Genomic DNA, 56733 nt, shown 5'->3' with positions numbered 1-56733 from the left:
ACCTGTTTCACGGCGCCATTGGCTAAGCGCCTGCATCTCGACCCAAGCCTGTTCCAACCCGTGTTCTTCGACGGCTGAAACCGTCATTGCCTTGGGAAAGCCCTCAGGGTCCTGCGGGCGCTTGCGCAACAGCCGCAATGCTCCCGCATAATCTGCGCAGGTACGGGTTGCAGTAGCCTTGAGGTCCCCATCCGCCTTGTTGACCAGAATCATATCCGCCATTTCCATGATGCCGCGCTTGACCCCCTGCAACTCGTCCCCGCCCGCCGGTGCGAGCAAGAGCAGGAACAAGTCCGACATCTCGGACACCACGGTTTCGGATTGCCCCACGCCAACGGTCTCAATCAGAACCACGTCGAACCCTGCGGCCTCGCACAGGGCGATGGCCTCGCGGGTGCGACGGGCCACACCACCCAGATGGCTTTGGCTTGGGGACGGGCGGATAAAGGCGGCGCGTTCGCGGCTCAGACGCTCCATCCGGGTCTTGTCGCCTAAAATTGACCCGCCGGACCGGGCCGAGCTGGGATCGACCGCAAGAACAGCAACGCGCAGCCCCTGCCCGATCAACATCATGCCGAAGCTTTCGATAAATGTGGATTTGCCAACGCCCGGCGTGCCCGACAGCCCGATGCGCAGCGCCTGCCGCCCGGAATTGGCCAGACGCGCCAATAGTTCACCCGCCTGCGCCCGGTGGTCAGCACGGCCGCTTTCGACCAAAGTGATCGCGCGGGCCAGCGCACGCCGGTCCCCGTCCAAAATCCTGTCACTCAGGTTGTCTATGTCCATTTTCGTCCCAACCTCCTGCGGCTCCACTAATTGCCGTCGCCACAGCCGATTTGTCCAGACCGGACTGTGCGTAGACCCCGCTGGATGCCAACAAGCTGCGCTGTTTTTGTGACCCTGGCGTCTAGTTTCTGTCCCCTTCACCGTCGCTGCTCAGGCCCAGCGTGCGGACCCGCTTTGGGTAAAGGCGTGCGAGATAGGCCTCTCCTCTGACGAAACCGGTGCAGAGGAACTAGACGCCGCCCGGCGCTTGGCGGATAAAGCCTGCATGACTCGACTGCCAATCGACGACGCCATTCCTGCACTGCTGGCTGCCCTAAAATCCGCAGGGCGGGCCGTACTGCAAGCGCCTCCGGGCGCGGGTAAGACGACACGGGTCCCTCTGGCGATGCTCGAGGCGGGGTTGTGTGGCGGCAAGATCGTGATGCTGGAACCGCGCCGTCTGGCCGCCCGTGCGGCAGCGGAACGCATGGCCGAAACGCTGGGCGAACGTGCGGGGCAGACGGTGGGCTACCGGGTACGGGGCGAAGCGAAGGTGTCGGCCAACACCCGGATCGAGGTCGTGACCGAAGGCATCCTGACCAGGATGCTACAATCCGAACCCGACCTGCCCGGCGTTGGCGCGGTGATCTTTGACGAATTCCACGAACGGTCCCTTAATGCCGATTTGGGACTGGCGCTGTGCCTTGAGGTGACAGGCGCGTTGCGCGACGATCTGATCCTTTTGGCCATGTCTGCCACGTTGGACGCCGAACCTGTCGGGCGGTTGATGAACGCGCCACTAGTAACCTCGTCCGGCCGCAGCTTTCCGGTTGAAACACGCTGGCTGGACCATCCTTTGGGCACGAAGGCGCGACGGCTGGATGCTCTGGTCGATCTGGTGGTGCAGGCCGAACGCGAAACAACCGGCGGGATGTTGGTTTTCCTGCCAGGCGAGGGCGAGATTCGCCGCGCCGAAAACGCCTTGGCCGGGCGCTTGCCCGATGTGTGTGTTGTGCGCCCCCTATTCGGCGCGATGCCCTTTGCCGCCCAGCGCAAGGCGATTGCTCCGGTCGAGACGGGGCGCAAGGTCGTTCTGGCCACGTCGATTGCCGAAACCTCTCTAACCATTCCCGACATCCGCGTTGTGGTCGATATGGGACAGGCACGGCGGGCGCGGTTTGATCCGGGATCAGGCATGTCGCGGCTGGTAACGGAACGGGTCACACGCGCCGAGGCAACCCAACGCACGGGCCGTGCCGGACGCGTGGCTGAAGGCGTTTGCTATCGCCTGTGGTCTAAGGGCGAAGACGGCGCGCTGGCCGCTTACCCTCCGGCCGAGATCGAGGCAGCCGACCTGACCGGTCTGGCGCTGGAACTGGCGCTTTGGGGGGCGGAACCGGGCGATCTGGCCTTTCTGACCCCTCCGCCCGAAGGCACGATGTCTGAGGCCCGCGCCTTGCTGACCATGCTGGGCGCACTGGACCGCAAGGGGCGGATCACCGATCACGGTCGCGCGCTGGCCGCTCTGCCCCTGCACCCAAGGCTGGGACATATGCTGGAACGTGCCGGGCCGGACGCCGCCGCTCTGGCCGCGTTGATGGCCGAGCGCGACCCGCTGCTTGGCGCGCCTGTTGATATGTTGTTGCGGCTTGAGGCCTTGCGCGACCCGCGCGCATTTCAACGCAACCGCGTCTGGCAAGTAAATACGGGTGCGCTTGATCGCATCAAGGCCGAGGCCAAGCGGCTGCGCAGCAAGGGCAGCCCATCCGACCTGAGCCCCGCCGCCATGGCCGCGCTGGCCTATCCCGACCGCATCGGCCAACGCCGCAAAGGCGATGAGCCGCGCTATGTCTTGTCGGGTGGCAAGGGAGTGGTGCTGGACAGCACGGACACCCTGGCCGCAGCCCCCTATCTGGTTGTCACCGACACCGACGGCAATCCGCGCGAGGCGCGCGTGCGCATGGCTGCGCAGATCTCGGAACGTGAAATCCGTGATCTCTTCGCGGATCAGATCGCCTGGGTCGAAAGTTGTGCGTGGTCCAAACGCGACCGCCGCGTCATCGCCCGCAGGCAGGAACGGCTGGGCGCGATTACCTTGGATGACCGTATCTGGAAGGACGTGCCCGACGAAACCTTGGCACTGGCGATGTTGGACGGTGTCCGCGACCTCGGACTGCGGCTCGAAGGGGCGTCCGCCCGGCTGGCGGCGCGGGTTGAACTTGTCCGCGCCCAAGGTGCCAACCTGCCCGATTTCTCAGCCGAGGGGCTGACGAACACTCTAGAGGACTGGCTGCTGCCCATGCTGTCAGGCGTGCGCTCGGCCGAGGACTTGAAGCGGTTTGATCTGCTGCCTGCCCTGCGTGCACGGCTAGACTGGACCCAGACGCAGGAACTGGACCGACGTGCGCCGGGCGCGTTTCAGACGCCGTTGGGCCGCAAGGTACCGATTGATTATGGCGGGGCGATCCCGGAAATCTCGGTCCGGTTGCAGGAACTGTTCGGTGTTACCCGCCATCCGGTTGTCGGAGGCGAACCGCTGAAGATCACCCTGCTGTCCCCGGCCCAACGCCCCATTCAGATCACACGCGACCTGCCGGGGTTCTGGGCGGGCTCCTACGCTGATGTCCGAAAGGACATGCGCGCGCAATACCCCAAACACCCCTGGCCCGAAGACCCCACACAGGCCGACCCAACCTTGCGTGCGAAACGACGCAATTAGGCCTGCCCCTCCGGTTTATTGAATATATCTTCTTTCGTTGTTATTTGACCGCTTGAGGAGGCGCTCGGGCAGGCCGGCGTAAAAAATACATGTCACATTGGTTGCGAAATACCTGGGAGGAGATCCTTCGCCCCCTGTTCCTGCGTCCCCGCAGGGTGCAGGTCGCAGCGTTGTGCACGCGCCAAACCGATAGCGGGATCGAGGTGCTACTGATCACCAGCCGCGACACCGGTCGCTGGATCATCCCAAAGGGCTGGCCCATGGATGGCAAAGACGGTGCGGAAACGGCTGCGCAAGAGGCATGGGAAGAGGCCGGCGTTCAGGCCGCACATATCCACCGGGACCCGGTGGGGCGCTATACATATGACAAAAAGCTAAACGACGGATCTTTGCTTCCGGTTCTGACCAGCGTGTACCGAATTGAGGTAGAGGAGTTGGCGGACGAGTTCCCGGAGCTCGGCCAGCGCGAGCGGCACTGGGTTCGCCCGTCCGAGGCGGCAGAGCGGGTGAACGAGCCCGAATTGCGTGCGCTTCTTCGTCGGTATTAACACATTCGCAAGCCCTGAAAGGGCAGAAGGTTGAATAGCAGGCCCGAACCTTGTATCGGCCTGCGCTAGCCCGCAACCACTTGCAAAACCCAATGACTGAAATCCACACCAACAGCCGATGGAAGGCGCTGGACAGCGACCTGCACCGCATTTCGCGTATTGAACACGCGAATGCGTTCGTTGCGCGCCCGCTGCTGGCCTCCGGCGTTGCGTTGGCCTTTGTGGTGTTGGCGGGATTGACTGCTGCAGTGTTGTTTGGGCAGGCCGACGGGCGTCTGGTTGTGGTCGCAGCCGCCGTATTCGGCGCCTATATGGCGATCAATGTGGGCGCCAACGATGTCGCCAACAACATGGGCCCCGCCGTGGGCGCCAACGCGTTGCCGATGGGTGTCGCCATCACAATCGCCGCCATCGCCGAAAGCGCAGGTGCGCTGCTGGCCGGGGGTGATGTCGTGACGACTATTTCGCGCGATATCGTACATCCGGCTTCGGTCACAACAGAAGCGCACTTTATCTGGGCCATGTTGGCGGCCCTGATGTCGGCGGCGTTGTGGGTCAATATCGCCACTTGGGTGAGGGCCCCGGTTTCGACCACGCATTCGGTCGTTGGGGGCGTGGTCGGCGCAGGCGTCGCAGCCGCAGGTCTGAGCGCCGTGAACTGGAGCACCGTCGGCACCATAGCACTCAGTTGGATGGTCTCGCCCGTGATTGGCGGCGCGGTCGCCGCCATGTTCCTGGCTTTTATCCGCGCGCGCATTCTGCGCCAGGACGACAAAATCACCGCCGCGCGCCGCTGGGTTCCTATTTTGGTGGGGCTGATGGCAGGTGCTTTTGCGACCTATATGGCGGTAAAAGGGTTAGAGCGGGTCGTCCAAGTTGATCCTGTCATCGCATTGAGCACCGGTGGAGGTTTGGGGCTTGTTTTCTGGCGACTTACGATCCCATGGGTGCACAGGCGGACCCGCAACATAGAGAACCGCCGCCGGGCGATGAAATCTCTGTTTGGCCTTCCTCTGATCATCGCTGCCATTTTCCTCAGCTTCGCGCATGGGGCAAATGACGTGGCGAACGCGATTGGCCCTTTGGCCGGGATCGTCCACGTGTCTGAATTCCACGACCTTGCCGCCACGGTAGCCGTGCCGCAATGGATCATGCTGATCGGCGCGTTTGGGATCTCTTTCGGTTTATTCCTGTTTGGTCCGCGCCTGATCCGCATGGTGGGTACCCAGATCACGAAACTGAACCCGATGCGTGCCTTTTGCATCGCCCTCGCCACAGCTCTGACCGTCATTCTGGCCAGTTGGCTGGGCTTACCCGTGAGCACCACCCATATCGCTATCGGCGCAGTATTCGGGGTGGGTTTCTTCCGCGAATGGGAGACAGATTGCCGCTGGAAAAAGTCCAACCAACAGCGCCCGCCTGAACAACGACGTGCCCGCGAGGAACGCCAACGCCGCAAGCTTGTCCGCCGGTCGCATTTCATGACGATCCTTGGGGCGTGGATGGTGACAGTACCCGCCTCGGCCGTCATGTCGGCGAAGATCTTCGGCCTTCTGACGGCCTTCCACTAATCCACAGCGCGCCTGACCTGATCAACGGATAAAGGCTGATCCTGCGCCTCTTCGATCAAAGCCTGCACACCCGCGCAATACGGCGTCGCCACGCCATGCTGCACTCCGAGGCGGATAATCTCGCCTTGCAGGCTGTCGATCTCGGTAACGCGCCCGGCCATCAGGTCATATGCCATAGAGGTGCGCGCATTAGGATCTATCGTCAGCATCCGCGCCGCAATTTTTGAAAACAACGGCGTCGGCAGGCGAAGAACATGCGGAATAGCCCAAGCAGGCAACGGTGTGGTCGATGCAACGGGATGATCCGCAGCCCTGAGAACAGCCAGAGCCTCGGCCATTTGGTCGGCCATAAGCTGACGCCAGTTCCGGTCCATCAACTGCTGTTTCAACGTCATCCCGGACAAGGCGTTCAGCGCATTGTTGAGGTTGATGACTAGCTTGCCCCACTGAACGGCCTCGATCCTGTCGCTTTCGACAACAGGCAATTCCGCAGATCCCAGCGCCTGCCCCAAACCTCCTGCGCCGGATTGGATGACAATCTCGCCCGAGGTGGCCCGGTGAAACCGCCCGCCCTCCATAGGAACAACGTTGAACGGCACCATTCCGGCGCGGACATCCTGAGCGGGCAAGGCAGCGCGCAGTACACGCGCATTCTCGATCCCGTTTTGCCAGGACAGCACTACCGACTGCTGCGCATATTGCCCAATCAGCGCAGCCATATCTGCCGTCGCTCCGGATTTGACGGTGACGATGACCACCTCGGCATCTGCCATGCACACCGGATCCTCGGCTAGGGTCAAAGTGTCAATGTGCCGGTTCTGCCCGGCAAAATCCGTCAGGGTCAGGCCATGTTGCCGGATCGGGTCCAAAACGCGGGCACGCCCCAACAGAGTGACCTCGTGACCGGCACTAGCAAACAACCCGCCGCAATAACACCCGATACTGCCTGCACCCGCTATGGCGATTTTCATGTCGCCCTCCCCTTCAGACAAGAATTGCCGGGATAGGCCACTGGGGCAAGGTCACGTGACGTTCCGTCACCGCGCCAATCTGGGCTTCGTGCGTGCAAGCTGTTCAGAAATCTCGATATATTCGGCGTCATCTCCGGGGGGCAGTTGAAAAGCACCCTTCGCCCAATCGGCGGCCTGCCATTCCCGCGTGGCGGTCTCGATCTTTTCCTTCGAGGATGAGACAAAATTCCACCAGATATACCGATCTTGCCCCAATGTTGCGCCCCCTAACAGCATCAGCCGCGCCCCTGCTGGTCCTGCCCTGACCGAAAGGCGATCGCCTGGCCGGAACACCATCATGCGGCCGGCTTCGAAAACGTCGCCTGCAACCTCGACCGAGCCCTGTGTCACGTAGACGCCCCTATCCTCTTGATCGTCGGGCAAGGGAATGGCCGCGCCGGGGTCAAGTTGAACATCCAGATAAAAGGTCTCGGACAGCATGTTTACGGGGCTGGACGCGCCATAGGCCGATCCAAGGATGAGCCTCGCACTGACCCCTGTGTCCTGAATATGCGGCAACGCACCTTGCTTGTGATGTTCGAAATCGGGGGCCATATCCTCGTGCTGGTCCGGCAGTGCGATCCAGGTCTGGATGCCGAACAGACTGTGCTTTTTGCCGCGTGTTTCGGCGCTTGTGCGTTCCGAATGGGTCACACCGCGCCCCGCTACCATCCAGTTCACCTCGCCTGGATAGATCATCTGATGGGTGCCCAGACTGTCGCGATGTTCGAATTCACCCTGATACAGGTAAGTTACGGTACCCAGCCCAATATGCGGGTGCGGGCGCACGTCAATGCCACCATCGGTGATAAATTCCGCCGGGCCCATCTGGTCGAAGAAAATAAATGGTCCGACAAGCTGACGTTTTACCGAAGGCAGCGCCCGTCGCACCTCAAACCCGCCGAGATCGCGAGCCCGAGGAATGATCAGTGTTTCAAGCGCGGCGCTCTCAGACTGGCATTCGGGGCTGTGGGTGGGGTTCCAACTCATTCCGGTGTCCTCAGTTGCAAACGTAGGTTCTGTTCGTGGATGCAACATATGCCCCAAAAAACATCATTAATACTGCAATTTTTGCACATAACTAGTGCGCATTGCGAGCTACATCATTTCATTGCAATTATGTTATCACATACCATTCGTTTAGTCGCTGCAAAGAAACCCTGCTCCGAACGCCCAGAAGTGGCCCCCGCATCCTCGAGCCACTTCACAATTCGCATATCCTCCTCGGAATAAGCTGAGATCGTGCTATTTTATATCTAGCGTCAAACCGCAGGAGGATTGCATGACCGGTTCGCCCCTCAATCGTCGTTCTCTGATCGCAGGAGGCGGGGCTGTGTTGGCCTCGGGCCTTTTGGTTCCTGCTCGCGCCAAAGGGTTGGCGCCGACGCCGTCGATGCGCGGAGGATCGAACAACTATCGCCCCGGCGCTCCTGTGGTCGAACGGATTGGTGGCGGCGGGTTCTGGATGAAGGGTACCGTGCGCCGCGCAGGTGACGGTGCCCCTCTGCCCGGTCAACGCATTCAAATCTGGGCGCACACAACCGAAGGTCATGAGCGCGACCCCCTAAGCCACGGCGCAACCTTAACCGACGCGGAAGGTGCGTTCCGGCTGGAGATGCCGCAGATCGTGCCTGCTTTTGGGCAACCGCATGGGCATCTGGCCTATGATAGCGGCGAATTCGAGACGGTTTTCCTACGCCCTGTGATGTCCAGTGCACGGGACAAAACCCTTGCGGCGCATTTCGTGTTGCAACCTATCTAAGTGGCTCGTCGCACCGCATTGGTCTGGGTGGCCTTGTTTGTTGCGCTTTTGGTGCCAGTCATTGCTGCTGGCTTCAGCCCCTATCTGGCCTGGCGAAGTCCTATCTACATCGTTGCAGGTTTCGCGGGGGTGCTGTCGCTGAGCTTATTGTTGTTGCAGCCGCTATTGGCCTCAAAAGCTCTACCGGGAGTAACGCCACTTCTCAGCCGCCGCCTGCACCGCTGGGTTGGCCTGATTTTGATCGGTGCCATCATCATCCACGTCGCCGGGTTGTGGATCACCAGCCCGCCGGATGTTGTAGATGCTTTGACCTTCACATCGCCCACTCCATTCTCAGTGTGGGGCGTCATCGCCATGTGGACTGCATTCGTGGCTTGTGGGTTGGGCGTTTTGAGGCAGCGGCTGGCCCTGCGGTTTCGCATCTGGCGGCTTTTGCACACCGTTTTAGCCTCTGTGACAATTGCCGGGACCGTCGCTCATGCGCTCCTGATTGAAGGCACGATGGAGGTTGTGACCAAAGCCGCCCTATGTGGTTTGGTTCTGGTGACGAGCGTTTGGACGCTCGCCAGATTGCGTGTATGGGACCTGCGCAGGCGTTAGACGCCCAGACACCAGCGCATCACAGCCTTTTGCGCGTGCAGACGGTTTTCGGCCTCGTCAAAGATCACCGAGTTCGGGCCGTCCATGACCTCGGATGTCGCCTCTTCTTCGCGGTGGGCCGGCAGGCAATGCATGAACAGCGCGTCCGGCTTAGCATGTGACATCAGTTCGGCATTGACCTGATAGGGGCGCAGAAGGTTGTGGCGGCGTTCCTTGGCAGACTGGCTGTCATGCATCGAGACCCACGTGTCGGCTACCACCAGATCGGCGCCTTGGACGGCTTTGAACGGATCACGCTCGATCACGATCTGCGACCCTTTTTGGCGGGCGAATCCCATGAACTCTTCTTCGGGGTCAAGCTGTGGAGGGCCTGTGAATGTGAAGTCGAAGCCAAATTGACCGGCCGCATGAAGAAAGGATGCGCAGACATTGTTGCCGTCGCCGGTCCAGACCACCTTTTTGCCTGCGATCGGCCCGCGATGTTCTTCAAATGTCAGGACATCGGCCATGATCTGACAGGGATGGGTGCGGTCGGTCAGGCCGTTGATGACCGGCACGTCCGAGAATTCGGCCATTTCCGTAAGGATCGTCTCGTCAAAGGTGCGGATCATGATCATGTCGACATAGCGCGACAGCACGCGCGCGGTGTCGGCGATGGTTTCTCCGTGACCCAGTTGCATGTCTTTGCCGGACAGCACCATCGTTTGCCCGCCCATTTGGCGCACGCCGACATCGAAAGACACGCGCGTCCGGGTCGAGGGTTTTTCGAAGATCAGAGCAACCATCCGATCCTTGAGGGGTTGTTCATCATCAACGGCGGCTTTGGGGCGGCCAAGGCGCGCCTGTTTCATTGCGCCGGCTTGGTCGATCATAGCCCGCAGGTCGCTTGCTTCGGTTTTGTGAATGTCGAGAAAATGGTTCATTTCGTTTCGCTTTTGGCTTTTGGTTGCCGGGGGCACTGCCCGTCGTCATTGGATCTTGAACCAATGGCGCCCGAATGGCGGCCCCCGAGGTATTTTTGAACATAAGAAGGATCAGGCAGTGGTCAGATTGGCCTGGACCTGCTGCGCTGCTTTTTCCAGGCGGATCATGGCTTGCGCGATATCGTCCTCGGTCAGGGTCAGCGGTGGCAACAGGCGGATCACATTGTCGGCAGCAGGGACGGTGATGACCTCATTGTCATAGCCCGCATTCACCACGTCGATATTGGTGGGCTTACATTTCAGACCCAGCATCAGACCAGTGCCGCGCACCTCTTCGAAAACATCCGGGTGGTCGGCAATCAGCCCTTCGAGTTTCTGACGCAGAAGGCCCGCCTTGCGGTTCACACCTTCGAGGAAGGCAGGGGTTGCCACTTGGTCAATCACTGCGCAGCCCACGGCGCAGCCCAGCGGGTTGCCGCCATAGGTCGATCCATGGGTGCCTGCGGTCATGCCGTTGGCGGCGTCTTCGGTGGCCAGGACGGCGCCCAGGGGGAACCCTCCGCCTATGCCTTTGGCAACCATCATGATATCCGGCGTGATCCCAGCCCATTCGTGGGCGAAGAGCTTGCCGGTTCGGCCCACGCCGCATTGCACTTCGTCAAGGATCAACAGCAGGCTATTGTCGTCGCAGATCTGGCGCAGCGCTTTCATTTCCGCATCGGGGACAGGGCGGATACCGCCCTCGCCCTGCACCGGTTCGATCAGAATCGCGGCGGTTTTCTCGGTGACGGCGTTGGTCACACCGTCCAGATCGCCAAATGTCAGGTGCACGAAGCCAGGCAGCAGCGGGCCAAAGCCCTTGGTCATCTTCTCGGACCCTGCCGCTGCGATCCCAGCCGAAGACCGACCGTGGAACGAGCCGTCGAAGGTGATGATCTCGACCCGTTCTGGCTGACCTTTGTCATAGAAATGCTTGCGGGCCATTTTCACGGCCAGTTCACAGGATTCCGTTCCGGAATTGGTGAAAAACACCGTATCGGCAAAGGTATGTTCCACCAGCTTGTCGGCCAAGGCCTGCTGCTGGGGAATGTGATAGAGGTTCGACACGTGCCACAGCGCATGCGCCTGTTCGGACAACGCGTTCACCAGCGCCGGATGCGCATGGCCCAGCGCGTTCACGGCGATCCCGGCGCCGAGATCAAGGAAACGTCGGCCATCCGCCTCGGTCAGCCAGGCGCCCTCACCTTTCACAAAGGTCAAAGGCGCGCGATTATAGGTCGGCAGAACGGACGGGATCATGGGATCATCCTTTTTGGATCAATTGAGCCTCGTGAGTGAAACACGAAGGCCCTATTCGTCAACAGATTTGGTGGAGTTTGCGCAGAATTACAGTGCGCAATAGATCAAACAGGCCGGTTACGCAGTGATGCGTCGACGTCGGAGGCGCAGGATATGTGCAGTCTTGATCATGCAAGCGCGTATAGCGAGGTCTGCACCAACTGGGAACCCCGAAATGAACGCGTGGTCGAATTTCCGTCCAAAGGTGAACTTGACCCTTGCTATTTGAAGCTCCTTGGCGCACCGCTGGCCCATGACACCCGCCCGCCATAACCCGCCGCTCGCGGCCTTGCTGATCATTGCAGCCAGCGCGCTTCTTGCCGGGACAACCCTGCTGGCCAAGGCGTTGGGAACAGATGAGTTGGGCCCAGCCCTGCACCCGATGCAGATCAGCCACGGGCGGTTTATGTTCGCGTTTATGGTCATTGTCAGCGCAGTTGGCATTCTGCGCCCGCGCCTGAGCCGCCCGCATTGGGGGCTGCATATCGGGCGCACCAGTTTCGGATGGGTCGGGATCACGCTGATGTTCGCCTCGGTAGCGTTTATCCCGCTCGCCGATGCCACTGCGATATCCTTCCTGAACCCGGTTTTCGCCATGATTCTGGCCATTCCGTTACTGAGGGAGACCATCGGCCCTTGGCGCTGGCTTGCTGCAGCAGTCGCTTTGGCCGGAGCTTTGATCTTGCTGCGCCCAACCCCCGACAGTTTTCAACCCGCCGCGTTGCTGGCGCTGACGGCTGCCGTGGTGATCGGGATGGAGCTGATTTTCATCAAAAAGCTCTCGGGCCGAGAGATTCCCATCCAGATTCTGCTGATCAACAATGCAATGGGTCTGACCATCGCCTCGGTCGCGGTCAGCTTCGTGTTCCAGATGCCCACCTCGCAGCAATGGGCGGCGCTGGCCGGAATCGGAGTGCTGATGGCCTGTGCACAGGCGTGTTTCGTCAACGGAATGGCGCGGGCGGACGCATCATTTGTTGCACCGATCAGCTATGTCACGCTCATCTTTGCCGCGTTCTATGATTTCGCCATTTTCCGCGTTGTGCCTGATTGGATTAGCACGCTGGGCGCCACGATCATCCTGACCGGAGGTCTGATCCTCGTCTGGCGCGAAGGACGGCAGCGTCAGGCCTTGAGCCGATAACCTGTTCGCAACATCTGCCAGGTCGCCGCGCCTACCAAAAGGGTTGCGCCTGCGCAGATAACCATCCCCAGCCACGCAGAGCTATCGGACACCCCGATCATCCCATATCGCAGCCCGTCGATCAGATAGAAAACCGGGTTCACGTGGCTCAGGCGGTTCAATACGGGTGGTAGAGCCTCTACCGAGTAAAATGTGCCCGACAGGAACGCCAGTGGTGTGACGATAAAATTGGTAATCGCCGCCATCTGGTCAAATTTATTGGCGAAAATCCCGGCAAACAGGCCAAGTGCGCCCATGAAAGCCCCGCCCAGTACCACAAAAATCAACGCGACAAGCGGGTATTGCGGCACGATCCCCAACACCAGGGCCAAAGCCAAGGCGACCACCAGCGCGATCAGAACGCCCCGCGCAATCCCGCCTGCCAGATAACCCAACAGGATCTCCAGCGGCGACAAGGGCGGCATCAGCGTATCGACAATGTTGCCTTGCACCTTGGCGATCACCATCGACGAGGAGGTATTGGCAAAAGCGTTCTGGATCACGGTCATCATCATGATCCCGGGCGCCAGAAAGGTCAGGAAAGGCACACCCATAACGTCCGAACGGCTGGGGCCGATGGCGATGTTGAAGATCAGCAGAAACAGGCCCGCCGTTACCAAAGGGGCTAAAAGGGTCTGTGTCCACACCCCCATGAACCGAAGCGTTTCGCGTTGCGCCAGGGTGAAAAGGCCCATCCAATTCACCGCGCCAAAGCGGCGCGCGTCCTGTTCGATCAGATTCTGCATGACCCACCCCATAGCTGATTCGAGAACCGCTTGTAACTCGGGCGGCAGTGATTAGAATAGGGCGCTGAGATGATTTCCCAAGGCGGCCCGAATCCGGGGCCGCTTTCCGCTTTTGAAAGGCAAATGATGTCCTGGACTGACGAGCGTGTAGAGCTGCTGAAAAAGATGTGGGGCGAGGGCCAGTCGGCCAGCCAGATCGCCAAGGAACTGGGCGGCGTGACCCGCAATGCGGTGATCGGCAAGGTTCACCGTCTGGGCCTGTCGAACCGCGCAACCGGCGCGACCCCGGCCAAGGCCGAACCGAAGGAAAAACCGGCCCCCGCTGCGCCCAAGGCCGAGGCCAAACCGAAACCCGCGCCCAAGACCGAACCCGCGCGCCCCGCACCCGCTCAGACGGCCGAGGCGAAGCCCGCCGTGCCCGCCCGCCGCCAGATCATCCCGGCAGGTCAACCGCTGCCGCCGCAGCCCTCGGCCAACGAAATCAGCCCCGAGGCTCTGGCCAAGGTCAACGAGGTCGAGAAAAAGGCCAAGAAGCTGACGCTGATGGAACTGACTGAGAAAACCTGCAAATGGCCCGTCGGCGACCCCGCAACCGAGGATTTCTGGTTCTGCGGCCTGCCGGTTGAGGCCGGTAAGCCTTATTGCGAGGCGCATGTGGGCGTGGCCTTCCAACCCATGAGCTCGCGCCGCGATCGTAGGCGGTGATTGGGAACACCGGAACCTAAATAGACATTGTAGAGCTTGAAAAGAGTGGAGGCGTTTCGTGAAGCCTCCTACTGGAAGTGTTGTAAATTCAAGAACTACGCAAGGCGCAACGAGCCCTCACAAGGAAAACACCCTCGCTGAAAGCTGCGAGGGTGATTTGGGTCCGAGCGTCGGCTGGGCGGACAAAGCCGTCACTCAGTCGTTGGGTGGTTCATAGGGATCCGGCGTTCCCGGGGGGATCGGAGGAAACTTCTCGAATGTAGCGAGGTGCTCCTGTAACTGTGGCAGAGCCTTTTCAGCCGCCCATGTGTGCGGAAAGAGTACGCTTTCACGCTCGTGTGGGTCATTCAAAAGGTTATAGAGCCTTGGTGTGTCGAAAGACTCCGTTGCACCAAAAGCCGTCGTATTCTCTTTGAAAAGAACTTTCCAATCCTTCCATTTTACGCCGAATATCTGCTCACCCATGTAGACGATCACGCCTTCTTGGTTTGAGTTTGGTTGGTCACCAAGAAAGAACTTTGACTGGTCGACACCATCAAAGGCTCTGTCATCAGGTACCTTGCCCCCTGCGAAAGCCGCAAGTGTCGGATAGAGATCCATTGAGTGGACAACATCGTTGCTTTCAGAACCGGCAGGGATCTTTCCCGGCCACTTGATTGCAAAGGGTACACGCATACTTCCTTCGAGGCTGGTGAATAGAGTACCGCGCCAAGGTCCGGCCGTACCATGTACCGCAGGAACTGGCGAGACGTTGGCGTTCCCAACCGGAAGAGCTTCGGGGCCGTTGTCAGCAGTAAATATCACCACGGTGTCGTCGGAAACGCCTGCTGCCTCAATCGCATCAACAATGCGCCCGATATAGCTATCTGTTTGAAACAGAATGTCGGCCCAGACGCCGTTTCCAGTGGCGCCTTCGAACTCCTCGGACACGATGTTTGGATAGTGGGTCTGAGTATAAGCAAGATAGATGAAAAACGGCCCGTCTTCGGTACTCTTTGCTTCGACAAATTCGATGGCTTTTTTCGTCAGGTCGCCATCTATTTCGCCGCGATAGTCCAGATCGTAGTCTTGAGCGATGGTTGCTGGCTCGCCAGCAACACCTTGCATCACAACCGGCTCTTCCATGTTGGCATCGGCAAAACCCGGAAGCGTGCGCCAGACTGTAACGTCAGTGGTCTCAACGCCGTAAAACTCATCGAATCCTTGATTCGTTGGATAGCGTCCTTCGGTCCATCCAAGGTGCCATTTCCCGTACATGGCCGTGCTGTATCCTACATCCTTCAGCATCTCGGCCATCGTGATTTCCCATTGGGTCAGACCGTAAACGCCACCTCCCAGTGGGACCGTATGGTTGCCGCTCCGGATGCCGTACCGTCCAGTCATGGTCGCTGCGCGGGACGGCGTGCACTGGCTTTCCACGTTGAAGTTCGTGAGTCGTAGTCCTTCCGCAGCGAGGGCGTCCATCTCGGGAGTCGCAGTACCACTGATTATGCCACCTCCATTGAACCCGGGTTCGCCCCACCCAAAATTATCTAAAAATATGAATACGATGTTATGTTTTTCTTGAGCCGAAGCGGCCTCGGCAAATAGAAGAGATAAGGACAGTAGGAATGTGCGGGACAACCACTTCATAACAACATCTCCAAATTAGGCTCAGGGACTCAAGACTGTCGAACGAAGCTGCCAGTCGTCAAGAACGGCCACTCGTTGCGGTATTTTCTCACAGTGGTAGAGCGTCAGAATTGCGGGCGAAGCTGCGGTCCGGTTTTGGTCGAATCTCCCTCAGGCTCTCTTTTGCTCAACAAAGAAAAACCGTTGTTTTCCTTGACGAACAACCGACTCAGATGTTGCCATAAGCTGGCATTCAGCTCGGCTGGGAGGTTCATATGAAGTTTTTTCTAACGACATCGACAGCAATAGTTTCCGCAGCATTCATAACAAGCTCTTCACATGCTCAAGAGGCCGCACAAGGTGGGCTAGTCGGAGAGATGACCATATCGGTTGATGATATGCGTGAACCCGCACCCGCCGATTTCTCACCCTATGCAGGTCGAGACTTTCCTACACGCCCGCTGTGGGGTGACACTCACCTGCACACATCAAATTCACTCGATGCCCGCGGATTTGGCGTCATTCTGAGCCCCGACGATGCCTATAGGTTTGCACGTGGTGAGGAAGTCACCACATCACATGGCCTCCGTGTGAAGTTGTCGCGTCCGCTCGACTGGCTTGTTGTATCCGATCATTCTGACGCCATGGGTGCAATGAATGAAATCATCGCGGGAAACTCCACACTGATGCGCGATGCAACGCTCAGAGACTGGAGCGAACGGCTTAACGCGGGCGGAGACGTTGCACTTGGCGCCACTATGGAAGTTATTGAAACCTTTGCTGGCATCACGGGCGAGGCACTTCCCGAGGCTGTTGCAGATCGAAGGTTTGTGCAATCCGTATGGGACGAGTTCACGCAAACTGCGGATCATCACAATGACCCTGGCACATTCACTGCGTTCATCGGATACGAGTGGACATCTACCGAAGCTGGCAACAACCTCCACCGCAATGTGATCTACCGGGATGATGCCATTCGCGCTCGGCAAATGTTGCCCTTCACAACTGCGGAAACATTTAATCCGGAACGGCTTTGGGACTGGATGGAAACTTATGAACTAGAGACTGGTGGTCGTGTACTGGCCCTTGCCCACAACGGCAACGTCTCCAACGGTTTGATGTTTCCGGTCGAGACAAACCCTGAAACGGGTGAGCCTTTGACAGAAGACTACGCAGAGCGGCGTGCCAAGTGGGAGCCGATGTATGAGATTACCCAGATCAAAGGTGATGGAGAAACTCACCCGTTTCTCAGCCCGAACGATGAGTTCGCTGACTATGAAACCTGGGACAAATCCAATCTGGGTCCGACACTCAAAGAAGACTGGATGCTTCAGTACGAATACGCCCGCGAGGCCTTGAAGAACGGTCTCAAGCTAGAAGCTCAGCTCGGCACCAATCCATACAAGTTCGGAGTAGTGGGCTCGACCGACAGCCATACTGCTTTGGCAACGGCGGAAGAAGACAATTTCTTTGGCAAACACTCTGGCGTCGAGCCGGAACCTGGCCGTTGGCAGCATGTCGTTGGCGAGTTCGATGCCTTGAGGATTCTCGGGTGGGAAATGGCAGCCTCAGGCTATGCAGCGGTTTGGGCTCAGGACAACACACGCGAAGCCATCTTCGACGCGATGGAACGGAAGGAAGTTTACGGGACAACCGGTAGTCGCATCGCGGTTCGTTTCTTTGGTGGTTGGGATTTTACGGAAGCTGACGCAAGATCTAGATTGCCCGCAGAAATAGGATATGAAAAAGGCGTTCCGATGGGTGGGGACCTCGCGGACGCGACACAAGGCGCGGACGCCCCAACCTTCCTGGTTGCTGCGCTGAAAGATCCGTTCTCCGGCAATCTCGACCGTGTTCAGATTGTGAAAGGTTGGCTAAATTCCAGCGGCGAAACTGAAGAGCGGGTCTATGACGTGGCTTGGTCGGGAGACCGAGAACGCGATGCGGACGGCAACCTGCCAGCGGTGGGGAACACCGTGGATGTTGCAACGGGTACGTTTACGAATTCAATAGGTTCCCCGGAACTGATCACCGTTTGGAAAGACCCGGATTTCGATCCTTCTATGAGCGCTTTCTACTATGCCCGTGTCTTGGAAATTCCCACACCGAGATGGACAATTTACGATGCTGTTCGGTTCGGAGACGAACTGCCTGCCGAGGTGCCCACGTCAACTCAGGAACGTGCTTACACTTCGCCAATTTGGTATACTCCCGGGGGCTGAAATATACCTAAGCTGTCATCGTTACGGCAAAAGCCCGGCAGTTCCTGTCGCAGCAACACTAGGCTAGTGCGTTCATGCGAACGTCCGCTTAAGACGCGACACGGCCATTCGTTGCGTAGTACATCAGAAACTGCTTAGCGGACAAAGCGCCTGCTGTTTATGGAACGCGGTCGCTCTTGACTGTTCGCTTTGCAAAGTCATTCAATACTTATTGGCCAAATGCGTGAAACGGGATGTTATAGATGCCACGTGATACGAAATTAATCCTATGCCCGCTAAACCTTCGTCACGTCAGGTTGGACTACAGCGCCTACGAAGAAGCAATCGCAATGGCCAGGCGCAGAGAAGCGCGGCTTCTCGTGGTGACAGTTGCGCCAGAAATGGAGCGAAACTTGAATATTCGCGACTCTGTTGGCTATTGGAGCGAGCAATTGGAGAAGTTTGTGAAAGATCACCCGGCGGAAGGCGTCGAATTAGAAACTGTTGTTCGAACCGGTGCTGTGCATCGGCAAATCGTAAAGCTCGCCGATGAACGCAACGTGGATATGATCGTGATGGAGGCGGCCAACCCAAAGATTCAGGATTACCTCCTGGGAACGACCGCCAGCCACGTAGTGACACATGCCAGTTGCTCGGTTTTTGTTGTTCGGCACTAGTCGCCTCAAAAACCTCGGCAACCCGATGTGATGGCTCCCTTATTTTAGGAAGCCATCATTGATTTTGTCCGCTTGCTACAGCTTTTTGTACTCGGATCGCAGAGCCAGCCACAGACAGTAGCACATAATGAGGATCACCAGTGTAAATGGAATCCCCATTGACACGGCAGCACCTTGGAGGGCGTTCAATCCACCGCCTAGAAGAAGCGCAATTGCAACCAAACCTTCCAAAGTGCACCACCAAACACGCTGAACAACGGGCGCATCCAGTTTACCACCTGCGGTGATAGTATCGATAACCAACGACCCTGAATCAGATGACGTGACAAAGAAGATCACAATCAAAATCAGCGAGATCGGGGCGACGATATTGTACAGAGGCAACTCCTTGAGGAAGCCAAACAGGGCGCCCTCTGGCGCATAACTGTCGATGACGGTTGCTTTGACGCCTTCAGCGCTACCTGCGTTCAGCATGTCAATCGCGGCCCCTCCAAAAGTGGACATCCACAATGCGCAGACCGCCGTAGGAGCAATAAGGGCACAAAGAACAAACTCACGCACCGTACGACCCCGAGAGATCCGGGCAATGAACATTCCCACGAAAGGAGACCATGCAATCCACCATGCCCAGTAGAACGTAGTCCACCCATGGAAAAAGCTGGTATCCTCTCTGCCAAAGGGATTGGAGAGCGCAGGTAGCAGCGTGACATAGTCTACCATGACTGAAACGTAACGAGCAATTGCGGCCGCCACCCCGGTCATTGCGATCACAAAAATAAACAGCCCCACAGCCATGATCATGTTGATCTCAGATAGCCGTTTCACACCGGCATCCATTCCCAACAAAACAGAACCAAGCGCAATGAGCGTGATCGCGACAATGATGATGACGGTCAATGTGGGCGAAGGCGTGATGCCAAACACTTCATTCAAACCTGCGGCAACCTGTTGCGCACCGAGGCCCAACGAGGTGGTTAGTCCGAAGAGGGTCGCAAACACGGCCAGCGTGTCGATGACATGCCCCCAGAAGCCCCAGACACGTTCACCGAGTAGCGGAAAGAACGCCGACCTAAGCGTCAGCGGCAGGTTCAAGTTGTATGCAAAAATCGCCAGTGCCAGTCCCACTGCAGCGTACACAGCCCAACCTTCGAGACCCCAGTGATGGATCGTACCAACAACACCGATATACTCATTGCCGGGCTCGGTGATGTCGATGTTTAAGGGGCGCGCATTCCCATCTTCCGAGAAGTTGTAGTACACGGGCTCCAATACACCGAAGAACAGTAGACCGATCCCGATTCCTGCGGCAAACATCATTGCGATCCAACCCGCATACGAGTAGTCGGGTTTCGCATCTTTTCCGCCAATTCTGACCTTTCCGACCGGCAAGACAATGAGCGCCAGGCAGAACAAGGTGATCGCATTCACCGACAACACAAGAAACCAATCAAAGGTGCTGGTCAGCCACGGCCGAAGCCAGCCAAAAAATGCAGCGGCCGCTTCCTGATTGGCCAATGCCACGATCACGAAGCCTAGGATCAGCAAACCAGAAACGATGAAGACAGGATTATGGATGTCTAACCCGAGGGGTCTGATGTTGTCCTGTCCGAGTTCATAGTCAGTCTCGAAATCCCAGACGCGAGGGTCTGGGTCGAGCATCTTTTTTTGACTTGTATCTGACATTTTACCTCCCTAAGCGCATGTGTCATGCTCCTTAGCGTTGCACAACCTGCGGCAATCTGTCCAACATTCAGTCAGACGCAGCTGCCACGATTGACGGTGTTACAAGGGCCAACACAGCAGAGATTTCGAACGGGACCGGTCAAATCGGCTTACAAATGCGAAAAATTCAACAGGATCAACTTGCCGCGCACCGACCCAGACGTTCGCGCGAAAACGCCGAGACCTGCAAGACTTTATGACATTGTTTTCTGTGGCCCGTATAGCCAGATCAACTGCAACGCAGCCCCCCACTTAGGTTAAGTCCACTTCTGGCTGAAAGCCCCTGCATCTTCGCGGCTGGCTCGATTGCCTCGGGCAGCCCAACTGTCGGTTGGGCAGTTTTGGCGAATTAATGTAGCTTGCTTTTGGCGTTGCCACGAAAACTCCAATTCTGCTTCCCTAAGATGTCTATTTTGGGCTCGAACCGGACTTTGAAGTGTTGGTGATCATTGGAGCCGTTAGCAAATCGTCAGCCCTTCACTGCGCCGGATGTGATGGCAAATCCGGCATCGGTACCCAGCCCGGCAGATCATCCGGCGAGACCGAGACGTGCAGCCTCTCGGATCGGTCCTTGCCCACTTTCCGGTGCTTGCGCAGCAGGAAAATCTTACCCCAGCCGCGCCATGTGCCCACTGACCGCGCAGCGGTATCGGTAGGGAAGCGGTCGCGCCATCCGTCAGGCAGTGGCAGGCCGTGCATCTCGGCCTTGTCCAGCATCCAGATCAGAGAGATGTTGCTGAGTGGGCGCGCCTCTTCGAACCCGTTCAATTGACCGCCGACATCCCCATGCGTGCCCCGGAACCAGACTTGTTCCACATGGCCCTTGAAATCAGGGGTACATTTCCACAAGACCGGCTCGAACACTTCGCGGGTCTCGTCAAGCGCCATGGCGTGATAGCCGTGGCGGGTTGCCGGGCCAAGCTGGTGGTTGTGAAAGGCGTGACGTTCTTCGGCCCAGCGCCACAGTAGTGGAAGACGTAGGCCCAGCGCTTTTACTGTGTCCCAGACGCCGACCATCTCAATCGCCACATCCTCGTGGCAGAAGGCTCGCCGGAATTCAGCCGCCGCCTTGCCGTTAGCGTTGCACTCATAGTGACGATAGGCCTGTTTGATGTTCCGCTCGGTCGCGTGTTCGGCCTTGAGCAACCCAATCAAGTCGATCACCCCGGCAAGGCTGCGCACCCCGTAGGCTCCACGCGAATAGCCGATGAAGTAAATCCTGTCGCCGGGTTTGTAGCGCGACGCCAGATAGCCGTAAGCACGCCTGATCTGGCGGTTGATCCCCCGCCCCATCATCACGTCCAGCGAGGACTTCCAGTTGTCCCACTGTACCCCAGCTTCGTAAAATACCGAGACCTTGCTGCCCATCTCGCAACACAGACGCAGAGTTTGGCCTGCGTGGGTCTCTCGGCCCGGTTCCAGCGTCGACATGGTCCCGTCGAGGATAATCACATGGCTGATCGGTTCACGGTGGCGCGACTCGGCTGAGTGTTCGGACCGCAGAGGCCGTCCGAGCCATCCCAGTACCTTTCTACTCAGCCGCGACAGATCCATGCGTCAGCAACTCCCATACTCTTTGAGGTGTGAAAGGCATATCTGCCTGTCGCACCCCGTGATCCCAGAGCGCATCCTGAACCGCATTTGCCACTGCGGCCAGCGCGCCCACGGTGCCGGCCTCACCGCATCCCTTCATCCCCATCGGGTTTGAAGTTGACGGAACCGGCGCCGAGGTAAACTTAATCATGGGTATCTCGGCGGCGCGCGGCAAGGCATAGTCCATCAACGAAGCCGTGAGCAGTTGCCCCTGCGCATCATGCACAACACGCTCGGTCAGCGCCTGTCCGATCCCCTGGACCACACCGCCATGTACTTGCCCTTCGGCCAGCATCGGGTTGATAAGGTTACCAAAATCATCGACCACTGTATAGCGGTCGACCCAGGTTTCTCCGGTGTAAGAATCAATGACGATTTCGGCAACATGTGCGCCATTGGGATAGCTGCGCGCATCCAGGTTGGCGCGCGCGTGATGTTGCAGCAGATCAGTACGGCCATCGGCGCGGGCCATATCCGCGGCCTCGGTCAGGGTGGGCGTCAGGTTCGACCCCGGCGCGCGAAAGGTTTCGTGATCGAATGTCACATCGCTTTCCTCCACCCTCATCTTATCAGCCAGATAGGGCGTGAATGCGGCGATCATGACGTCGATTGTCGCCAGTGTGGCTGTGCTTTGCACCGTAACGGACCGAGACCCACCGGTACCGCCACCATGAGGAAGTTGATCGCTGTCGCCCTGCACCACATTGATCAGGTCCACCGGAATTCCGGTCTGATCTGACAGGAAATGGGCATAAACCGTCTCATGCCCCTGCCCGTTCGATTGGGTGCCGACATAGAGGTTCACGGTGCCATCCTCGCAGAACTCCACTTTCGCGTTCTCGGAAGGGTCCCCCAAAATACTTTCGATATAGTAACATACGCCCTGCCCGCGGATCAGGCCGCGTTCGGCATCGGCGGCCTTGCGGGCGGCAAACCCCGCAGTCTGTTCGCCCGCGCGGGACAGGATCATGTTGAAGTCGCCCACATCATAGGTCTCGCCGGTGGCCGAGGTGTAGGGAAACGCCTCGGGGCGGATGAAATTCTTGCGGCGCAGTTCCCACGGGTCCACGCCCAGTTCGCGCGCGGCGCGGTCCATGACGCGCTCTAGCACATAAATCGCCTCGGGGCGGCCCGCACCGCGATAGGCATCGACCTGTGTGGTGTTGGTAAAGAACCCTTCGACCCGCAGATAGGTCGTCTGGACGTCGTAAACGCCCATCAAAACTTTGCTAAACAGGCTAGTCTGAATCGCCTGCCCGAAATGGCTGTTATAGGCACCCAGATTGATCTTGCTGTGAACGCGATAGGCCGTGATCCGGTGATCGGCATCAAAGGCCAGTTCGGCCAGCGAGGTCAGGTCGCGGCCATGATGGTCGGACAGCATCGCCTCGGACCGGTCGGACATCCAGTGCACGGGTTTGCCCAGCTTCTTCGCTGCAACGGCAGTGCAGAAATATTCCGGGTAGGGCATCACCTTCATACCAAAGCCGCCACCTACATCCGGAGTGGTGACGCGGATGTCTTCAGGCTCAACCCGCAGCTTTTGCGCCAGTTGAGCGCGCATGGCCCAAACCCCCTGTCCGCCATAAGCAAAATGCAGGCGACCATCGACCCAGTTGGCCTGACAGCCGCGCGGCTCGATCGAGGCAATGATGACCCGATTGTCCACCACGTTGAGCGATACAGTATGCGCCGCAGCCTGAAACGCGGCCTCGGTCGCGGCCTCGTTGCCCAGACCCCAGTCAAATGCGCGATTATCCGGCGCTTCGGGGTGCAAGGTCTCTCCGCCCGCATCCACGTCCAGCTTGGCGGGGCGTTCGTCAATCTCGACCAAGACCAGTTCGGCGGCGTCACGGGCCTGGGCTTGAGTGTCAGCAATAACCACCGCGATCGGTTCGCCAACAAAGCGCACCCGGTCGGTCGACAGCATGTGACGCGCAGGCGCTGCTGCGGGCGATCCGTCCCGGTTCTTGACCGTCGCCGCATTGATCACGGTGTCGATCCCGGCCTCTTTCAAATCCTCCAGCGTCATCACCAACCGAACCCCATCAGCTGCGCGCGCGCCGTCCAGATCAAGCGCCGTGATCACCCCATGCGCCACCTGCGAGCGGACAAACACGGCGTGCAGGGCACCTTCTGGTACAACATCATCCATGTAGTGTCCCTGCCCGGTCAGAAACCTCTGATCCTCGGTCCGTTTGACGGGCTGGCTTCTGCCGAATTTTTCCATGGGGCGACCCTCCTGCGCGGTTCCGAAGGCGACCCTAGCCCGAGTGTGGGCGATGTCCAGAAAAAGACAGGGGTTTGGACTTTAAGTTCTGCGGGATTCCGATAGCCTCAGACCCCATGACCTGGACACATGATACCGTTTTCCCTTTCTCTGCCGCGATGACGAGCGGCAAGACCGCAACCCATGACGTTTATGCCGGGGGCGAAGGCCCACCCATCCTGATCCTGCAGGAATTGCCCGGGATTGGGCCGGAAACGCTGGATCTGGCCAAACGCCTGAACGGGGCGGGGTTTCGTGTCTACCTGCCGCATATGTTCGGCACCTATGGCAAAGTCACGATAGGCCGCAACATGGCCCGACTGTTCTGCGTCCGGCGCGAGTTCAACATGTTCCTCAAAGGCCGTCAGAGCCCCATTGCGGGCTGGATGCGATCGCTGGCGGCCGAAATCAAGTCCCGCGACAACGCAGCAGGCGTGGGTGTCATCGGTATGTGCCTGACCGGAAGCTTTGCCCTGACCATGATGGCTGAGGACGCGGTTCTGGGCGGCGTCGCCAGCCAGCCCGCTCTGCCGATCTTCGGCGGCGATGAACTGCACATGAGCCCCAATGATGTCGCACAAGCCCGTGCTGGTATGGCGACTAAAGGTCCGGGGCTGGCGATGCGTTATGCGGGTGACAAGCTGGCCCCGAAACGGCTGATGTGCGCGCTACAAGACGCCTTTGGTGATGACCTTGAAACGCAGGAATATGAGGGCAAGGATCACTCTCTGCTGACGTTGGATTTCCACGAACCGGCTTATCAGAGGGTGCAGGATTACTTCCGTGCCCGATTTGCCCAGGCCGGATAGCACACGCACCCTTCCCCTTCTTGCGCGCATTCGCTATTGCAATCGCTGACCCGAGATTGATGACGCAGGACGCACCCCATGGCGATGGAAAAGACATTCAACGCGGCCGAGGCCGAGGCCCGCATCTACGAGGCCTGGGAACAGGCCGGAGCCTTCAAGGCAGGCGCGAACCGTTCGCGCGACGAAAGCTTTACCATCATGATCCCGCCGCCCAACGTGACGGGCGCGCTTCATGTGGGGCACGCGTTTAACAACACGCTGCAGGATATCCTGACCCGCTGGCACCGGATGCGCGGGTTTGACACGCTGTGGCAGCCCGGACAGGACCACGCCGGTATCGCCACCCAGATGCAGGTGGAAAAGATGCTGGCCAATACCCAGCAACCAGGACGACGTGAGCTGGGGCGCGAGGCGTTTCTGGACAAGGTCTGGGAATGGAAAGGCGAATACGGCGGCACCATCATCGAACAGCTTAAACGGCTGGGCTCCAGCTGTGACTGGTCGCGCAATGCGTTTACCATGGCGGGCGCACCGCGTGACCCGCGCACCGGCCACGAAAATTCTGCGAATTTTCACGACGCGGTCATCAAGGTTTTCGTCGATATGTACGAAAAGGGCCTGATCTATCGCGGCAAGCGTCTGGTCAACTGGGACCCGCATTTCGAGACGGCGATCTCGGATTTGGAAGTCGAGAACATCGAAACGCCCGGCCATATGTGGCACTTCAAATACCCGCTGGCCGGCGGCGAAACCTATACCTATGTCGAAAAGGACGAGGACGGGAACGTCGTGCTTGAGGAAGAGCGCGACTATATCTCGATCGCCACGACCCGCCCCGAAACCATGCTGGGAGACGGCGCGGTTGCGGTTCATCCGTCGGATGAGCGTTACGCCCCAATCATCGGGAAACTCTGCGAAATCCCGGTTGGTCCGAAAGAACATCGCCGCCAGATTCCGATCATCACCGATGAGTATCCCGATCCCGATTTCGGCTCGGGCGCGGTGAAGATCACCGGCGCGCATGACTTCAACGACAACATGGTCGCCAAGCGCGGCGGCATTCCGATGTACCGCCTGATGGACACCAAAGGCGCGATGCGGGCCGATGGCGCGCCTTATGCCGATGAGGCCGACAAGGCACAGGAATACGCGCGTGGTCGCGAATTCACCGAGAACGAGATCGACGCGATCAACCTGATCCCCGATCACCTGCGCGGCCTCGATCGGTTCGAAGCGCGCGCGAAAGTCGTCGAAGAGATCACTGCTGACGGCCTGGCCGTGATGACCCGCGCAGATGACCCTCGTCTGGGTGTGAAGCTGGGCGAGGATGACGACCCGTCGGCGCTGGTGCCGCTGGTCGAGAGCAAACCGATCATGCAGCCCTTCGGCGATCGTTCGAAGGTGGTGATTGAGCCGATGTTCACTGACCAGTGGTTCGTCGACGCCGAAAAGGTCGTCGGCCCTGCGCTGGATGCGGTCAAGGAAGGCACGGTCAAGATCATCCCGGAGTCGGGCGAGAAGACCTATTACCACTGGCTGGAAAACATCGAGCCCTGGTGCATCTCGCGTCAGCTGTGGTGGGGCCATCAGATTCCAGTTTGGTATGGGCTCGATCTGTCGGCCGAGAACTTCAAGGATGACGAAAACGACGGCAACCTAGATCTGGTCGAATTGGGCCGTTTGCTGAACGAAGGCGGCATGCTGCATCGTGGCAATGTCATGGAATGTGCCGCAAGCCTTGAGGCCGTCACTGAAAAATTCCTCGACGATAACGCTGACATTCCTAGCCCTTTGAGCCACGCGACGGTCATCGAAGTCGCAGACAAGCATGAAGCGATCCATCAGTTCGCTGAAAGCCTTGCCCATTACGCGGTCGAACAAGACCCGACCAAGCTGGTCTATCCGGTGTGGCGCGACCCCGACGTCCTCGACACGTGGTTCTCCTCCGGCCTCTGGCCCATCGGCACGCTGGGCTGGCCCGAGCAGACCGAGGAACTGGAGCGCTACTTCCCCACCGATGTTCTGATCACCGGCTTTGACATCCTGTTCTTCTGGGTCGCCCGGATGATGATGATGCAACTGGCCGTGGTCGATCAGATCCCGTTCCACACTGTCTACCTGCACCAGCTCGTCCGCGACGAGAAGGGCAAGAAGATGTCCAAGACCACTGGCAACGTCATCGACCCGCTGGAGATCGTGGACGAATTCGGCGCCGACGCGCTGCGATTCACCAATGCCTCAATGGCGGCGATTGGCGGCGTGCTGAAACTGTCCCGCGAACGTATCACCGGCTATCGGAACTTCGGCACCAAACTGTGGAACGCCGTCCGCTTTGCCGAGATGAACGAGGTTTTCACCGACGCCGTGCCGCAACTGGACGTGGCCGACCTGAAGCCCAAAGCCGCCGTAAACCGCTGGATCATCGGCGAAACCGCCCGCGTGCGGGCCGAGGTCGACGCGGCGCTGGAAAGCTATCGCTTCAACGACGCGGCCAACGGGCTGTACGCCTTTGTCTGGGGCAAGGTCTGCGACTGGTATGTGGAATTGTCGAAACCCCTGCTGCAAGGCGATGACGCCGAGGCGCAGGCCGAAACCCGCGCCACCATGCGCTGGGTTCTGGATCAGTGCATGGTCCTGCTGCACCCGATCATGCCCTTCATCACCGAAGAACTCTGGGGCCTGACCGGCACCCGCGCGAAGATGGTCGTACATGCCGACTGGCCGACTTATGGCACCGAATTGGTCGATGCCGATGCGGATCGTGAGATGAACTGGGTGATCTCGGTGATCGAAAACACCCGCTCGGCCCGTGCCCAGATGCGGGTTCCGGCGGGGCTTTATGTGCCGATGCTGGTAACAGAGATCGACGATCACGGCCAAGCCGCATGGGACCGCAACGAGGCGCTGATCAAGCGATTGGCGCGCATCGACAGCCTGACCAAAGCGGATGAACTGCCCAAAGGCACCATCTCAATCGCCGCCCCCGGCGCGTCCTTCGGCCTGCCGCTGGCCGATATCATCGACATCGGTGCCGAAAAGGAACGGCTGGAAAAAGCCAAAGGCAAGCTGGCCAAGGAACTGGGCGGTCTGCGCGGGCGTCTGAACAACCCCAAGTTCGTGGCCTCGGCCCCGGAAGAGGTTGTCGAAGAAGCCAAAGCCAACCTCGCCGCCCGCGAAGAAGAAGAGGCTAAACTGAACGAGGCGCTGGCCCGTTTGGAAGAAATAGCCTGATCTTCTTCTCGTTCCATATACGGAAATCCCAAACCTCGCCGCACCACCCGTGGCGGGGTTTTCAGTTTCAGAGACAGCCTTTAGAATAGTGCCATGTTCGGGTCGCTAGCAAAACTCATCGAACGCCAGATCCAAAAGGCGCAGGCCGAGGGGCAGCTAGAGGGCCTTGAAGGCGAAGGCCGCCCCCTGCCCGACCGATCCGGCGAAGCGCAAACCGATCCTGCTTTGGCCGCCGGGCATCGGATCATGGCGCAGGCCGGTGTTTTGCCCGAAGAATTCACGATCAAGAAACAACTCGACGCTGCCAGGCAGGACTATGCCACACTGAGCGATCCGCAAGCGCGCAAACGGGCGATGGCGCGCATCGCCGATCTTGAGATGCGCTATAACATGGCCCGCGACGCCCGCCGCGCATTTATGCGCTGATCACTTGAAGACGGGCTTGCGACCTTGCATTTGGGCCGCGATGACCTCCATCTGCTCGGGCTTGCCAATCAACTCAACCTGTTCGGCGGATTCGGCCATCAGCACCTCGGCGCGAGGCTGAGTTTCGGCCAGATCGATCAGCCGCTTGGCCGCGCGGATGGCCGACGGGCTGCGGCCCCCGATGTCTTCGGCAAGCGCTATGGCCTCGGTCAGTGGATCGTCAGAGAGTTTGGTCACCAAACCCCAATCCGCCGCCTGCGACGCACCGATAGGCCGCGCCGTATAAGTCAACAGACGCAGAACGTCCGAGCGGACCAGCTTGGGCAGCAACACCATACCGCCCATATCGGGGATGATGCCCCACTTCATCTCCATCACGGCCAGTTTGGTGTCAGGATGCGCGATGCGCACATCCGCACCCAAGGCGATCTGCAACCCGCCGCCATAGGCCACGCCCTGAATGGCGCAAATTACCGGCATGGGTAGGCGTCGCCAGATCAACGCCAGTTCCTGCATCTCGTTGGCATCTTCGTGACTGCGGGCCATCAGCCATTCGCGCGGGTCGATATGGGCCATCTTGGCAAAGCTCGCCATATCCAGACCAGCGCAGAAACTCTTACCTTCGCCCGACAACACCACCGCTCGCGCGTCCGAAGCCGCCACTTCTTGCCCCGCAGACAAAATCGCCTTGATCATCGCGTCATCCAACGCGTTCATCTTGTCGCCGCGCGTCAGCGTGACATGAGCGATGTGATCTTTGTATTCGACGGATACGCGTGACATGCGGACCTCCCATTTCCGGTTGAGGCAAGCATGCCTGCAAGTGCCACCAAGTTCCAGATCAACGTTAGGGCAGCTTTTCGGCAGGCATTCGGCCGAACCACGGCGAATCCAGTGTCATGACATAAAAGTCATCACCTACAATCCGCCCTGCGGTCGTGATGCCCAAACGTCCTGCGGGGTCTTGCAGGTTTTGCAGGATCGTCCCGTCGCCGTCGAAGCGGATCACCATACCCCGATGGATCGGGGCAGGCCGGACCATCGGCCCCAACCGCCAGATCACCTTGCGCAGAAACGGATAGGGCATCAGCGCCTCAGTCGGTACGCGCGGGCTGGCGAAGGCCAGCCAATAGGTGCCGTCGCCCTGGGCTTTGATATTGTCTGGATAGCCCGGCAGGTTGTCCAGAAACACCTCTTGTGTTCCCGCTTTGGGTCCAGCCAGCCACAGCTTGTGCACTCGTGCGCGCCCGGTCTCAGCAATCAGCAGAAAATCTTCGTCAGGCGACAGCGCGACCCCATTGGTATAAACGAAACCTTCGGCGATCTTTTCGACGGCTCCCTCCGGGGAATAGCGGGCGACATAGCCAGCGGGCGATTGCTCCCAAATCGTCAGAACCGAAGTGGGTTTGGTGCCCCCCATGGTTTCGGGGTCGAAACGGTCAGACGAGTTCGAGAAATAAACCGTGCCATCACGCCCGACATCCAGATTGTTGGCGTAGATGACCGGTGCGCCGTCAATTTCAGAGACCAGCGTTTCCAAACTCCCCGGCCCTGTCCAGCGCATCAGTCCGCGATAGCTGTCCGAGATATAGAGGGCTCCGTCAGGACCGGCCTTCAGGCCCAACGGTCGGCCGCCAAGATCGTCGACCTTCTGAGGCGTATCCTGATCAATGCGGTAGAGCGCTCCGGACTGTGTGGTCGTAAAGACTGTGCCATCAGGCAGACCAGCAATGTCTTCAGGGCCTTCTTCGCCGTCGGGCAGGGAGATGAGTTCAAGCTGATCCAGCGCGTTGTTTTCAGCGAATTCGCCTGTAAAACCAGGGGCCTTTGGGGCGTCCCAAACGACGGGCTCAACTGCGACCGGCCAAAAAAGCAGATAGGCGAGACCAATTAGGATCAGACCGATTGCGATGCGCATGTGCGCTCCTTCCGTTGTAAATTGAGGCAAGGGTGCGGGTGTTTTGCCCGCAGCGCAAGCTTGCCTGACGGATGACCTTACGTTTATCTGCCTTCATGACAGAGTTCCGCTTTACCCCCCTTGCCCAATCCCTGCCCGCCACCGTGCCTTTTGTCGGCCCTGAAACGCAGGAGCGGCAGCGCGGTGCGCCTTTTCTGGCGCGATTGGGTGCCAATGAAAGCGTCTTTGGCCCCTCCCCGCGTGCGATCGAGGCGATGGCGCGGACCGGGATCTGGATGTATGGCGATCCCGAAAACCACGACTTGCGCCATGCTTTGGCGGATCACCATGACGTTGCGCCCGAGAATATCGTTGTGGGCGAGGGGATTGACGGGCTGCTGGGGTATCTGGTGCGCCTATTTGTCGGGCCGGGCGATGCTGTTGTGACCTCGGACGGGGCCTATCCTACCTTCAACTACCACGTGGCCGGGTTCGGAGGGGTGCTCCACAAGGTGCCCTATAGAGATGACCATGAGGACCCCGTGGCGCTGTTTGCCAGGGCGGCTGAGGTAGGTGCAAAGCTGGTTTACCTAGCCAACCCGGACAATCCGATGGGCAGTTGGCACAGGGGTGCAGATATAGTCGCCGCGATGGACAAACTGCCCGCAGGCTGCGTGCTGGTTCTTGACGAGGCTTATGTAGAATGCGCCCCCGAGGGCACCGCCGCCCCAATTGATGCAAACGACCCGCGCCTGATCCGCATGCGTACCTTTTCCAAAGTTCACGGCATGGCAGGCGCGCGGGTTGGATATGGGATCGGGGCACCGGCGTTGATTTCAGCGTTCAACAAGGTGCGCAATCATTTCGGAATGAACCGCGCGGCGCAGGCGGGGGCCTTGGCGGCGTTGCAGGATGATGAATGGCTGGCCCATGTTCAGCAACGCATTGCGGCAGCACGGGACCGCATTGGTGTCATCGCGCGGGATCACGGGTTGGAGCCCCTGCCCTCGGCCACCAATTTCGTTGCCATTGATTGCGGGCGTGACGGGGAGTTTGCCAAGGCGGTGCTGGACGCGCTGGTTGCGCAGGGCATTTTCGTGCGGATGCCGTTTGCCGCGCCTCAGAACCGATGCGTTCGGATCAGTTGCGGTGCAGAGAAGGATCTGGATGCGTTTGCATCAGCTTTGCCCAAGGCGCTGGCTGAGGCGCAGGCGCGTTTTCCCTGAGCTGGGCTCGTGTGGTGAGCGAGCGGGGGGCTGTTTGCCCCCCATCGCGCTTGGGCGCGATTCCCCCCGAGGATATTTTTAGCCAGATGAAGGGCGGATCTGCGCTTTAGGCCGCGAGAGTGGCTGCGGCGGCTTCGAGCGCGCCTTTACCGCGCGGGATGTTCAGCGCTGCGAGCGCGGTTTCGACCCCGCCCAGCATCGCCATCACCATTTGGGCGTTGACATGACCCATATGGCCGAGGCGGAAGCAGCCGTCCCAGTCCTCCATCCCCAAGCCGATGCCTAGGGTGAGGCCGAGTTGGGTCTCGGTGAAATGGCGCAGCGGAGTGCCCTGTCCGTGTGATAGGCGCAGCGCTGTGACTGCGTGACTGCGATGCGCGCGGTCGGCTACATTCAGGTGCAGCGCGCCGCCTTCTGCCCATGTCTCGCAGGCGGTCCAGATGGCGGTGGCAAGGCGCTCGTGGCGCGCCCAAACATGTTCGAGCCCTTCGGCGTGGATCAGGTCGAGCGCGGCGCGCAAGCCGTAGAGATGATGGGTCGGCGCGGTGCCGTCGAAATACTGATAGAACAGGTCGGGCTGGGCGCGCGGCACCCAATCCCAGTATTGCGAGACGCGGGGCATGGTGGCGCGTTTGGCGGCGGCTTTTTCGTTGAAAAAGACAAAGCCCACTCCTGCAGGGGTCATCAGTCCTTTCTGGCAGGCGGTGACCATGACATCGACGCCCCAGGCGTCCATTTCGAACCGGTCGCACCCGAGCGATGCGATGCAATCGGCCATCAGTAGAGCGGGATGGCCTAAGTCATCCAGCAGGGCACGCAATGCTGGAATATCGTTGCGTACGGAAGTCGACGTGTCCACATGCACTGCCAAAACGGCTTTGATCTCATGTGTTTTGTCAGCGCGTAAAGCTTCAGCGATGAGGTTAAAATTCCAAGGCGAAGAGGTCCCAAAATCAATCAACTGCGGCTTGGCGCCTATGCCTTCGGCCATCTCGGCCCAACCATAGGTGAAGCGGCCAGACGCTGGGGCTAGAACCACCTCACCTGGAGCGATCACGTTGGACAGTGCCGCCTCCCACGTGCCGTGACCGTTGGCGATGTAGATCGCCACTTTGTGTTCGGTTCGCGCCACGCGCTTGAGGTCGCGGGTCAGGTCGGGCATCATCTCGATCAGTGCGCCATCATAGATATTAGGCGACGGCCGATGCATCGCTTGCAACACGGCGTCAGGCATAACTGATGGGCCCGGAATGGCCAGATACTCGCGCCCTTGCGCGAGAGAGATGTGGTTTGTCATGGGGTCAACCTGTCTGAATTGACGCCCAATTTAGTGACGTCCCGCGCGGCGTCAATCCATCAGCTGCGACGCCTCACGTGCAAGTTTTTCGATGCCGGTCCAGTCGCCGTCCATGACCATCTGTTTGGGCGCGACCCAGCTACCGCCTGCGCAAACAACATTCGACAAAGACAGGTAATCGCGTGCATTTGACGGCGACACACCACCCGTTGGGCAGAATGTGATTTGCGGCAGCGGCGCGCCGATCGCTTTGAGCGCGGGGGCACCACCGGACGCTTCGGCCGGGAAGAATTTCAGCATGTCATAGCCCTGCTCAAACAGGCGCATCGCCTCAGAGGCAGTGGCCGCACCCGGCAGCAGGGGTAAGCCTTCGGCTTCACATGCGGCGATCAAAGCGTCGGTTGCACCCGGTGAGACACCAAATTGCGCACCCGCCTCTTTCGCTGCGCGGACGTCTTCTGGGGTGATCAGCGTACCAGCACCAACCACACCACCCGGCACCTGAGCCATGGCGCGGATCGCGCTGAGCGCCGAAGGCGTGCGCAGGGTGACCTCAAGCGCGGGGAGGCCTCCTGCGACCAAAGCCTCGGCCAGAGGCCGTGCTTGAGCCGCGTCATCGACGACCAGAACCGGCACGATTGGGGCCAGTGCGCAAATCTCGCGGGTGCGTTGGGTTTTGGACATGGTTTACACTCCGAAAATGCTGGCGCCAGTGTCAGCGGACCCGACATTCTGGCGGAAGGCTCCGAATAGGTCGCGCCCCACGCCGTGCTGACTGGCGCTGAGGTCGGCGGTGGCGGGTCTACGATCCAGCACGCCGGGCGTCAGGATCTCCAAATCGCCTTTTACTGCGTCGACCCGCAGGATATCGCCGTCTTGCAGGCAGGCGATGGGGCCGCTATCCAGCGCCTCGGGGACCACATGGATCGCAGCGGGGACCTTGCCGGAAGCACCCGACATGCGGCCGTCGGTGACAAGCGCGACCTTGTGACCCCTGCCCTGCAAGATCGACAACATGGGTGTCAGCGAGTGCAGTTCGGGCATTCCGTTGGCCTTTGGTCCCTGAAAGCGGACGACGACGATGACATCGCCAGTGAACTCTCCGGCCTTGAACGCGGCTTTCACCTCGTCTTGGTCGTGGAACACGCGGACCGGAGCCTCGACTTGCCTGTGTTCAGGCGCGACAGCCGAGACCTTCATGACGCCCGTTCCCAGATTGCCCGTCAGGCGTGACAGGCCACCGGTGGGTTGGAACGGGTCGCTGGCCGGACGGAGGATCTTGTTGTTCAGGCTGTGTCCTGCACCTTCTTCCCAGACCAAGTCGCCATCTTTCAGCTTGGGTTCCTTGGTGTAGTTATGCAGCCCCTGCCCTGCGACCGTCAGCGTATCGGGGTGCAGCAGGCCGTCCTCCAACAAAGTGCCGATGCAATAGCCAAGCCCGCCTGCGGCGTGGAAATGGTTCACATCAGCCAAACCGTTGGGATAGACCCGCGCGACCAAAGGCACCACGGCGGAGATATCCGAGAAATCCTCCCAATCCAGTACGATCCCGCCCGCACGCGCCATGGCGATCAGGTGGATCAGCAGGTTGGTAGAACCCCCTGTGGCCATCAGGCCGACAATCCCGTTCACAAAAGCGCGTTCGTCGAGGATCTGGCATACGGGCGTATAGTCATTGCCCAGCGCGCTGAGCGACAGGGCGCGGCGCGCGCCTTCCTCGGTCAGCGCATCACGCAGGGGGGTGTTGGGGTTGACGAAGCTAGAGCCCGGCAGGTGCAGGCCCATGAACTCCATCAGCATCTGGTTGGTGTTGGCAGTACCGTAGAAGGTACAGGTACCAGGGCCATGATAGGCGGCCATTTCAGCCTTCATCAACTCGTCGCGGCCGACTTCTCCGGCGGCGAATTTCTGGCGGACCTTGGCCTTTTCGTCGTTTGGCAGGCCGCTGGTCATTGGACCGGCGGGCAGGAAGACGGCGGGAAGATGGCCAAATGCTTGCGCGCCAATGATCAGGCCAGGGACTATTTTGTCGCAGACGCCTAAGAACACCGCCGCATCATATGTGTTGTGACTGAGGGCCACGCCGGTCGCCAGCGCGATCACATCGCGCGAGAACAAAGACAACTCCATCCCCGCTTCGCCTTGCGTAACGCCGTCGCACATGGCAGGCACGCCGCCCGCGACCTGCGCCGTGCCGCCTGCCGCGCGGATCGCATCGCGGATCAGGGCGGGGTAGCGTTCGAACGGCTGGTGGGCCGAAAGCATGTCGTTATAGGCGGTGACGATGCCCAGATTGCCTGCCGCGCCGGTGGCCATGGACTGCTGATCCTCGCCCGCACCGGCATAGGCATGGGCCTGTCCACTGCAGGACAGGTGCGCGCGAGCGGGGCCTTTGGATTTGGCCTGCTCCATCCGTTCCAGATGCGGGTCCCGCAGATCGGCGCTGCGCGTGATAATGCGCTGAGTGACGTCGGTGATGACGGAATGAACCATGATTACCCTCCGATCTGACGCCAGCGGCGTCCGTCCCGATGCATCAGCATCAGGGCTTCCTCTGGGCCAGAACTACCCTGATCGTATTTAGCGGGCCGGTCACCACGCTGTTCCCAGCCGCTTATGATAGGATCGACCCAGGCCCAAGCGGCCTCGGCCTCATCGCCGCGCATGAACAGGGTCTGGTCGCCGCGAATGACGTCCATGACCAGTCGCTCATAGGCGTCCTGTGCCCGCGCATCTGCGCCCAGCGCCTCAGCAAAGCTCATATCCAGCGCCACATCAGACAGACGGAAGCCGCCCGGGCCGGGGTCTTTTATCGTGGTGCGCAGGGTAATGCCTTCGTCGGGTTGAAGGCGGATCACCAGCACGTTGCCATGCAGAGGGCCAACATTCGGGAAAATCGTATGCGGCGGGTCGCGGAAGAAAACCGCAATCTCGGATTCACGGGCTCGCAGGCGCTTGCCCGTGCGCAGATAAAACGGCACCCCGGCCCAGCGCCAGTTGCCAATATGCGCCTTGAGCGCAATGTAGCTTTCGGTGCGGCTGGCCGGATCTCCTACATGGTCCAGATAGCCGTCGCCACCCTTGTCGGTACGGTACTGACCTCGGGCGATATCCCTTGCGTCGACCGGTTCTAACGCTTCGATCACTTTCACCTTTTCATCGCGCACCGCGTTGGGCGCGAATTTCGACGGAGGCTCCATCGCCGTCAGACATAGAAGTTGTACCAGATGGTTCTGGATCATATCCCGCATCGCGCCGGATTGGTCGTAGTAGGCCCCGCGCCCTTCGACCCCGACGGTTTCAGCGACGGTGATCTGAACGTGGTCGACATGAGTGGCGTTCCACAGCGGCTCGAACAGGGAATTGGCAAAGCGCAAGGCCATCAGGTTCTGCACCGTTTCCTTGCCCAAATAATGGTCGATACGGTAAATCTGATGTTCCTCGAAACAGGCGCGCAGCCCTTCGTTTAGCGCCTTGGCCGAGGCCAGATCGTGCCCGAACGGTTTTTCCACGACGATCCGGCTGTCAGGCGTTGCCACGCCGTGGTCGTTCAGGCGTTGTGCAATCCCGGAAAACAGGCTGGGACCGACCGACAGGTAAAAGGCGCGCACCACGTCCGGGCGCAGCATTTTGGCTAGCTCTGGCCAGCCTTTGTTCCCCAGTGCATCCACCGAGACATATTCGACCTGTGCCAGAAACCGATCCAGCACATCCTTTTTGAACTCCGGCGCGAATTCCTTCATCGACGCGCGGACCTGATCTCGGAACGCGGCGCTGTCGATATCCGAGCGCGCGGTGCCGATCACCCGGGCCTCGGGCGGCATCTGGCCGACCTCGAAGCGATGATACAGGCCGGGCAGGATCTTGCGTTGTGCCAGATCTCCGGTCGCGCCAAACAGCACCAGATCGAAGGGATTAACCGGGATTACGCGTGAAACCATCGACAGGCTCCTTCAGAACTCACTGGGCTTACCAGCTATGTTATCGCTAACATTCACCGCCGAACTAATGAAATCCGACGCATAAATCAACACCGGATTTGAAATTAGTTTCAAAATCCCTGCCCGCTTAGCCCTGATTGCGCAGCCACTCCATGACGGCGGGGCGCACGGATTGTTCGCCCCGGTGCCGCGCATCTGCGATGATCTTGCGCAGAGATTGCAGATCAGCCCGTAACAGAACGCTTTTCACCGGCCCGATTGAGGCAGGCCGCATCGACAGCGACCGGATGCCCATCGCAGCAAGGCAAAGCGCTTCGACCGGTCGGCCGGCATCCTCACCGCAGAACGACAGTGGCGTGTTCGAGATGTTGCAGCGTTCAACGATGCGTTCAATGAAGCTGAGGAAGCTGACATTCAGCGTATCATAGCGGCGGCGCACCAGTTCGTTCTCGCGGTCAGCTGCAAAGAAGAACTGTTTCAGGTCATTGCCTCCGATCGAGACAAAATCCACCTCGTCAAAGAACTTCTGCGGCGCAAAAGCCAGCGAGGGCGTTTCCAGCATCGCTCCAACTTCGATCTTTTCCGGCAGGACGTGACCCAGACGCTTTTCGCGTTCAATGGTCTTGTTGACCTCCCACCTGGCATCACGGAATTCGTCAGCTTGTGCCACAAATGGGAACATGATCGTCAGCGGGCGGCCATTGGCAGCGCGCATCAAAGCCTGCAACTGCATCCGCATCACGCCGCGTTTGTCCAGCCCCACCCGAATTGCGCGCCAACCCAGCGCGGGGTTGGGTTCTTCCACGTGTTTCATGTAGGGCAGAACCTTGTCCGAACCGATGTCCAGCGTCCGGAACACCACGCGCTTTTCGCCCGCCGCGTCCAGAACCCGCTGATACTGCGTCACAAGCTCGGACCGTTTCGGCATCTGATTGCGGATCAGGAATTGCAACTCGGTCCGAAACAGGCCTACGCCCTCGGCCCCCGAATTGCCCAGCGAGGGCAAATCCGCCATCAGACCCGCATTCATCACCAGATTAATCCGCTCGCCATCACGGGTCACGCAAGGCGTTTCGCGGATCGAGGCATATCTCTCTTGCGCCTGCGCCTGCATGGCGATCTTGTCGCGGAAGGCAGTGACGACGGAATCTTCGGGGCGCAGATGGACGCTGCCGTTGTCACCGTCGACAAGGATGTGATCCCCGTTCAACGCCTCGGTCGTAATTCGGCCCACATGCACAACCAGCGGAATCGCCAAGGCCCGCGCCACAATCGTTGCGTGGCTTCCGACCGAGCCTTCTTCCAGCACAATCCCTTTCAGCGACCTGCCATATTCCAGCAAGTCTCCGGGCCCGATATTCCGAGCGATCAGGATCGGGTCAGGCGGCAAATCCGCGCCATTGGTGTTGCCTTGCCCGGTGAGAATACGCAGCAGACGGTTGCTGAGGTCGTCCAGATCAGCCAAACGTTCGCGCAGGTAGGGATCCGTTACTTGCCCCATCCGCACCCGGGCCTGCGATTGCTCCTTTTCGACAGCCGCCTCGGCGCTCAAGCCGCGAGCGATGTCTTCCTCCATCCGGCGCATCCAGCCCTTGGAATTCGCGAACATCCGGTAGGCTTCCAGCACCTGCAACTGCTCGGTATCGCCATCCTTTGATATCTCGAGCATCTTGTCGACGCCGACCCGCAATTCATCGACGGCCTCGGTCAGCCGCTCACGTTCGCGATGAGGGTCTTCGGCAATGGGGTTGGTGACCACCACGCGCGGCTCGTGCAACCAGACATGGCCCTCGGCCGAGCCTTCCTGCGCCGGGCCGCCGCTCAGCTGTACCGATTGCTGGTGTCGTGGCGACAGAGCCGCACCCTCACCCACAAAGGCACCCAGTTCGGTCATCTCGGCCAGCACCATGGCGACTACTTCCAGCGCATAGACCTCGTCCGCCGAGTATTCCCGCGCGTCGCGGGATTGGACCACCAGAACACCAAGTTTTTCACCCAGACGTTGGATCGGCACACCCAGGAAAGACGAGAATCTCTCTTCCCCGGTTTCAGGCATATAACGGAAACCCTTGGCGGCAGGCGCATTCGGTGTGTTCACGATCTTGCCGAACTTAGCTACACGACCCACAAGCCCCTCACCCATGCGCATTCGGGTCTTATGAACAGCCTCGGGTGACAACCCTTCGGTCGCGCAGAGCTCCAATGTGTCTTCATCGCGAAACAGATAGATCGAGCACACTTCGGCCCGGATACTATCGGCGATCAGGTGGGTGATCCGGTCAAGACGTTCCTGACCGGCGGCCTCGCTCGCCATCTCTTCGCGCAGCCGCCCAAGCAGCTTGCGGGATTCAGTTTCGGTACCGTCCGCCATGGCCCACCCAAATTAGTGCGTCAGGCAAGACCTTTGGCTGAAACGCTCAGGCCGCCTTGTCCAGTTCAAAGGCATCATGCAGTGCCTGAACCGCAAGTTCCATGTATTTCCTGTCCACAAGGACGGAAATTTTAATCTCGGAGGTTGTGATGACCTTGATGTTGATCCCCTCATCCGAGAGAATTTTGAACATCTTGGCCGCAACACCCGATTGGGACCGCATGCCGATGCCAACCACCGAAACCTTGCAGACGTCTTCGTCGGCGACCAGTTCGGCATAGTTCAACTCACCCGCGTCCTTGATCGCCAACAGCGCTTTCTCGGCGCGTGCCACCTGATCGGTCGGGCACGAGAACGTCATGTCGGTGCGTCCCTCGTCCGAGATGTTCTGCACGATCATGTCCACATTTACGCCCTCATCGCTGAGCGCGGTAAAGATGATCGAGGCGATGCCGGGGCGGTCTGCCACGGACACAACGGTCATCTTAGCTTCGTCGCGGGAATAGGCCACACCGGCCACAACATTGGATTCCATGATATCCTCCTCATCGACGACCAGCGTACCGGCCTCGTCGGATTGTTCTTCGAAACTTGAGAGAACGCGCAGTTTCACCTTGTAGCGCATCGCCAGCTCGACCGAGCGGGTTTGCAGCACCTTGGCCCCCAGCGAGGCCAATTCGAGCATTTCCTCGAACGAAATCTTGTCCAGCTTGCGCGCCTTTTCACAGATGCGCGGGTCGGTAGTATAGACGCCGTCCACATCCGTATAGATGTCGCAGCGCTCCGCACCAAAAGCTGCGGCAAAGGCCACCGCCGTCGTGTCCGATCCACCGCGACCCAGCGTGGTGATGCGGCCTTCGGGGCTGATGCCCTGGAACCCGGCGACGACGGCAACGCGCATGCCTTCGCCGAATTTCTGGTTCAGGTTCTCGGTCGGGATTTCCTCGATCCGGGCCTGGCTGTGGGCGCTGGTGGTCATCAGCGGCACCTGCCAGCCCTGCCAGCTGCGGGCGGGGATATCCATTTCCTGAAGCGTCAGCGCCATCAAGCCGGCGGTCACATTCTCGCCCGAGGATACAACCGCATCATATTCGCGCGCATCGAACAATGGAGAGGTCTCGTTCACCCAGCCTACCAACTCATTGGTTTTACCGGACATGGCCGAGACGATGACAATGACGTCATAGCCCTTTGCCACCTCGACGCCGATACGTTTCGCAGCGCGGCGGATGCGGTCCAGGTTGGCGACAGATGTGCCGCCGAATTTCATCACGAGTACGGGCATGGGGGCTGGTGTCTCCGCGCCTTGGAATTCAGATCCCGAGCGTCTTATGTCAGGGGGACCGCAAGGGCAAGTGTTCAAAACCTTTTCCACTGCGGTCTAACGGGTGCTTTACATCCCCCCACCACGGTGTCAGCTTGGCCCCGTTCCATTTGTGAAGAGGTTCCCCATGCCCCGCCTAGCCCTTGCTTTTGTCTTGTTGTCCACACCCGCTTTGGCTCAGCAAGCCTCGCTTGCCGCAACAGATGGGCAGAACGCGCTTGGAACCGTACCCTGTGCCACCAATGCGGGTGAACCGCTGCGCAGCTGCAACGCCGAGCTGCGCCATCGCGACGATGGACGGATAACTCTGGCAGTTGGCATGGGCAATGGCGAGGTACGCAACATCTATTTCGCCGACGGCATCCCAGAATCCACCGATTCCGCCGCGCGCCTCAGCTATGAGACGCAGGGAAACGTCATGGTGATCTTCGTTGACCCCGGCGAGGTCTACGAAATCCCCACGGCGGCGTTGGCCCCTCGGTAAACTTAGGATCAGTTGCTTTTGCGGCTGGGGATAAAGGGCAAGGGCGCGACAGGAACGCCGTCCTCAATCAGGGCCTTGGCCTCTTCGGGTTTGGCTTCACCATAGATAGCCCGTTCTGGGGCATCGCCCAAATGCATCTTGCGTGCTTCGGACGCGAAATCCTTACCCACGTAGTCCGAGTTTTCCTCGACCTTGCGCCGTAACTCGGACAGCGCCTTCTCAAGCTCGGCGGGTGGAACCGACATCTCGACCGGGTTTTCTTCCTTGGCGGGTGTCTCGCTGCGCGCCTCGACCTTTCGGGCTGGGCGCACACGCGGGGTCATGATCGCCTTTTCAACGCAAGCGTCGCCACAGATGGCACAGACCACCATGCCTGCCCCGGCAAGCTTGTCGTAAGCGGCGGCCGATTGGAACCAACTGTCAAACGCGTGGCCCTTGCTGCATTTCAAGGCGTATTGAATCATGATCCGTCCAGATTGCGATTGCCGAATAGATACTGACCATCAAAACAATGACAAGCCCCAGTCTGCAGATCAATGCGACTGCGTTGCCACCTGCCGTAACATTTGGGAGAGTTCAGGCTGATCCACCCGCGCTGCCGCTTCCTGCATCGAAAACCATGCGCGCTCACGATCACCGCATTCGGGATAGCGCTCCGATAAGGACACTACTATCAGCGGAAATACATCCACCAGGCAAAGGACCGCTCCTTTTTTGCGCCGCTGTTTTACGTGCGTGTACCGCCCGATCATCTCAGCCGAACAGACCCCACGCACGCCCGCTTCTTCCCAGGCTTCCTGCCGCGCTGCCTCGGACGAAGACATCCCCTTGATCAATCCGCCCTTGGGAATAATCCAGCGGCCCGACCTACTAGTTGTGATCAGCAAAACTTCGGGGGCGCCCGCACGTAAACGGTAACACAATGCGGCGGATTGTTGTCGAACCGGAATCCTGTCCGATTCCGGCGGTTGATACCGCCATAGCCTGCTCATGCCCTGTGCCCCTTTCAACACCTGCGACGCCCAAAGCTTTGGTTTTTGTACTTATTTAGAGGGTCGTCGCAGAACCACTACCATACTTGGCGAACTCCACCAAGCGTCACATGCGTGCGGCCAGTTTTCGCACAAGATCGTCATGCGGGATATCGGCATCACTGGCCAATCGGCGCAAACCGAAATGCACGCGGGCGATACGCTGGTAATAGCGTGTGTAGACATAATTCGTCCCACCCCCAGCAAGCGCCCCCAAAACAGGTACGGATTGCGCGGCGAGTTTTTGCCCCAGCACCACCGCCAGTTTCGGCGCGACGGTGGCGATCAGCTTTTGAAGGGCCGGTCCGGTCAACGTCATCCGAGCTGAAAAAAACCCGAAATCCGCACCATCGTCGAAGGACAGCGGACCCGCCGCGGACAGAACCTGCACACAATCGAATTTCACACCGTCTTCCGATGGGTCAAACCCTTCTCGTGCCGCAGCACCTTGTATGGCGCGCAACAGCATCGTGGTCGTTGCGGGCAATTCCACCAAAGAGGTCGACACTCCGCCCACACCGCCTGCTGCGCCCATGGCCGTGGTCACAGCCGTATTCACCCAAGGTCGTTGATCCGGCACCGCCCTGCGCGACCCTTCGGCGGCATGCATGGCCAGCCAAAGCGCCTGCTCGGTTGCGCCAGTCAACGCCTCTCGCACTGACGGGGGCAGTTGATCCAGCAAGGTTTCCGCAGATCCGCCCAGACTGTTGAGCAACCGAACACCCGGCCCACCCGCCGAGCGGTAGTACCCGGCCAGCCGGTCCAACTCTGCCTCGGCATCCAGTTTTTCGACAAGAACAACGTTCTGCATGCGTGCCCTCCTGTCCTAAAAAGATCGGCACTATGCCCCGTTTTTTCAATAGCTCATCGGTCCCAACGCGTTACAGGACCTTTGACATCCGTCCACGCGTCCAAGGCAAGCTCAGCCCCCAGAACCCGTTCGGGATTGGTGGGCGGCGGCATCTCAACTCCGGTCAGGCGGGCGAAGCCGAAACGACTGTAATAAGGTGCATCGCCCACCAGCATCACCCGCTCCCATCCTCTGATAAGACCTGCCTGCAAGCCCTCGTGTATGAGGAAACCGCCCAAGCCCTCCCCCTGATGGGTGGGGTGCACGGCCACCGGCCCCAGCAACAACGCATCGAAGGTCCCCACATGAACGGGCCAGAACCGGATCGCCCCCGCCAAAATGCCCTCACCATCTCGGGCCACTAGAGACAAGCCCTCAACCGGCGGAACATCATCGCGCAACCGGTACGAGGACAGCGCCTCGCGCCCAGGCGCAAAGCACAGGTCGTACAAAGCCTCGACCTCCCACCAATCGTCCGGGTCCTCCGGCTTGATCGTGAATTGCTGCACCCCTGCCCTCTTTTCCTTGCTGGAATTCGCCCTAGCACTTCGTTACGCCTTGGGCAAACGCTTGGAGTTCATATGTTCTATCGCCCCGAAGACGGCCACGGCCTGCCGCATAACCCTTTCAACGCCATCATAACCCCGCGCCCGATTGGCTGGATCTCTTCCCGCGACGGCGATGGGATCAACAATCTGGCGCCGTACTCCTTCTTCAACGGGGTCGCGTATACACCGCCACAGGTGATGTTTGCCACGACCGGGACGAAACCCGACCAAGACGGCGGCAAAGACAGTCTCGCCAATATCGAAGCAACAGGCGTTTTCTGCGTCAACGTTGTCGCCCATGCGCATCGTGATGCGATGAACGCCAGCTCTGCCGGGTTACCAAAACATGTGGATGAATTCGGCCACGCAGGTTTGACTGCAGTGGAGTGCGAGACGATCCCATGTGCTAGGGTTCAAGACGCGCCCGCCGCCCTGGAATGCAAGCTGACCCAGATCGTCACACTGCCCGGCGCGGCGAACCGCGTTGTTTTCGGCGAAGTCACCGGTGTCCACCTGCGCGATGACTGTTTGAAGGATGGCAAGTTCGACGTCACGGCGTTTCAGCCACTGGCGCGGCTCGGATACCGCGACTATTCGGTGGTTACTGAACTATTCTCACTCAACCGCCCGGATGACTGAGCGTATAGGGGGCGCTGCCCCCGCCGCCTATTCGGCGACTCCCCCGGGATATTAATAGCCAGATGAAGCAGGGGATCCTCCGTTCATCTGGCCCCAAATATCCCGGAGCGCGAGGCGGAGCCTCGCTAAATCCTCAGTGACCGCCCAGAATGCCGGTGCGAACTGAATAATCGACCGCGATTTCATAATCAGGGTCATCGTCGCTATCGACCATAAGGTGACCGGCTTTGTTCAGCAGCTTGTGGCAATCTCGACTCAGGTGGCGCAGCATCACGCGTTTACCGGCCGCTTCGTATTTGCCAGCGATGTTTTCGATCGCCTGTAGGGCAGATTGATCGACCACACGGCTTTCGGCGAAATCCACTATGACGGTCTCGGGATCATTCGGGACATCGAAAAGTTCGACAAATCCGTCAGAAGAACCAAAGAACAGAGGGCCTTGGATTTCGTAAACTTTCGCACCTTTCTCTGTTTCAGAATCCCGCGTAATCGCATGGATGCGCTTGGCGTTGTTCCAGGCATAGGCCAGAGCCGAGACGATGACGCCGACGACAACTGCAACCGCAAGGTCCTCCATCACCGTAACAACCGTCACCAGCACGATGACGAACGCATCCATCAGGGGCACTTTGCGCATGATGTTGAACGAGTTCCAAGCGAAGGTACCGATGACCACCATGAACATCACGCCGACCAATGCGGCCAGCGGAATCTGCTCGATCAGCGGGGACGCGAAAAGGATGAAAATCAACAAAAACAAGGCTGCCGCGATGCCAGCGATTCGAGTTCGACCACCGGATTTCACGTTGATCATCGACTGGCCGATCATCGCGCAACCGCCCATGCCACCGAAGAACCCGGTAGCGACGTTGGACACGCCTTGCGCGATGCATTCCTGTGACGCTCCGCCCCGTTTGCCCGTGATTTCACCCACAAGATTCAGGGTCAGCAGCGATTCAATCAGGCCGATGGCGGCCAGAATGACGGCGTAGGGCAGGATGATTTCAATGGTTTCCCAGGTCAGCGGCACCATCGGAATGTGGAAAGGCGGCAGGCCGCCTTCGATCGAGGCCAGATCGCCTACGCGCGGTACATCCAGGCCAAAGCCGATCACCAGCGCGGCAACAACGACAATCCCGGCCAGAGGGGCCGGAACAACACGCGTGATGCGCGGCATGACCCAAATCACCGCCATGGTCAGCGCGACCAGGCCCAGCATGGTGTAAAGCTGCAGACCCGAAAGCCACTCACCTCCGCCCATGCCGTGGCCGGTGTTCTCCATTGTGCCCGGAACCTTGAACTGCCCAAGCTGCGCCAGAAAGATCACGATCGCCAGCCCGTTTACAAAGCCCAACATCACCGGATGCGGCACCAAGCGGATAAACCGGCCCCAATGCATGGCCCCGGCAATCACTTGCAGGATGCCCATCAGAACCACGGTCGCAAACAGGTATTCCACGCCATGCTCCGCCACCAGCGCCACCATCACAACCGCCAAGGCCCCGGTCGCACCCGAGATCATTCCCGGACGCCCGCCGATCAGCGCCGTGATCAGGCCGACCATGAAGGCAGCATAGAGGCCAACCAACGGATGCACGCCTGCGACAAAGGCAAATGCCACCGCTTCGGGCACCAGCGCAAGGGCCACGGTCAGGCCAGACAGCAGTTCGATCCGCAAACGGGACGGTGTCAGCCCTTCATCCGGCACCCAACGCAGGTCGGGTTTGGCAATACGGTTGGCAAAGCTTGCCAGCATGGCTCGGGGCATGGAATGTCCTGTCGGTTGATCTGCGCGCGAAAGGGGCCTTCTACCTGTCATCCGCTCTCTGAGCCACCGCATCAGGCGGGAGGCTGCTATGCACGGGGCGCATAGCCGGTATCTCACAAAGTCGTGAGTTGAACCTGCCACACCGGGGGCACACCTTTGCGCCATGCGATGGCTGATCTTGTTTCTTCTGACCCCTATTGCTGCCTTGGCGCAGGATTTGCAGGGCAATGACACTGCCAGCAACTGGCGTGTGACCCATTATGAAACCTACGGGGTCTGGAATTCCATCTGCGATGAGCGCAAGGAATACGGGGCGCTCAAGCAACGCTGTTACATTCGCCGGGCCGAGGTGTTTTCGCTGCGCCCGAAATTTGGAGCACAGTTCATCTTTATCACCCCTGCCCCGGATGGCGTGGAGATCGAGTTCGGTATCGAGCCCGGCACGTTGTTCTGGCCATCCGGCTTTCGGATCGATGGAAAGGACGGAGCGGTTTGGCGCACGCGCAGACCTGGATGTCTGACCGGGTTGAGCTGCACGTTTGACGGCATCGGTGCGGATGAGATCGTTGAAGCCATGCTGAAGGGCGAGGCCTATCGGTTCGAATTCCGCGACAGGCATGGGCAGGCACAGGACCTAACATGGCCATTGCAGGAATTCAGCGTCGCTTGGGCGGATTTCCAACAACAGGCGCAGGCGCGCAATCTGTTGACGTCACAATAAGCCGCATTGCCCCTTGTAAGCCGTCGTCGCTCGGCGCACAAATCCTTCAACTCGCACAACAACTCGGAGAAAGCACGTGACCCAGACCAAGATAGCCGTCATCGGCGGATCAGGCATCTACGACATTGACGGGTTGGAAAATGCAGAATGGATCACTGTCGAGACGCCCTGGGGAGACCCTTCAGACCAGATCCTGACCGGGTCATTGGACGGTGTTGCAATGGCGTTCCTGCCCCGCCATGGGCGCGGCCACGTGCACTCTCCGACCGAGGTACCCTATCGCGCCAATATCGACGCGTTGAAACGGCTGGGTGTCACCGATGTGATCTCGGTCTCTGCCTGCGGGTCGTTTCGCGATCATATGGCACCGGGGGACTTCGTGATCGTAGATCAGTTCATCGACCGGACCTTTGCGCGCGAGAAAAGCTTTTTCGGCACCGGTTGCGTGGCGCATGTCAGCGTGGCCCATCCAACCTGCCCGCGCCTGTCGGATGCGTGTGAAACCGCAGGCAAGGCCGCCGGGATCAATATCCACCGCGGTGGCACCTATCTGGCGATGGAAGGCCCGCAATTCTCATCGCTGGCGGAATCCAAAATGTACCGCGAACACTGGGGCTGTGACGTGATCGGCATGACCAACATGCCTGAGGCCAAGCTCGCCCGCGAGGCCGAGCTGTGCTACGCCTCAATCGCGATGGTCACGGATTACGACAGTTGGCACCCTGACCACGGCGAGGTTGACGTCACCGCCATTATCGCCACCCTGACCGGCAACGCGGAAAAAGGCAGGGCCCTGGTCAAAGGGTTGCCCGTGCTTTTGGGGGCAGACCGTGCCCCCTGCCCGCATGGATGTGACCGTGCGTTGGAATACGCCATTCTGACAGCACCGGAAAAACGTGACCCGGCCCTGCTGGCCAAACTGGATGCGGTGGCCGGGCGGATCCTTTGACCGCTAATTGATCAGCGCCTGTTGTACTTGATCCCATAGGCCGTGGGACCAGAGGTCGTTATGCATACCGTCGGGAATGATGAAAAGCTGCGCGTTGTCTCCGGCCATTTCGGCCAGAGACTGCCCGTGGTGGACCGGGATGGTCGTGTCCGCCGTGCCGTGGAAGATCAGCGTTGGCACGCTGACTTGATCAATCAGGTCGCGGGTTGCGAATTGGTCCTTCATAAGGGCTGAGACCGGCAGGAACGGATAACGTTCAGCTGCGACATCGACCGTTGCGGTGAACGGTGCCTCCAACACCAACAGGCGTGCATCAGGGCGCTGCGCGGCCACGGCGGCGGCAACGCCGGTCCCAAGGCTTTGCCCATGCAGAACGACCGTGTGACCCGCTGCAGCAAGGCGGTCATACATCTGGATCCCATCGCCGATCAGCGCCGGTTCAGAGGGCGTGCCCTCACTACCCGGAAAGCCGCGATAGCTGGGGGCGAACAGGCCGAAACCACTGTTGAGGATTTCACGCATCCGATCTGCGCGATCCCCCAGGCTGCCGGATTGACCATGGAAAAACAGCACTGTAGGCGCGCCTTCTGTGGCCGGAGGAGCCGTCCAAACAGCCAGCTGGGTACCATCGGCCATGGGCAGTGAAAGCACCTCGACATCCGCCAGACCGACCGTAGCCGGCGCAGGTAGCGTCTCGCCCGGTTTGAACAACAGCGATTGTTGGTTGGCGTACATATACCCAAGGATCGCGGCATAGACAGCAGCACAGATCGCAACCAACAAGATCAGCGCCCTTTTGAGCCGCGCGCTTGTGAGTACATGCCCCGTGTTGTGCGGATGATCCGTTTGCACCTGTGCCATAGGCCTCCTCCCGGTTGAAATCTGCCTGTTCATAGACTGGGAACCCTGCCCTGTGTTTCAAGGCGCGACCGCGCGGTTTAATGCAATCTTCAGACTGTTGCGGAAATACCGCCCTGTGCGCGGGTTGGATAGGGTCAAGGTTGAAAACAAGCGCAGCCGCTCGCGATTTGTTTACAGGGTGCAGCCGCACTTGCGCCACAAAGACCCAGCAGAACCGCAGGCGACAACTATGAGGACAAGCATGAAACGGTTAGAGGCACTGGACGCAGCCCGGTTTTTGGCGTTCTGCGGTATGGTGTTGGTTAATTTCCGGATCGCGGCGCAGGTTGCGCCAGATGGCGGCTGGGCGACGGCTCTGGTCGATGCGCTGGAGGGGCGTGCAGCGGCCTTGTTCGTGATCCTGGCCGGGATCGGCGTCAGCCTGTCACACATCGCGGCCCCTCTGCTGCTGCGGCGTGCTTTGTTCCTTTTTGGATTGGGGCTGATCAACATGAACGTGTTTGACGCCGACATCCTGCATTTCTACGCATTGTATTTTGTGGTCGGCGCAGCGTTTTTGACCGCCTCGGCGCGAAGCCTTTGGTTGGGCGCTCTGGGTATCGTCGGATTGGCTGTACTGGCCAATCTGACCTTCGACTACAGCAATGGATGGAACTGGGCGACCCTGACGTATTACGACCTCTGGACCTTACCCGGTTTTCTGCGCAACGCGGTCTTCAACGGCTGGCATCCGGTTTTGCCATGGGCTGCGTTCCTGCTGATTGGCATGGCAATTGGGCGGTCAGAACTCCACACGATCTGTATCCAACACCGCCTGATCATGTGGGGGTTCGGCGCAGCCGTGCTTGCAATGTTTCCTTCGATGCTGGTCAAGGACCCTGACCTGGTCGCCTACCTCGGCACCGAATCCATTCCGCCCGGACCATTCTATATCCTCGCCGGAACCGGATCGGCCTGCGTGGTGATCGGGCTGCTGCTGAAACTGTGGCCAAAGCTCAAACGCTTGGGCGCCGCATCAGCTTTGACAGCGCCGGGGCGGATCAGCCTGACACTGTATGTCGCGCATATCCTGATCGGTATGGGCGCGCTAGAGGAAGCAGATCTGCTGGACGGCTCTCTCTCCCCCGCTCAGATTGTCTTCTATGCGCTGGGCTTTTGCATACTGTCTTCACTGGCGGGCCTGCTTTGGTCGCGTTGGTTCACGCGTGGACCGCTTGAGGGCCTGATGCGTCGCATGACGCAGCCACGTGCGGCTTGACCTTCTCGGTATCGCAGGGCTTTCTGGCGGTACTATTCTGACAGGAGCCCCCATGTCCCTTGATCTCTGGCTGGCCTTTGTGGCTGCCTCGACTGCACTGTTGCTGATCCCCGGACCGACCGTCCTGCTGGTGCTAAGTTATGCTCTGTCGAAAGGACGCAGCGTTGCCGTGGCCTCGGCCACTGGCGTTGCCGTTGGAGATCTGATCGCCATGACCGCGTCTTTGCTGGGCTTAGGCGCACTGGTGCTGGCCTCCGCCACCTTGTTTTCGGTCCTGAAATGGGTGGGGGCAGCCTATCTGATCTGGCTTGGCATCAAATTGCTGCGCAGCGCCCCATCCGGTGGGTTGAGCACCGTCGAGACCAGCCGGGACGTCACTGCCCGCAGCGTGTTCGGTCACGCAGCAGCCGTGACGGCGCTTAACCCGAAATCCATTGCCTTTTTCATTGCGTTCGTGCCGCAATTCCTGCGCCCCTCGGACCCTCTGGGCCCGCAATTCATCATCCTGATCGCCACATTCGTCGGACTCGCTTGGCTGAACGCGCTAGCCTATGCGCTGCTGGCAGATCGGCTGCGGGTGATGATCGGACGAGCGGGCGTGATCACTGCCATGACCCGGTTCGGAGGGCTGGCCCTGATCGGAATGGGTGTCGCGACTGCGGTTTTGCGCCGTCCAGCCTAGTCTTCGGCGTTTTCCTTCATGAAGCCGCGTATGAACCGCCGAATTTCGCGGGCGGCCGAAGTGTCCAACTCTTTGCACAGTTCGACAAAAGCGTCCCGCTCATCCTTGTCCAGACGCAGGACCAACTGACTGTTTTTCTTGGTAGAACCCTTACCGTCTTTCTTGGCCACGCTGCACATCCCTGACAAAGTCTTGATTCTTCCCGAGATGCATTGTATATACATCGCATAGAAATTGTAGTTATCGAGCACCTAACAATAAATAAGGAATATGGCAATGAACCTTCATGCTGCTCAGGCATTTCTTTTGCAAGACCAGCGCAACTGGCGCAAACCTCACCTAGCTTGGCTGCCCTCGGCGCTGTATCGCTATAAAAGCTTCCCGACCATTCTTGCGGGACGTCATAAATAAACACTCTCAATCAATCCTTGCATGACCGACCCCAATGGGCCAAACAGCCCAGCGTGTTTTGACGCCAAAGGGGTCCTACCATGTCCAGAAACAAAACGGTCAAGGATTACATCCGAACCATCGTCGATTTCCCCCATGAAGGGATCATGTTCCGGGACGTGACAACGCTGTTCGCCGACCCGCGCGGGTTTCGCATGGCGATTGATCAGATGCTGCACCCTTATGCAGGCGAGCGGATTGACAAGGTTGTGGGACTTGAGGCCCGCGGCTTCATTCTGGGCGGCGCGATTGCCCACCAACTGAGTGTCGGGTTCGTCCCGATCCGCAAAAAGGGCAAGCTACCCGGCACGACGATCAGCCAAGACTACAAGCTGGAATATGGTGAGGCTATCGTTGAGATCCACGACGACGCGATCCAGCCCGGCGAAAAAATCCTGGTGGTCGATGATCTGCTGGCCACCGGGGGCACAGCTGCCGCCGGGATCAAACTGATCGAGAGATTGGGCGGTGAGATCATCTCTTGCGCGTTCATCATCGACCTACCCGACCTTGGCGGTCGCAAATTGCTGGAGGAGATGGACATGGATGTGCATGTCCTGTGCGAATTCGAAGGTCTCTGACTGCAAACTGATCACAAAGCTGTGAGTTGAAAATTCGTTCTACGCTGGCTTAGCGCAGAGTTTGGCGGCTTCAAGTCAAAGTCATCAACATATTCAGTGATCCTGTTTTGAATAGCGCGCGTACCCCTGTTGATGCCACCAAGGGCATCCCAACAAGGGAACCTTTTATCATGTTTCGCAAATTCGCAATTGCCGGCGTGTCCGGCGCCCTGATCGCCACCGCTGCTTTAGCCGGAGCCAAGAAAGACATTGTGGATACCGCTGTCGGCGCGGGCAGCTTTGAGACTCTGGTCGCTGCTGTTCAGGCCGCCGAGTTGGTGGATACTTTGAAAGGTGAAGGTCCATTTACGGTCTTCGCCCCGACTGACGAAGCCTTCGCAGCCCTGCCTGAAGGGACCGTTGAGTCTCTGCTCAAGCCCGAAAACAAAGATCAACTGGTCGCTGTTCTGACCTATCACGTGGTACCGGGCAAAGTGATGTCGGGTGATCTGTCCGACGATATGAAGGCTGCGACCGTGCAAGGCGGCGACGTGACAATCGATCTGGACAACGGCGTGATGGTAAATGACGCCTCAGTCGTTCAGGCCGATATCGAAACGACGAATGGCGTGATCCACGTTATCGACAAAGTGATCCTGCCATCCTCGTAAAACGGCGCGCGGCTCGGGGGTACCCGGGCCGCACTTATACCGACAAAACAGCCCCGGGGTTCATGATCCCCTTGGGATCAAGCACAGACTTGATCGCCCGCATTGCAGCCAGCTTGGCCGGATCGCCGTAGCGTTCCAGATCATCTGTCTTCAGCCGTCCAATCCCATGCTCTGCGCTGACCGATCCACCGAACTTGTGCACAAGATCGTGGATGGCACGCTTGATCAGGGCCCGCTGCACATCGAAATCAGAGCGATTACGCCCTGCCGGGGGAAACACGTTGTAGTGAAGATTACCGTCCCCCAGATGACCGAAACAGTTGATGCGAAACGGCCCCAACGTGGCAACAACCTCTGCCCCCTGTCGGATAAACGCGGGGATTTCCGAGATCGGCACTGAGATATCATGGCTCGAAACTGAGCCGATCAGCCGGTTCGCCTCGGGGATTCGCTCGCGCACAGCCCAAAGATCAGCCCGCTGCGCCTCGCTTTGCGCGATCACGGCATCCCGGACCAAACCCCTTGCCTCAGACGCTGAATAGAGCGTCTCAAGTGCCTCCTGAGGTGCGATATCGCCGAACAACCCAATCTCGATCAATACGGACCATTCCGGCGGGGATGCAAATGGCTGACGTACATCCGGCAGCACCTCGGACAGAAAGTGCAGCCCCTGCCTGTGGATCAGTTCGAACGTGCTGACACCGTCCCCCAGCTGATCCCGCGCCAGGGCCAACAAATCAATGGCAGCTTCGGGCGACGGGACCTGCACCATCGCCGTTCCAACCCCAGCAGGACACGGCGACAGCTTAAGCGATGCCGCGGTGATGATCCCCAACGTTCCCTCAGACCCGATCAGCAAATTGCGCAGGTCATAACCGGTATTGTCCTTGCGCAACCGGCTGAGCCCATGCCAGATCTCCCCATTGGGCAGAACCGCCTCAAGCCCCAGGCAAAGATCGCGTGCATTGCCATAGCGCAGGACGTTGACCCCACCCGCATTGGTCGCAAGGTTGCCGCCAATCCGGCACGACCCTTCCGCGGCCAGAGACAGAGGAAACAAGCGGATTGCTTGCCGGGCAACCGCTTGAATATCAGCCAGAACGGCTCCGGCCTCGGCAATCAGAATATTCTCGGTCGGATAAACCGCGCGGATAGCTGTCATCCGCTCCAACGAGATCAACAGCGGCGCAGGCCCATCAGGCATCACCTGCCCACCGACCAGCCCGGTTCCGCCCCCATAAGGCACAACCGGTATCGACGCCGCAGACGCCAACCGTATCAGCGCCGCGACCTCTTCCGTTCGACGCGGGGCCGCGACAAGACCGACCTGTCCTGAAAATCTGCGGCGCGGCTCCTCTGCATATCGCAGCTCGGGAACACGTAAAACGTCATCGCCCAGAGAGTCGCGGATGGATTGAGCAAAGGTTTGGTTAGCAGGATTCAGTCTCATAGGCATTCCTTGACCAACTCCGCCGGACCCGGCAAGCCCTATTCAAGCTCGATCAGATATTGAGGCTCCAGCACCACCACCGTCGGCCGATCCGGCAATGTGCGCAGCGACACAGTCAATTCCGAGATACCATCCCGCTCAACCGGGAACTCATCCCGGATATCGACCAGAAACCGGTCCAGCGAAAAGCCCGAAAACCAATGCATCGGAATAATGACCGAGCTTTTCAACCGCTTCAGCACCTCAATCATCTCGGGCAGAGGCATGGTCGTGCCCCCATCTACCGCGGCCATGACCACGTCCAGCCGCCCCAAGGCTGCGAATTGTTCGTCCGACGGGACATGATGCAAATGCCCCAGATGGCCAATGCACAGCCCCTCGATTTCGAAAACAAAGATAGAGTTTCCGCGCTCCTCAACCCCGCCATAGACCGAACGAATGTCGGTCGAGACATTGCGCACCAGCATCTCACCCAAATCCAGATGATGCTCGATCCCCTGCCCGAACTCCCCCCAACCGGGCAAGACATGCGGAATCGCCGGGTCGGGATGCGCCGTCCAATGGGTGCTATGAGCATGGTTCATCGTGACCACATCCGGGATCAGATCGGCACTGCCAATAAACCCTGTGAAATCCGTCACCGCATTCAACCCGCCCCGCGTCTGAATCAGAAACGAGGCATGGGCGACATAGCTGATCCGCACCGAAAACTGCGGCACCGGGTCCGTCCAGGCGGCTTTGTGAACATACTCAATTCCAGGTGCGGCATCCGCAATGGCAATACAATGGCTTGGCCGCCGCTCCTGCGCCGCAGCCCCACCCGAAATCACCAACAATATCGCAACCACCCAGCGCATAACCCGATACTAGCGCAGATGCGCCGCAAGTCATGCCCCTTGTTCTTCTGTTCAAAAATACCTCGGGGGAGGCGCGGCTTGCCGCGACGGGGGCAGAGCCCCCTAGCCCGCGTCGGTCCTGCCGCGACGGTCCGACCGCAGGCACGCATACAGAACATGCGTCCGCCAACGTCCATTGATCTGCAAATAGGATTGCGCCACGCCCTCATATTTGAAGGCTGACCGCTCCAGCAACCCGCGCGAGGGCTTGTTTTCGGGCAAACACGCCGCCTCGATCCGGCTCAGATCCAAGCGCGTAAAGGCATGATGCACAACTGCCCCGATCGCCTCGCGCATATAGCCGTTCCGCGCATAGGCCTGCCCGGTCCAATACCCCAGCGTTCCCGCCTGCGCAGGACCCCGCCGAATATTGTCCAGCGTGATCGCGCCGACCAGCCGGTCATCCTCGCGCCGGAACAGAAACAGCGGTATCGCCGTCCCGCTCGCGACCGAGCGCTGCGCCCAATAAACCCGGTTGGTAAAAGACTTGCGGCTTAGGTGGTCCTTGGCCCAGATCGGCTCCCACGGAGTGAGAAACTCTTTTGAGGCCCGCCGCAGCGCCGCCCAGTCGTTGAAATCGGAATGCACCGGCGGGCGCAGGCTGAGGCGCGCTGTCTCAAGTTTCAGCTTGCGTCGGCCCAGAAGCATCACGCCGCGCGCCTCTCCTGCAATTCCGCCAATGTGGGCGCGCCCGAGACCGGACCATACAGCGCCAGCGCCGCCGGGGCCTGTATCGCCATGGTTTCGGCAAAGGCACGCACGTCCTCGGTGCTGACCGCATCAATCTTGGCCACGGTATCTTCAAGCGAGGGCACCCGGCCCCAAATCTGCACCAACCGCGCCAGACGCTCAGCCCGGTTCGAGGGGCTTTCAAGCCCCATCAGCATTCCGGCCTTCATCTGCGCACGCGCACGGGCGACCTCTTCGGGGCTCATATCTTCGGCAGCGCGCTTCATCTCGTCGATTGTGATCGTCGCCAGCTCGCCTATCTGATCGGCTGACGTACCTGCATAGATCGTGGTCGTTCCGGTATCCGCATAGGCCCCGGTTTGCGCAAAGATCGTATAGCAGAGCCCGCGTGTCTCGCGCACCTCCTGGAACAAGCGCGATGACATACCCCCACCCAAAGCGGTCGAGTAAATCTGCGCGGTATAGATCGCATCATCACGGTAGCCGGGGCTTTCCAACGCCAGCGCAAAATGCGCCTGTTCTAGCTCTTTCTCCTGTCGCGCTTCGCCGCCGGTGAACTTCGCGGCTTCTGCAATCAACCCCTTGCGCGGTTGCAGATGGCCAAACATCTCTTCGGCCATTTTCATCAGCGCGTCATGATCCACGGCGCCAGCCGCAGATAGGATCATCTGCTCAGGGCCATAGTGTTCAGCCACGAAACCCGACAAGTCCTCGCGCGAAAACGCGCTGACCCGTTCGGACGGTCCCAGAATGGTACGGCCCAGAGGTTGGTCGTGATAGCTCTGCTCTTGCAGCCAATCGAAAATCACGTCGTCGGGCGTGTCATAAGCCTGACCGATCTCTTGCAGGATCACGCCGCGCTCGACCTCGATCTCGCGCGGGTCGAAGATGGGGTTCAGAACGATGTCGCCGATCACGTCCATCGCCAGCGCTACGTCATCTTGCAGAACACGCGCATAATAGGCCGTCACCTCGCGCGAGGTGTAGGCGTTGATATAGCCGCCCACATCCTCGATCGCCTCGGCGATTTGCAAAGCCGAACGTCGCTCGGTTCCCTTGAACGCCATATGCTCAAGGAAATGCGCAATGCCGTTCTGTTCGATCCGCTCGTTCCGCGCACCCGCGGTCACCCAGATGCCGATGGCCGCAGATTGCAGCCCCGGCATGTTCTCACTGACGATCCGAAATCCGTTCTTCAGCTGGTCTTGTCTGACAGTCACTCGGCGATATGCCCTTTGATATGATCCTCGAGGGCACCCAGATCATTGGCAATCCGTGTCACCCGTTCCGGACGTTCATACAGATCAGACATGCGGGATGGAAGAGGCGGATGTTCCCCGCTTGCCTTCTCGACCGCTGCCGGGAATTTCGCCGGGTGGGCGGTGGCCAGAGTGATCATCGGAACCGCCACTGCGCGTTGTTCTTCGGCGACCTTAATTCCAACGGCAGTGTGCGGGCAGACCAGTTCGGCACTGTGGGCCAGCGTGTGTTTGATTGTCGTCAGCGTTTCATCCTCGGACACACGTCCCGAGTCGAAGCTTTCGCGCAGGGCCTCCATCGCGCCCTGACTGACGTTGAAACCCCCGCGTTTCAACTCATCCATCAACTGCGCCACGGCGCTGCCATCCTCGCCATATGCGTAGTAAAGCGCCCGTTCAAAGTTCGAGCTGACCTGAATGTCCATCGACGGGCTGATCGACGGGATAGTGTCGCCCTTGAAATACCCCTCGCCCGACAGGCAGCGATGCAGGATGTCGTTC

At 59.4% G+C, this 56733-nt stretch carries 52 protein-coding genes (2 of these 52 cut by a window edge); 22 read left to right on the top strand and 30 right to left on the bottom strand.

All coding sequences use genetic code 11. The annotated features are described in order from the left end of the window. A protein-coding gene (gene meaB, locus ACR0L1_RS16085) for a methylmalonyl Co-A mutase-associated GTPase MeaB (RefSeq protein ID WP_170782816.1) crosses the window boundary here: on the bottom strand, positions 1-786 show its 5' portion. 186 nt of this gene lie to the left of the window's left edge; the window shows 786 of its 972 coding nt (coding positions 1-786); its start codon is at positions 784-786; the stop codon falls past the left edge of the window. A 265-nt stretch (positions 787-1051) separates the two neighbouring features. Between meaB and hrpB the strand changes: the two genes are divergently transcribed. The 3 genes from hrpB to ACR0L1_RS16070 all read left to right on the top strand — a co-directional run bounded on the left by hrpB (position 1052) and on the right by ACR0L1_RS16070 (position 5603). Next, positions 1052-3484, top strand: coding sequence for an ATP-dependent helicase HrpB (gene hrpB / locus ACR0L1_RS16080; RefSeq protein WP_480859821.1), 2433 nt, complete (start codon positions 1052-1054; stop codon positions 3482-3484). A gap of 89 nt (positions 3485-3573) precedes the next feature. Next, complete coding sequence (locus ACR0L1_RS16075; RefSeq protein ID WP_170770042.1) at positions 3574-4032, top strand: NUDIX hydrolase; 459 nt, start codon at positions 3574-3576, stop codon at positions 4030-4032. Positions 4033-4124: 92 nt separating this feature from the next. Further along, on the top strand, positions 4125-5603 hold the full coding sequence (locus ACR0L1_RS16070) for an inorganic phosphate transporter (protein WP_480859819.1): 1479 nt from the start codon (positions 4125-4127) through the stop codon (positions 5601-5603). On the opposite strand, the gene ACR0L1_RS16065 is transcribed toward ACR0L1_RS16070, so the two are convergent. Together ACR0L1_RS16065 and ACR0L1_RS16060 are read right to left on the bottom strand one after the other, a co-directional pair. Next, the gene (locus tag ACR0L1_RS16065) at positions 5600-6574 is read right to left on the bottom strand and encodes a 2-dehydropantoate 2-reductase (protein WP_480859817.1); all 975 of its coding nucleotides are present in this window, start codon (positions 6572-6574) and stop codon (positions 5600-5602) included. The two genes, ACR0L1_RS16070 and ACR0L1_RS16065, sit on opposite strands and share 4 nt — an antisense overlap. Positions 6575-6640: 66 nt before the next feature. Continuing rightward, on the bottom strand, positions 6641-7603 hold the full coding sequence (locus tag ACR0L1_RS16060; RefSeq protein ID WP_480859815.1) for a pirin family protein: 963 nt from the start codon (positions 7601-7603) through the stop codon (positions 6641-6643). 292 nt (positions 7604-7895) lie between these two features. On the opposite strand from ACR0L1_RS16060, the gene ACR0L1_RS16055 reads away from it, so the two are divergent. Then, positions 7896-8375 (top strand): twin-arginine translocation pathway signal, encoded by a 480-nt coding sequence (locus ACR0L1_RS16055; protein WP_480859813.1) that lies wholly within the window; start codon positions 7896-7898, stop codon positions 8373-8375. Next, positions 8376-8975: a ferric reductase-like transmembrane domain-containing protein gene (locus ACR0L1_RS16050; protein ID WP_170790427.1), complete on the top strand. Its 600-nt coding sequence runs from the start codon at positions 8376-8378 to the stop codon at positions 8973-8975. Here the strand turns inward: ACR0L1_RS16050 and argF are convergent. Together argF and ACR0L1_RS16040 are read right to left on the bottom strand one after the other, a co-directional pair. Continuing rightward, entirely contained in the window at positions 8972-9898 is a 927-nt protein-coding gene (gene argF, locus ACR0L1_RS16045) for an ornithine carbamoyltransferase (RefSeq protein WP_480859811.1), read from the bottom strand. The genes ACR0L1_RS16050 and argF overlap by 4 nt on opposite strands. Before the next feature lie 111 nt (positions 9899-10009). Beyond that, positions 10010-11197, bottom strand: a complete 1188-nt coding sequence (locus ACR0L1_RS16040) for an acetylornithine transaminase (RefSeq protein WP_480859809.1) — start codon at positions 11195-11197, stop codon at positions 10010-10012. A 292-nt stretch (positions 11198-11489) separates the two neighbouring features. Between ACR0L1_RS16040 and ACR0L1_RS16035 the strand changes: the two genes are divergently transcribed. Next, positions 11490-12380 (top strand): DMT family transporter, encoded by an 891-nt coding sequence (locus ACR0L1_RS16035; RefSeq protein WP_480548811.1) that lies wholly within the window; start codon positions 11490-11492, stop codon positions 12378-12380. On the opposite strand, the gene ACR0L1_RS16030 is transcribed toward ACR0L1_RS16035, so the two are convergent. Then, positions 12362-13165 (bottom strand): ABC transporter permease, encoded by an 804-nt coding sequence (locus ACR0L1_RS16030; protein WP_480859807.1) that lies wholly within the window; start codon positions 13163-13165, stop codon positions 12362-12364. The genes ACR0L1_RS16035 and ACR0L1_RS16030 overlap by 19 nt on opposite strands. Before the next feature lie 126 nt (positions 13166-13291). Between ACR0L1_RS16030 and ACR0L1_RS16025 the strand changes: the two genes are divergently transcribed. After that, positions 13292-13870, top strand: coding sequence for a GcrA family cell cycle regulator (locus ACR0L1_RS16025; protein WP_480859805.1), 579 nt, complete (start codon positions 13292-13294; stop codon positions 13868-13870). A 195-nt stretch (positions 13871-14065) separates the two neighbouring features. Here ACR0L1_RS16025 and ACR0L1_RS16020 read toward each other — a convergent pair whose 3' ends face one another. Continuing rightward, the gene (locus ACR0L1_RS16020; protein WP_480859803.1) at positions 14066-15502 is read right to left on the bottom strand and encodes an arylsulfatase; all 1437 of its coding nucleotides are present in this window, start codon (positions 15500-15502) and stop codon (positions 14066-14068) included. Between the two features lie 254 nt (positions 15503-15756). Between ACR0L1_RS16020 and ACR0L1_RS16015 the strand changes: the two genes are divergently transcribed. Both ACR0L1_RS16015 and ACR0L1_RS16010 read left to right on the top strand, forming a co-directional pair. Continuing rightward, positions 15757-17703 (top strand): DUF3604 domain-containing protein, encoded by a 1947-nt coding sequence (locus ACR0L1_RS16015; protein ID WP_237218036.1) that lies wholly within the window; start codon positions 15757-15759, stop codon positions 17701-17703. A gap of 242 nt (positions 17704-17945) precedes the next feature. Next, positions 17946-18359, top strand: coding sequence for a universal stress protein (locus ACR0L1_RS16010; RefSeq protein ID WP_170770030.1), 414 nt, complete (start codon positions 17946-17948; stop codon positions 18357-18359). A gap of 75 nt (positions 18360-18434) precedes the next feature. On the opposite strand, the gene ACR0L1_RS16005 is transcribed toward ACR0L1_RS16010, so the two are convergent. From ACR0L1_RS16005 to ACR0L1_RS15995, 3 genes are all read right to left on the bottom strand, one after another. Continuing rightward, a complete protein-coding gene (locus tag ACR0L1_RS16005; protein ID WP_480859801.1) occupies positions 18435-20042 on the bottom strand; it encodes a BCCT family transporter in 1608 nt (535 codons plus the stop codon). A gap of 516 nt (positions 20043-20558) precedes the next feature. Next, on the bottom strand, positions 20559-21635 hold the full coding sequence (locus ACR0L1_RS16000) for a DUF2235 domain-containing protein (protein WP_480502756.1): 1077 nt from the start codon (positions 21633-21635) through the stop codon (positions 20559-20561). Further along, on the bottom strand, positions 21613-23904 hold the full coding sequence (locus tag ACR0L1_RS15995; RefSeq protein WP_480502757.1) for a xanthine dehydrogenase family protein molybdopterin-binding subunit: 2292 nt from the start codon (positions 23902-23904) through the stop codon (positions 21613-21615). The genes ACR0L1_RS16000 and ACR0L1_RS15995 overlap by 23 nt, the downstream gene beginning before the upstream one ends. A 116-nt stretch (positions 23905-24020) precedes the next feature. On the opposite strand from ACR0L1_RS15995, the gene ACR0L1_RS15990 reads away from it, so the two are divergent. From ACR0L1_RS15990 to ACR0L1_RS15980, 3 genes are all read left to right on the top strand, one after another. Next, positions 24021-24752 carry a dienelactone hydrolase family protein gene (locus tag ACR0L1_RS15990; protein ID WP_480859800.1) on the top strand — a complete coding sequence of 244 codons (732 nt, stop codon included), beginning with the start codon at positions 24021-24023 and terminating at the stop codon, positions 24750-24752. Positions 24753-24830: 78 nt separating this feature from the next. Further along, on the top strand, positions 24831-27983 hold the full coding sequence (locus ACR0L1_RS15985; RefSeq protein ID WP_480859798.1) for a valine--tRNA ligase: 3153 nt from the start codon (positions 24831-24833) through the stop codon (positions 27981-27983). Between the two features lie 93 nt (positions 27984-28076). After that, the gene (locus ACR0L1_RS15980) at positions 28077-28409 is read left to right on the top strand and encodes a DnaJ family domain-containing protein (RefSeq protein WP_170790418.1); all 333 of its coding nucleotides are present in this window, start codon (positions 28077-28079) and stop codon (positions 28407-28409) included. Here ACR0L1_RS15980 and ACR0L1_RS15975 read toward each other — a convergent pair whose 3' ends face one another. Both ACR0L1_RS15975 and ACR0L1_RS15970 read right to left on the bottom strand, forming a co-directional pair. After that, positions 28410-29192, bottom strand: a complete 783-nt coding sequence (locus ACR0L1_RS15975) for a crotonase/enoyl-CoA hydratase family protein (RefSeq protein WP_170770023.1) — start codon at positions 29190-29192, stop codon at positions 28410-28412. A gap of 64 nt (positions 29193-29256) precedes the next feature. Further along, positions 29257-30327, bottom strand: a complete 1071-nt coding sequence (locus ACR0L1_RS15970; RefSeq protein WP_480859796.1) for an SMP-30/gluconolactonase/LRE family protein — start codon at positions 30325-30327, stop codon at positions 29257-29259. Between the two features lie 95 nt (positions 30328-30422). On the opposite strand from ACR0L1_RS15970, the gene ACR0L1_RS15965 reads away from it, so the two are divergent. Further along, positions 30423-31532, top strand: coding sequence for a pyridoxal phosphate-dependent aminotransferase (locus ACR0L1_RS15965; protein ID WP_480859869.1), 1110 nt, complete (start codon positions 30423-30425; stop codon positions 31530-31532). Between the two features lie 106 nt (positions 31533-31638). Here the strand turns inward: ACR0L1_RS15965 and ACR0L1_RS15960 are convergent, their stop codons facing one another. The 6 genes from ACR0L1_RS15960 to ACR0L1_RS15935 all read right to left on the bottom strand — a co-directional run bounded on the left by ACR0L1_RS15960 (position 31639) and on the right by ACR0L1_RS15935 (position 40426). Next, positions 31639-32829: a pyridoxal-phosphate-dependent aminotransferase family protein gene (locus tag ACR0L1_RS15960; RefSeq protein ID WP_480502762.1), complete on the bottom strand. Its 1191-nt coding sequence runs from the start codon at positions 32827-32829 to the stop codon at positions 31639-31641. A 51-nt stretch (positions 32830-32880) separates the two neighbouring features. Continuing rightward, entirely contained in the window at positions 32881-33513 is a 633-nt protein-coding gene (locus ACR0L1_RS15955) for a bifunctional 4-hydroxy-2-oxoglutarate aldolase/2-dehydro-3-deoxy-phosphogluconate aldolase (RefSeq protein WP_170782838.1), read from the bottom strand. A 3-nt stretch (positions 33514-33516) separates the two neighbouring features. Next, positions 33517-35322, bottom strand: a complete 1806-nt coding sequence (edd, locus tag ACR0L1_RS15950; protein WP_480859794.1) for a phosphogluconate dehydratase — start codon at positions 35320-35322, stop codon at positions 33517-33519. A gap of 2 nt (positions 35323-35324) precedes the next feature. After that, positions 35325-36770 carry a glucose-6-phosphate dehydrogenase gene (zwf, locus tag ACR0L1_RS15945; protein ID WP_170790414.1) on the bottom strand — a complete coding sequence of 482 codons (1446 nt, stop codon included), beginning with the start codon at positions 36768-36770 and terminating at the stop codon, positions 35325-35327. Positions 36771-36897: 127 nt separating this feature from the next. Then, on the bottom strand, positions 36898-39141 hold the full coding sequence (gene ptsP / locus ACR0L1_RS15940; RefSeq protein ID WP_480548837.1) for a phosphoenolpyruvate--protein phosphotransferase: 2244 nt from the start codon (positions 39139-39141) through the stop codon (positions 36898-36900). Between the two features lie 46 nt (positions 39142-39187). Beyond that, positions 39188-40426 (bottom strand): aspartate kinase, encoded by a 1239-nt coding sequence (locus ACR0L1_RS15935; RefSeq protein ID WP_170782841.1) that lies wholly within the window; start codon positions 40424-40426, stop codon positions 39188-39190. A gap of 166 nt (positions 40427-40592) precedes the next feature. Here ACR0L1_RS15935 and ACR0L1_RS15930 point away from each other — a divergent pair, with 166 nt between their 5' ends. Beyond that, a complete protein-coding gene (locus ACR0L1_RS15930; RefSeq protein WP_480859792.1) occupies positions 40593-40949 on the top strand; it encodes a hypothetical protein in 357 nt (118 codons plus the stop codon). Positions 40950-40957: 8 nt separating this feature from the next. Here ACR0L1_RS15930 and ACR0L1_RS15925 read toward each other — a convergent pair whose 3' ends face one another. The 4 genes from ACR0L1_RS15925 to ACR0L1_RS15910 form a co-directional block, all read right to left on the bottom strand. Beyond that, a complete protein-coding gene (locus ACR0L1_RS15925) occupies positions 40958-41413 on the bottom strand; it encodes a DUF1178 family protein (protein WP_480502767.1) in 456 nt (151 codons plus the stop codon). 69 nt (positions 41414-41482) lie between these two features. Further along, on the bottom strand, positions 41483-41941 hold the full coding sequence (locus ACR0L1_RS15920) for an NUDIX hydrolase (protein WP_480859790.1): 459 nt from the start codon (positions 41939-41941) through the stop codon (positions 41483-41485). Between the two features lie 106 nt (positions 41942-42047). After that, positions 42048-42791: an EcsC family protein gene (locus ACR0L1_RS15915; RefSeq protein ID WP_170790409.1), complete on the bottom strand. Its 744-nt coding sequence runs from the start codon at positions 42789-42791 to the stop codon at positions 42048-42050. Positions 42792-42844: 53 nt separating this feature from the next. Continuing rightward, positions 42845-43339 carry a GNAT family N-acetyltransferase gene (locus ACR0L1_RS15910; protein ID WP_480502769.1) on the bottom strand — a complete coding sequence of 165 codons (495 nt, stop codon included), beginning with the start codon at positions 43337-43339 and terminating at the stop codon, positions 42845-42847. Between the two features lie 72 nt (positions 43340-43411). Here ACR0L1_RS15910 and ACR0L1_RS15905 point away from each other — a divergent pair, with 72 nt between their 5' ends. Beyond that, the gene (locus tag ACR0L1_RS15905; RefSeq protein WP_170782847.1) at positions 43412-44017 is read left to right on the top strand and encodes a flavin reductase family protein; all 606 of its coding nucleotides are present in this window, start codon (positions 43412-43414) and stop codon (positions 44015-44017) included. Between the two features lie 133 nt (positions 44018-44150). Here ACR0L1_RS15905 and ACR0L1_RS15900 read toward each other — a convergent pair whose 3' ends face one another. Further along, positions 44151-45785, bottom strand: a complete 1635-nt coding sequence (locus ACR0L1_RS15900) for a SulP family inorganic anion transporter (RefSeq protein ID WP_170790407.1) — start codon at positions 45783-45785, stop codon at positions 44151-44153. A gap of 163 nt (positions 45786-45948) precedes the next feature. On the opposite strand from ACR0L1_RS15900, the gene ACR0L1_RS15895 reads away from it, so the two are divergent. Further along, positions 45949-46506 carry a hypothetical protein gene (locus ACR0L1_RS15895; protein ID WP_480859788.1) on the top strand — a complete coding sequence of 186 codons (558 nt, stop codon included), beginning with the start codon at positions 45949-45951 and terminating at the stop codon, positions 46504-46506. Positions 46507-46582: 76 nt separating this feature from the next. Continuing rightward, positions 46583-47455: an S-methyl-5'-thioadenosine phosphorylase gene (locus ACR0L1_RS15890; RefSeq protein ID WP_170770009.1), complete on the top strand. Its 873-nt coding sequence runs from the start codon at positions 46583-46585 to the stop codon at positions 47453-47455. Between the two features lie 3 nt (positions 47456-47458). On the opposite strand, the gene ACR0L1_RS15885 is transcribed toward ACR0L1_RS15890, so the two are convergent. Beyond that, a complete protein-coding gene (locus tag ACR0L1_RS15885; RefSeq protein WP_480859786.1) occupies positions 47459-48316 on the bottom strand; it encodes an alpha/beta hydrolase in 858 nt (285 codons plus the stop codon). A 241-nt stretch (positions 48317-48557) separates the two neighbouring features. Between ACR0L1_RS15885 and ACR0L1_RS15880 the strand changes: the two genes are divergently transcribed. After that, entirely contained in the window at positions 48558-49574 is a 1017-nt protein-coding gene (locus tag ACR0L1_RS15880) for a DUF418 domain-containing protein (RefSeq protein WP_480859784.1), read from the top strand. 52 nt (positions 49575-49626) lie between these two features. Next, positions 49627-50256 (top strand): LysE family translocator, encoded by a 630-nt coding sequence (locus tag ACR0L1_RS15875; protein WP_170770006.1) that lies wholly within the window; start codon positions 49627-49629, stop codon positions 50254-50256. Here the strand turns inward: ACR0L1_RS15875 and ACR0L1_RS15870 are convergent. Continuing rightward, on the bottom strand, positions 50253-50435 hold the full coding sequence (locus ACR0L1_RS15870) for a hypothetical protein (protein ID WP_170770005.1): 183 nt from the start codon (positions 50433-50435) through the stop codon (positions 50253-50255). The genes ACR0L1_RS15875 and ACR0L1_RS15870 overlap by 4 nt on opposite strands. A 97-nt stretch (positions 50436-50532) precedes the next feature. Here ACR0L1_RS15870 and ACR0L1_RS15865 point away from each other — a divergent pair, with 97 nt between their 5' ends. The 3 genes from ACR0L1_RS15865 (at position 50533) to ACR0L1_RS15855 (ending at position 51937) form a co-directional block, all read left to right on the top strand. Next, positions 50533-50667: a hypothetical protein gene (locus ACR0L1_RS15865; RefSeq protein ID WP_480502776.1), complete on the top strand. Its 135-nt coding sequence runs from the start codon at positions 50533-50535 to the stop codon at positions 50665-50667. A gap of 80 nt (positions 50668-50747) precedes the next feature. Then, positions 50748-51287: an adenine phosphoribosyltransferase gene (locus ACR0L1_RS15860; RefSeq protein ID WP_170770004.1), complete on the top strand. Its 540-nt coding sequence runs from the start codon at positions 50748-50750 to the stop codon at positions 51285-51287. Positions 51288-51457: 170 nt separating this feature from the next. Next, on the top strand, positions 51458-51937 hold the full coding sequence (locus ACR0L1_RS15855) for a fasciclin domain-containing protein (RefSeq protein ID WP_170770003.1): 480 nt from the start codon (positions 51458-51460) through the stop codon (positions 51935-51937). A 34-nt stretch (positions 51938-51971) separates the two neighbouring features. On the opposite strand, the gene ACR0L1_RS15850 is transcribed toward ACR0L1_RS15855, so the two are convergent. From ACR0L1_RS15850 to thrC, 5 genes are all read right to left on the bottom strand, one after another. Then, positions 51972-53387 (bottom strand): FAD-binding oxidoreductase, encoded by a 1416-nt coding sequence (locus tag ACR0L1_RS15850; RefSeq protein WP_480859782.1) that lies wholly within the window; start codon positions 53385-53387, stop codon positions 51972-51974. 38 nt (positions 53388-53425) lie between these two features. Further along, on the bottom strand, positions 53426-54244 hold the full coding sequence (locus ACR0L1_RS15845; RefSeq protein ID WP_480859780.1) for an MBL fold metallo-hydrolase: 819 nt from the start codon (positions 54242-54244) through the stop codon (positions 53426-53428). Positions 54245-54346: 102 nt separating this feature from the next. Next, positions 54347-54931, bottom strand: a complete 585-nt coding sequence (locus ACR0L1_RS15840; protein WP_170770610.1) for a GNAT family N-acetyltransferase — start codon at positions 54929-54931, stop codon at positions 54347-54349. Continuing rightward, positions 54931-56193 (bottom strand): M16 family metallopeptidase, encoded by a 1263-nt coding sequence (locus ACR0L1_RS15835; RefSeq protein WP_170790401.1) that lies wholly within the window; start codon positions 56191-56193, stop codon positions 54931-54933. The genes ACR0L1_RS15840 and ACR0L1_RS15835 overlap by 1 nt, the downstream gene beginning before the upstream one ends. Further along, on the bottom strand, positions 56190-56733 hold the final stretch of the coding sequence (thrC, locus tag ACR0L1_RS15830; RefSeq protein WP_170790400.1) for a threonine synthase. 845 nt of this gene lie beyond the right edge of the window; only the last 544 of its 1389 coding nucleotides appear in the window; its start codon lies beyond the right edge, outside the window; its stop codon occupies positions 56190-56192. Before thrC ends, ACR0L1_RS15835 begins: the two co-directional genes overlap by 4 nt.

It is taken from the genome of Ruegeria sp. J8, assembly GCF_056531925.1.
The sequence above is the reverse complement of the archived record's forward strand: the minus strand, read 5'-3'. Positions and strand labels throughout refer to the sequence as shown.

Bases quoted from the DNA above. Each gene is read 5' to 3' on its own strand.
- ACR0L1_RS15875 (WP_170770006.1), top strand. From the start codon at position 49,627: ATGTCCCTTGATCTCTGGCTGGCCTTTGTGGCTGCCTCGACTGCACTG.
- zwf (WP_170790414.1), bottom strand. From the start codon at position 36,770: ATGGTTTCACGCGTAATCCCGGTTAATCCCTTCGATCTGGTGCTGTTT.
- ACR0L1_RS15970 (WP_480859796.1), bottom strand. From the start codon at position 30,327: ATGCGCATCGCAATCGGTCTGATCCTAATTGGTCTCGCCTATCTGCTT.
- ACR0L1_RS15925 (WP_480502767.1), bottom strand. From the start codon at position 41,413: ATGATTCAATACGCCTTGAAATGCAGCAAGGGCCACGCGTTTGACAGT.
- ACR0L1_RS15965 (WP_480859869.1), top strand. From the start codon at position 30,423: ATGACAGAGTTCCGCTTTACCCCCCTTGCCCAATCCCTGCCCGCCACC.
- ACR0L1_RS15920 (WP_480859790.1), bottom strand. From the start codon at position 41,941: ATGAGCAGGCTATGGCGGTATCAACCGCCGGAATCGGACAGGATTCCG.
- ACR0L1_RS16010 (WP_170770030.1), top strand. From the start codon at position 17,946: ATGCCACGTGATACGAAATTAATCCTATGCCCGCTAAACCTTCGTCAC.
- ACR0L1_RS15900 (WP_170790407.1), bottom strand. From the start codon at position 45,785: ATGCCCCGAGCCATGCTGGCAAGCTTTGCCAACCGTATTGCCAAACCC.
- ACR0L1_RS15860 (WP_170770004.1), top strand. From the start codon at position 50,748: ATGTCCAGAAACAAAACGGTCAAGGATTACATCCGAACCATCGTCGAT.
- ACR0L1_RS15980 (WP_170790418.1), top strand. From the start codon at position 28,077: ATGTTCGGGTCGCTAGCAAAACTCATCGAACGCCAGATCCAAAAGGCG.
- ACR0L1_RS15880 (WP_480859784.1), top strand. From the start codon at position 48,558: ATGAAACGGTTAGAGGCACTGGACGCAGCCCGGTTTTTGGCGTTCTGC.
- ACR0L1_RS15885 (WP_480859786.1), bottom strand. From the start codon at position 48,316: ATGGCACAGGTGCAAACGGATCATCCGCACAACACGGGGCATGTACTC.
- ACR0L1_RS15955 (WP_170782838.1), bottom strand. From the start codon at position 33,513: ATGTCCAAAACCCAACGCACCCGCGAGATTTGCGCACTGGCCCCAATC.
- ACR0L1_RS15850 (WP_480859782.1), bottom strand. From the start codon at position 53,387: ATGAGACTGAATCCTGCTAACCAAACCTTTGCTCAATCCATCCGCGAC.
- ACR0L1_RS16000 (WP_480502756.1), bottom strand. From the start codon at position 21,635: ATGGATCTGTCGCGGCTGAGTAGAAAGGTACTGGGATGGCTCGGACGG.
- ptsP (WP_480548837.1), bottom strand. From the start codon at position 39,141: ATGGCGGACGGTACCGAAACTGAATCCCGCAAGCTGCTTGGGCGGCTG.
- ACR0L1_RS16055 (WP_480859813.1), top strand. From the start codon at position 7,896: ATGACCGGTTCGCCCCTCAATCGTCGTTCTCTGATCGCAGGAGGCGGG.
- ACR0L1_RS15915 (WP_170790409.1), bottom strand. From the start codon at position 42,791: ATGCAGAACGTTGTTCTTGTCGAAAAACTGGATGCCGAGGCAGAGTTG.
- ACR0L1_RS16070 (WP_480859819.1), top strand. From the start codon at position 4,125: ATGACTGAAATCCACACCAACAGCCGATGGAAGGCGCTGGACAGCGAC.
- ACR0L1_RS16035 (WP_480548811.1), top strand. From the start codon at position 11,490: ATGACACCCGCCCGCCATAACCCGCCGCTCGCGGCCTTGCTGATCATT.
- argF (WP_480859811.1), bottom strand. From the start codon at position 9,898: ATGAACCATTTTCTCGACATTCACAAAACCGAAGCAAGCGACCTGCGG.
- ACR0L1_RS15985 (WP_480859798.1), top strand. From the start codon at position 24,831: ATGGCGATGGAAAAGACATTCAACGCGGCCGAGGCCGAGGCCCGCATC.
- ACR0L1_RS15905 (WP_170782847.1), top strand. From the start codon at position 43,412: ATGTTCTATCGCCCCGAAGACGGCCACGGCCTGCCGCATAACCCTTTC.
- ACR0L1_RS15865 (WP_480502776.1), top strand. From the start codon at position 50,533: ATGAACCTTCATGCTGCTCAGGCATTTCTTTTGCAAGACCAGCGCAAC.
- edd (WP_480859794.1), bottom strand. From the start codon at position 35,322: ATGGTTCATTCCGTCATCACCGACGTCACTCAGCGCATTATCACGCGC.
- ACR0L1_RS16020 (WP_480859803.1), bottom strand. From the start codon at position 15,502: ATGAAGTGGTTGTCCCGCACATTCCTACTGTCCTTATCTCTTCTATTT.
- ACR0L1_RS15870 (WP_170770005.1), bottom strand. From the start codon at position 50,435: ATGTGCAGCGTGGCCAAGAAAGACGGTAAGGGTTCTACCAAGAAAAAC.
- ACR0L1_RS15895 (WP_480859788.1), top strand. From the start codon at position 45,949: ATGCGATGGCTGATCTTGTTTCTTCTGACCCCTATTGCTGCCTTGGCG.
- ACR0L1_RS15960 (WP_480502762.1), bottom strand. From the start codon at position 32,829: ATGACAAACCACATCTCTCTCGCGCAAGGGCGCGAGTATCTGGCCATT.
- ACR0L1_RS16040 (WP_480859809.1), bottom strand. From the start codon at position 11,197: ATGATCCCGTCCGTTCTGCCGACCTATAATCGCGCGCCTTTGACCTTT.
- hrpB (WP_480859821.1), top strand. From the start codon at position 1,052: ATGACTCGACTGCCAATCGACGACGCCATTCCTGCACTGCTGGCTGCC.
- ACR0L1_RS16025 (WP_480859805.1), top strand. From the start codon at position 13,292: ATGTCCTGGACTGACGAGCGTGTAGAGCTGCTGAAAAAGATGTGGGGC.
- ACR0L1_RS15840 (WP_170770610.1), bottom strand. From the start codon at position 54,931: ATGCTTCTGGGCCGACGCAAGCTGAAACTTGAGACAGCGCGCCTCAGC.
- ACR0L1_RS15845 (WP_480859780.1), bottom strand. From the start codon at position 54,244: ATGCGCTGGGTGGTTGCGATATTGTTGGTGATTTCGGGTGGGGCTGCG.
- ACR0L1_RS16030 (WP_480859807.1), bottom strand. From the start codon at position 13,165: ATGCAGAATCTGATCGAACAGGACGCGCGCCGCTTTGGCGCGGTGAAT.
- ACR0L1_RS16060 (WP_480859815.1), bottom strand. From the start codon at position 7,603: ATGAGTTGGAACCCCACCCACAGCCCCGAATGCCAGTCTGAGAGCGCC.
- ACR0L1_RS16015 (WP_237218036.1), top strand. From the start codon at position 15,757: ATGAAGTTTTTTCTAACGACATCGACAGCAATAGTTTCCGCAGCATTC.
- ACR0L1_RS15975 (WP_170770023.1), bottom strand. From the start codon at position 29,192: ATGTCACGCGTATCCGTCGAATACAAAGATCACATCGCTCATGTCACG.
- ACR0L1_RS15855 (WP_170770003.1), top strand. From the start codon at position 51,458: ATGTTTCGCAAATTCGCAATTGCCGGCGTGTCCGGCGCCCTGATCGCC.
- ACR0L1_RS16075 (WP_170770042.1), top strand. From the start codon at position 3,574: ATGTCACATTGGTTGCGAAATACCTGGGAGGAGATCCTTCGCCCCCTG.
- ACR0L1_RS16065 (WP_480859817.1), bottom strand. From the start codon at position 6,574: ATGAAAATCGCCATAGCGGGTGCAGGCAGTATCGGGTGTTATTGCGGC.
- ACR0L1_RS15930 (WP_480859792.1), top strand. From the start codon at position 40,593: ATGCCCCGCCTAGCCCTTGCTTTTGTCTTGTTGTCCACACCCGCTTTG.
- ACR0L1_RS15990 (WP_480859800.1), top strand. From the start codon at position 24,021: ATGACCTGGACACATGATACCGTTTTCCCTTTCTCTGCCGCGATGACG.
- ACR0L1_RS15935 (WP_170782841.1), bottom strand. From the start codon at position 40,426: ATGCCCGTACTCGTGATGAAATTCGGCGGCACATCTGTCGCCAACCTG.
- ACR0L1_RS15995 (WP_480502757.1), bottom strand. From the start codon at position 23,904: ATGGAAAAATTCGGCAGAAGCCAGCCCGTCAAACGGACCGAGGATCAG.
- ACR0L1_RS16005 (WP_480859801.1), bottom strand. From the start codon at position 20,042: ATGTCAGATACAAGTCAAAAAAAGATGCTCGACCCAGACCCTCGCGTC.